This window comes from Calidithermus terrae (assembly GCF_003574345.1).
Classification (GTDB): domain Bacteria; phylum Deinococcota; class Deinococci; order Deinococcales; family Thermaceae; genus Calidithermus; species Calidithermus chliarophilus.
Map to the genome: position 1 here is coordinate 1 of NZ_QXDL01000005.1, position 45,718 is coordinate 45,718.

The following is a 45,718-nucleotide window of genomic DNA, read 5'->3' on the forward strand; positions in this document are numbered from 1 at the left end:
CCTTAGCAAGGGGGGCGGGGAGGGTTTATCCCCCCCAGCCCCCCTTGCTAAGGAGGGAACAAGGCGTCCTGCGTACGACGTACGACGTAGGACGTAGGACGTGCGTTTTGCGTCTTGCGTTTGGCGTTTTGCGCTTTGCGTACGACGTACGACGCACGACGTACGACCCACGCCCGGCGCCCGGCCACCGGCGTACACCACTCGGCGCCTTGCCTTAGATTGGTAGCGTGCAACCCGAAATCCTCTACCGACTGCGCTTCATTTCCAACCTCACCGAAGGCCCCGGCAACAAGCCGCTGTTCGTCCTAACCGACGTCGAGCGCCCCGAAGGGGACAAGGAGCCGCCCAGGTACCGGCCGCGGCTGGCGCTGTGGGACGGCGGGCTCAGGCTGCTGACCCAGGGCGAGGCCCGCAACCCCCAGTGGAGGGGGGAGCACTACTACTTCACCCGCAAGGTGGACAAGGCCAACCAGCTCTTCCGGATGCCGGTGGGCGGGGGAGAGGCCGAGCAGCTCACCCGCTTCAAGGGGGGCGTGAACGGCTACAAGGTGAGCCCGGACGGCTCGAGGATCGCCCTCTTGAGCCCGGGTGACCGCGAGGCCCCCAAGCCCGACCAGCCCCAGAGCTTCGCGTCGTGGCCCTTCAAGTTCGAGCAGCGGGGCCTGCTGCAAGACACCCCGGCGGCGGTGTGGCTGTGGGAGCAGGGGCAGTTACGCCAACTGCACCAGCCCGCGCTGGAGGTCACCGAGATGGCCTGGAGCCCCGACGGCCAGCAGCTCTACCTCGTGTCCTACGGCAGCCTGCCCGAGCGCCTGGAGGGCAAGCAGCGGGTCTACGCGCTCGACCTCCAGGGCCGCGTGCGCGAGCTCTTCGGCGGGGAGGGGCCGGTCAGCGGCCTCGAGCCCGCCCCCGACGGCTCGGGCCTAGTCTACCTCGCCCACGCCTACGAGCGGGGCTCCGCCACCGACGCCCGCCTGACCTACCGGCCCTTCGGGGGTGAGCCCAGGGTGCTGGCGCAGGGCAACTTCACCAACACCATCAACTCCGACTGCCGCTACGGCGCCTACGCCCAGACCCCCAAGTTCGGCCCCGACGGGCTGGTGTACCTCGTCGAGACCAAGGAGGGCCACGCCCGCCTGCGCAAGGTCTCGCTCGAGGGCGAGGTGGGCAAGGTGCACGGCATCGGGGAGAGCGTGCTGGCCTTCGCCCTGTGCGGCCGCGACCTCTACGTCCTCACCGAGACCGCCACCCAGCCCGCCCGGCTCGGGCGCCCCGGCGAGACCCTCTTCGACCCCAACGCCGAGGCGGCGCTGGCCCTCTGCGAGCCCGCACCCGTGGCCTACCGCGCCCCCGAAGGCCACACGGTGCCCGGATGGGTGCTCCTGCCGGAGGGCGAGGGCCCCCACCCGCTGATCCTCTACATCCACGGCGGCCCCCACACCGCCTTCGGCAGCGCCCCCATGCTGGCGCACCACCTCTTCCGCGAGGCGGGCTTTGCCGTGGCCTACTGCAACCCGCGCGGCTCGAGCAGCTACGGCGAGGCCTTCGCCGACCTGGGCTACCGGTGGGGCGAGATCGACGAGGCCGACCTGCTGGGCTTCCTCGACGCCGTGCTCGAGCGCTTCCCCCAGCTCGACCGCGCGCGCGTGGGCGTGGCCGGGGGCAGCTACGGCGGCTACATGACCAACTGGCTCACCGCCCGCGTGCCCGAGCGCTTCAAGGCCGCCGTCACCGACCGCAGCATCTGCAACTGGACCAGCTTCTTCGGCGCCTCCGACATCGGCCCGCGCTTCGTGCATCTCCAGCTCGGCGCCAGCGTGTGGGACCGGCCCGAGGTGCTGTGGGCCAAGAGCCCGCTGAGCCTGGTGCACCAGGTCAAGGCCCCCACCTTAGTGGTCCACTCCGAGCAGGACCACCGCTGCCCCATCGACCAGGGCGAGACCTGGTACACCGCCCTGCTGCACCGGGGCGTCCCCACCCGCTTCTTCCGGGTGCCCGAGGAGGGCCACGAGCTCTCCCGCTCCGGCCGCCCCGACCGGCGCGTAGCCCGCCTCGAGGCCTACCTGGAGTGGTGGCGGCAGCATCTGTAGCGCTGTGGGTGGTCAGCACTAAGCCGTCAGCGGTCAGCCGTCAGCTCGTGGCGTGTGGCTGGTGGTTTGTCGAGGGTCTAGGGTCTAGGGCCAAAAGCCAAGGCGTACGGCGTACAACGTAGGACGTGCGTCTTGCGTCTTACGTCGTACGCCCCCTAGCTTTCCTCTTCCTCGGGCTCGAGGTTCTTGAGCAGGTCCTCGAGGCTGGCCTTGCCCTCCTCGAGGTCCTGCGCGATCTTCTGGATCGCCAGGCGGACCACCTCCGACTTGGAGACCAGGCGCTCGGGGTTGGAGAGCTCGTAGGCGGCCTTGGTCAGCAACGCGTCCTGCTCGTCGCTGATGACCACCTGGAGCCTTTTTTTCTCTTTCTTCGCCATTGTGCTCCCGCCTGCACCCTGCACGGCCTCCGAGCCTGCACCCGTCAACGACCAAGCTACTGCATCGTCATGAAGTTGCTCCGAGGGGCTTCATGGGTGCTTAACTCATTAAGCGGCAGTTTAGCACAGTGCACCAATGCTTGACAACGCAAAAAGCACTACATACACTCAAGTTGAGCATCATGTGTAAGATGCTGAATACATAGGGCCTTAGGAATAGGGTGATCGATACGTATGGAACAGGCTATGTGGGTGCGGGGCGGAACGCCGCTGAGCGGCGAGCTCAGGGTATATCCCGCCAAGAACTCGGCGCTCAAGCTCATGGCGGCCAGCCTCCTGACCGCCGACCCTGTAACGCTGCTGGAGGTCCCGCGCCTGCGGGACGTGGACGTGATGCTCGAGCTGCTGTCCCACCTGGGCACCCGCTACGCCTGGGAGGGTCGCACCCTGCACCTCCACACCCCTGAAATCACCAACACGGTCGCGCCCTACGAGCTCGTCAACAAGATGCGGGCCAGCTTCAACCTGCTGGGCGCCCTGGTCGCCCGCGCGGGCGAGGGCACCGTGCCCCTGCCCGGCGGCTGCGCCTTCGGCCCGCGCCCGGTGGACCAGCACCTCAAGGCCCTGCGCGCCCTGGGTGCTGAGGTCAGCGAGGACTCGGGCTACTTCACCGCCCGGCGCGGGCGCCCCCTCAGCGGGCGGGTGGTCTTCGACATGCCCACCCTCGGCGGGACCGAACAGGCCCTGCTGGCGACCGCCCTCGGCGGCGAAGCCACCCTGATCCTCACCGCCCAAGAGCCCGAGATCGAAGACCTCTGCTACTTCCTCAACGCCATGGGCGCCGACATCCGCGGCGTCGGCAGCAGCATCCTCCAGGTCAAGGGGGCGCCGCGCCTGGGCGGCGTGACCTACCGGGTCATCCCCGACCGCATCGAGGCCGCCACCTTCCTGCTGGCCGCCGCCGCTACCCGGGGTAGCATCACCCTCACCGACGTCGAGCCGCTCCACCTCGACGCGCTGCTCGACAAGCTGGCCCAGGCCGGGCACCGCATCGAGGTCGGCCCCGACTGGATCCGCCTCGAGGCCACCCCCGACCCCAAGCCCTTCAACATCGAAGCCCGCGAGTACCCCGGCTTCGTCACCGACATGCAGCCCCTGGCGGTGGGCTACCTGGCCGCGGCCCAGGGCAACGCCTTGGTCTCCGACCGCATCTACCCCGACCGCTTCACCAACGTCCCCGAGCTGCTGCGCATGGGCGCCGACCTGACCCTCAAGGACCGGGTGCTCTCCGTCAACGGCAAGAAGCTGCACGGGGCCACGGTCAAGGCCACCGACATCCGCGCCGGGGGCGGCCTGGTGATCGCGGCGTTGGCCGCCGAGGGCGAGAGCCGCATCGAGGGGATGCAGTACCTCGAGCGCGGCTACGAACAGCTCCCCGAGCGCCTGCGCAGCCTGGGGGCCCACGTGGGCCTGGTCACCGAAGAGCCCGTGCTGGCCGTCGCGGCCGACTGAGGGTTCCTCGAAAGAAGGAGCGCCCGGGGTTCCCGGGCGCTCTGTCGTCGTGGCGGCTACTTGGACTTCGCGTTGGCGGTGGCGGGCTTGAGGTCGCCCAGGCTGCGCTTGATCAGCCACTGCTGGGCGAGGGTGATGACCATCGAGAGGATCCAGTAGATCGAGACGCCCGAGGGGAAGCTGAAGATGAAGAACACGAACACCAGGTTCATGATCATGCCCTGGCGCAGCGCGTCGGGGTTGCCGGCCGCCGAGAGGTAGGTCGAGGCGAGGGTGGTGAGGATGTAGAGGATGGGCAGGATGTAGAAGGGGTCCGGCAGGGCGAGGTCGGGGATCCAGAGCACGCCCTGGCCGAACTCGTAGTTGGCGATGACCTTCCACAGCACGAACAGCACGGGAAGCTGCAGGAACAGGGGCAAGCACCCCGCGAAGGGGTTGATCTTGTGCTCCTGGTACAGCTTCATGGTGGCCTCGGTGCGCTTCTCCGGGTTGTCCTTGAACTTCTTGTTGATCTCCTGGATCAGCGGCTGGATCTTGTTCATCTCGGCCATGCTCTTGTACTGCTGGTGCATCAGCGGCCACAAAAGCAGGCGCACGATCAGGGTGAGGAGGACGATGCCGAAGAACCAGCTCCCGGTCCAGCGGTGGCCCTGCTCCATCACCCACAGCAGGGCGAGCGAGAGGCGGCCCCAGATGTCGGGGTTGAAGAGGCCGGGCAGCTCGAGGTAGCGCTCCACGTGCAGCCGCACCATCTCGTTGAAGCCGCCGTAGGCCCGGAAGGAGGTGGGCTGGCCGGCGGGGACGCTGACCTCGAGGGTGGCCGCATCCCCGCTGGAGGTGCGGGTCAGCTTGGCCTGGTCGAAGCCCTGGACGGGCTGCACGACCATGGCGTAGCCCTTGGTAGCGGAGTGCTGCCAGGCCACGTACACGGGCTTGCCGCTGCCGTTCTCGGTGGGCTGGGTGTTGCCGGGGGTGAGCCACTTGGTGATGGGGCGGTCACTGCCGCCGATGCCGCTCCAGCTCAGCACCCTGGGGCTGCCCGACTCCACGCCGACCTCGAGGGAGAGGAACAGCGGGTCGATGACGTAGGTGAGCCTGGCGTCGCCCTGGGTGAAGGTCGCGGTGAGCTTGCCGCCCTTGTTGCCGTTGGGCGCTTGGCTGAACTCGGCCTGCGGGCTGGTGAAGCCGGAGAGGGTGCCCGGCAGGGGCACGCCCGGGCGCACCAGGTTGAGTTTGCCGTTGTAATTGCCCTTGAAGTCGGTGCCGCGCACCTGCTTGGGGTACCAGCCGACGATCTGGCCCTGGGTGTTGAGGGCGACGTCGGCGAGGTTGGTGACGGCGACCTTCTCCGGTTTGCTGTCGCCGTTGACGTCGGCATCGCGCCACTCGGCCTTGAGGGCCAGGGCGGGGGTGAGGGTGAAGAGCAGACCTAGGGTCAGTCCCAGGGCCAGCTTGGCCAGCCTGGGGCGGCTACTGTGGTTCATCGTTCCTCCGTTGGGGTGGGCCAGACGTTGAAGCGGGGGCGATGCTGCGGCACGGGGTCGAGGCCGCCGGGGTGCAGCGGGTGGCACTTCAGCAGCCGCCGGGCCGCGAGGTAGCTCCCCCAGAAGGCCCCGTGGCGCTCGAGGGCCTCCAGGGCATAGCAGCTACAGCTCGGGTAAAAACGGCAGGTCGGCGGCTTCAAGGGCGAGATGAAGCGCCGGTAAAACCGCACCAGACCGATCAGCAGGGACTTCACTCCAGCTCCGTTTCGCGGTGTTCGGCCGCCCTCGCCCCGGCCTGCTCGAGGGGCTCGAGCGGGGGGAGGGGGCCGTTGACCCGCACGCGCGTCATTGTATCAGCCCGGATTTCTTCAAGGTGAAAGCCAGGTCGCGGTGTAGCTCGGCGTAGGAGGCCGCGGCGGCCTCGGGTTGGGCCACCACCATCAAGTCGCAGGGGGGCAGCAGCATCCGGCGCAGGATCTCGCGCAGGCGGCGGCGGATCTTGTTGCGCACCACCGCCTTGCCCACCTTCTTCGATACCACCAGCCCGGCCCGGGTGGGGCCGGCACGGCTGGGCAGCCAGCGCACCGCGACGAAGCGCCCGCGGGCAGCCCGGCCCTTCTTGAGGCGGGCGAAAGCCCACTCGCCCTTCAGGGACTCCAGCCGTGGCCCGGCCTCGAGGCGGGGCTGGGGCGCCGGCTCGGGCGGGGCCTCGAGCGGCAACACCTCGCCCTCCGAGCGGGCCGGCTCAGGGCGGGGGACACGGCGGCGGGGCTTGAGGGGGTCCATAAAAGACAACCTCCCGCTGGCCCGAGGGGCGCGGGAGGGTCAGAAAGTGCTCACGCCCTAGCCGGAGACGGAAAGGCGGGCACGGCCCTTGGCCCGGCGGCGGGCGATCACCTTGCGGCCGTTCTTGGTCTTCATGCGCACGCGGAAGCCGTGGGTCTTGGCGCGCTTGCGCTTGTTGGGTTGCCAGGTGCGCTTCATTGCAAATCCTCCGAACCCGGTGTTAAACCGGCAGCCCAAGAAGTCTATCACATGAACCCACCGAGCGCAAAGCCCCGGGGTGTTTACGAATCGCCGGTCATGTGCTAACGTTATGTCTTGCGGGTTCGACCCCCGCCCACCACGCCAAACGGCCCCATCGTCTAGTGGCCTAGGACGCCGCCCTCTCACGGCGGTAACAGGGGTTCGAATCCCCTTGGGGTCACCAAAAGCATAAGCCCGGCCTCGAGGCCGGGCTTATGGGCGCTTAGCTCAGCTGGTAGAGCATATCCCTTACAAGGATGGGGTCGGGGGTTCGAGTCCCTCAGCGCCCACCAACGAAAACCCCCGGTTCGCGCCGGGGGTTTACCCATAAAGTACCCATATACCCATAATCATCAACCGGCGGTCTCGGCCGTGCCCTCCTCGGGCTCATGGGCCTGGGGCAGACGGCGCGCCTGGATGGCGGCCTCGAGGTCGGCCAGGGCCACCTTGTTGTAGAAGCGCACCGCGGTGGTCACGCTGCGCTGGCCGTGGAAGGTGGCCGCCAGCTTGGGATTGCCCGTGGCTCGGATCATCTCGGTTTCGCTGGTGACCCGCAGGTCATGTAGCCGGTAGATCCCCACCTTCTTCTTTCTCGTCCTGCCCTCCCGGTCGGTGGTTTCCACCACCTCGTAAAGGCCAGCCTTGATCTGCCAAGATTCGTACAGGCGGTTGAAGTTGCGCGGGTCGAGCGGGGTACCGTCGGCGCTGGGGAACATCCACCCGCCGAGCACGTCCCGCCCCTCGGCCCGCATCTGCCCGCGGTGGCGTTCGAGCACCGCCACGATCTCGGCATTTAGCGGCAGGGTGCGGTCGGAGCCGGAGGTCTTGGTGGGCCCGATCTGGGGTTTCTCGCCCTTCTTGTGGCGGGGCACGTAGGCCCGGCGGATCCGCAGCAGGCCGCCGTTCTTTCCTACCTCGAGGTCCTCCCAGCGCAGCCCCAGGGCCTCGCCGCGGCGCAGGCCCAGGGCCAGGGTCAGGTAGAGCAGGGCATAAAGCCTATGGCTTTGGGCTGCCTCGAGCAGGCGGCCCTGGTGTTCGGGCGGCAGGGCCTTGCCGGCCTCGACCTCGGGCAGGCGGGGCAGCTCCACCAGGTCGGCGGGGTTGGCGGGGATGTACCCGTAGCGCACCGCCCGCCGCAGGGCGGCGTTGATGAGCTGGTGGATCTTGGTCAGGGTCGCCTTGGCCAGGCCCTTCCCTTTGGGTTTAGGCGCTACCAGGTGGCGGTAGAAGGCCTCGAGGCGCTGTACCGTGATCTCGGTCAGGGGAAGGTGGCCCAGTACCGGCTGGATGTGCTTGAGGTGGCCCTCCATGCGGCTGATGGAGTTGTCCCGCAGCTCGCTGCGGCTTTCGATGTAGTCCTCGATCCAGGTGGCCAGGGTGGGCGGCCTGGCGGCGTCGGGGGAGGCCAGGCCGTGCTCGAGCATCATCCGGGCCAGCACCCGCTCGGCCTCCTTGCGCCGCTCGGGGGTGCCGGGGCCCGGCACGTAGCGGCTCTTGGTGACCTGTTTGCCCTCGTGGTAGCCCACGGTGACGCGGACCTCGAAGAGGCCTTGTTTTTTGCGGTAGCGGATGGAGCCGAGGTTACGGCGGGGCATAGGCTAAATCTGACCCACCAAATAATTCCGAAAGGTTTGAAGCTTTACAAAAGCTTCCTGGGCTATTCCCTGGGAGAAATAGCGAGCTGGGATATCCGGTAGAGCTTGGTTGCCTGAGGCAAAATAGCGTGCTCGCTCGCTTTGCTGTTGGAGCCAAATATATTTTTCTGCCTCGTCTTCGGGAAGCAATTGCTTGGCTTTCTTCCGTCGGACATTATGTGCCCCCTTTCCGTTTACCTCAGCCTCCTGCAAAACATTAATGCCTTTTTGGACCAAAAAAGCCTCGAAGTAATGCAGGGCGGCATAAAACGAAATAGTGACCGCCCAATCATAGTGGCTGTCACCATCGCACATTTTTTGAGCCAACAGTTCGTTGGACTTAGCCTGTGCGGTGTGCTGTTGCGCTTTCGGCATAAACTAGAGCAAGTTTATCCCACTGCGCAAATGACGCACCTCGACTTCCTCTAAACCCGCGAATGGTACTGAATGAACTTGCACATCATCAAAACTCCCGTGCAGGGCTTGGGTGAGGACTACCTCAAGCTTGCTCAGGGCGGTAGAGAGGTCGCGATCGTACTCCTCTACTTTGTCCATTACGTACAGATGCAATTCACGAGGGGTGTTGGCATGCGCGTAAACCCCCTGGAGAAGGGTCCTCTTAGGCCCGAGGATTTCCCGCACCTTTCGCTGGGCAACGTCTACCCACGCCCAATCTGACGGAATTGTGGCCGAAGCAGATGCACCAAGCCTCTGCGGAGTTGAAGGTTGATAAGCCTGCCTCAACCGCCGCTCACCGTCAAATGGAGATATGGGGATTAGAAGAGTGCTCATTGTACACCTACCTCTTTTAGATATTCAGGGGCTATCAGCTTACGAAAAAAACCTTTGGTCACATCATGGGCTTCCTGAGTGTATTCGTCTAGGTCGCTCAGCGGGATAGGATAGTACACAGTCCCCTCAAAGCTGTAATCGAAGTCCAGGATTACCTTATCTCTGGGTAGTTCCGCGCCCACCTTATCCATCCTCGGATCAGCGCCAGTGCTGCTGATATACACTCTGAGCAGACCGCGGCCCTCCAAGCTTTCGCTCAGAACACCCACGTTACGCCTGGGGCTATCGGATAGCTGGGGAAGATTTAGGGGGCTATACAAAATCATGCCCGCCGCGTTGCGCTCGAGAGGTAAAAAGTTTATATATCGCAGGCCGATACGGGTAAGTCCTGGGAGGGAACCATACTCGGACGTGAAGAAGTTAAAGTAGTGCCGAAAAGATTTGATGAATACTTCAAAGCTCTTGTATTCGCTTCCTTGGACAACGTAAGCAAAGGAATTCAAGGCGACATTAACTGTTCTAGTACGATTAGGGGTAGCAAATTGATAAGCTTGGAGTGCCGGGGCCTGGTTAGGTTCCAAAGTTGGCACGTAGACCTCGGGAAACTCCGAGCGTATCTTCTGGTAGAAGCGCCCTCGAGCCACTTCCACCTCGGGATCTCCAGGGAACCGAAGCTCGAGCACAGCAAGCTGCAAAGGTAACTCCGACATTCGCTATCAGATTAGCAGGTTTTGTTTTACCACGCCGGTCGCCACATCCCCGTAGCGGGATGAGAGGAGCGTCTGGTGCTGACTCTAGGCGTTGCTATCTATCGCGCTACTTTGGCGGCCACCATCAGGGCTAATCCGATCCCTGCCATGAGCGCTCCGCCCCACCACACCCAATCAGCCGTGAACAGCCCCACGCCGATCATGCAGCCGCCGAAAACCAGGCCCACGAGGCCCACGTTGGTCAAGAAGGCCTTTTCGGCTGGCCCTTCCGTGAGCCGTTGGCGGGTCTCGAGCCGGATTCGCTCCTCTTCCTCGATCCGCTTGCGCATTTCCTCAGGGGTTTCAGGCATGAGACACCTCACCGTGCTGCGTAGCCGCAGATTACGTAAACGGTGCTGAGCGTTTTGGGGTACGCTTGCACCAGTACAGCGCGGCCTGGTTTTGTGCTGAAGATCGACGTGAACAGGTCTTTGTCTGATTGACTGAGCTCGACTGAGTACCCGTTTTTCACCAGTTCTTCCCGGAAATGCTCAAGGGTTCCCCCGATCAGCTCCCCGCGCCAAACCTCAAGCCCGCCCTTGCAATTCTGTCGGTAAGTGCTGCCGCCGGCTTCAAAAAGCATGGATACGATTTGCTCATCCTCAGGCTGGATGCGGGTAAACGCAGACGGGAGGTTGAACCCTAGGGCAGGGGAATTGACCCGGGCACAGGCAGTAAAGGCTAGGCTAATACAAAGGAAAACCACTAGGAATATCAATTGTTTCATAGTTATCCCCCCATATCAGCATTATCAGCGTTATCAGCATTAGGTTGAGTGCAAGGATTGATTCCGTATCACTGACTTGATGGCAATTCCCATAGGATTTTTCATAGCCAACCCCCGTTACACCGGCCGACCCGCCGGCACCACCCAGTACACTAGCTCAATAGCCCGATCACTTCGGCATCCTCGGCTAAAAACGGTTTGCCCACGGTTGTTATCATCCACAACCCGAGGTCAATCCTCATGAGTGACACATTAATACTTTGATTACAGCTCATGCACAATGCGCTTGAGCTGGCGTGGGCTGTAGCGTACGTCAACCACCACCCCTTGGACCTCGAACGGTTCTGCCTTGTCGATGACGATCGGCTTTACCTTTGGATTCCAACTTTTCAGGATCACATGGTCGGCCTCGGGGTTCCAGACTTTAAGGACTCCCAGGCCGTCTTTCCCGCGCTCTGGTAGCCAGATGACCACAATGTCATTCAATTCAGGTGTTAGAGCGATAGCTGAAGTTTTCTCATGATGTAACGGATCACGTAACGGCAGGCGTTCGTTTACGCACAGTTCATTCAGGTTATATATGTAGAATGTATCATCCGATGGGAGTGAGTGTTATGGGTGCGTCTGTTGCCAACCTCGAAGAACTGACCTCGGTCAGGACAGTGGAGTTGCTTAAGCACCATACGCCCCAGGTGAGCGAGCTGCTCGAGCAAGCCCGGAACTTACAGCGTCTCGCCCGCCAGGTCGAAACCGGGTGGGGCCAAATTCCTGCGGAAGCCAAGATCATTCTTAAGGACTTCGGTTATTCCCTTAACCAGAGTTATCTGCGCCCTAACCCTTGGCAAATGCCTAGAGTAATCTCGTTCCTAATCAAAGCTGTGATCAAGGGCGAGATCCCGGCGTTGCTCAAATTCGGAAACGCTCTGCTCGAGGCACAGGAAGCGATTCTTTGCCAGGTCGAGCGTGAGAATAGCTCCTACCAAGCTGCCGTTGCCGATGCCATTGACGACGTTGTGGGCGGACGAGATCCAGGACGCGAGATGAGCTTGGAGGAGTTCCGTGAGTTGGTCAAAACCGGCAAGGCTCTGCATCACTAAGCGCTTCGAGGAGACCCTCGAAAGGATCAAAACCGAACATCTAGGTGATCGCCGCTGGGCTAGGGCCCGAGAGAAATTCGAGGAGCGGCTGGTTCGAGTTGTGGAGGCTTTGTTGAATGACCCCTTTGCCCATCCCATGGAGCCCTTGCCTAGAGGTATGGATCTCAAAGAATGGCAGTTGCGTAAAATCCGCTTTGATATTCCCGGCATGAATTGGACCGACCGTAAATTCCGGGTTCTCTACTTCTATAACCCCCAGACGCATACCGTCGTACTGGCTCGAGCTTACACCCACGCTGAATTCGAAGGCCGCCCGAGCGATGAGGAGATTAGGGCGGCCTATGATGAGGCCAGGCTGGCTAGTTCAAGCTAATCCCCAAGCCCCCACTTATTGCCACTTATGCGCCCCCAGACAAGCAATTCCAAACCCACCCGACTTTTAGGGAAACTGCGTCCCGAACGGCCTTGTCACCCCCAAAGCGGTGCATAGTTGGGTGCTCTAATCAACATGGCACCATAGTGCATTTTGGCAAATGCAAGGGGGTTTCTCACATAGAACGATATGATTCTGAAGGACCTATGACCCTCGAGGAGTTCATCGCCTACTGGAGTGCCCACGCCCACGACGAGAGCGCCACCGAGCGAGCCAGTGCCCAGAGCCACTTCATCGGGCTGTGCCGGGCCCTGGGGTTGGAGGAGCCCCGCGGCCCCGACTACACCTTTGAGAAGGCGGTGCGCAAGGTGGGCGGGGGCCAGGGCTTCGCCGACGTGTGGAAGCGTGGCCACTTCGCCTGGGAGTACAAGCGCGCCGGCTCCAACCTGCACCGGGCCTACGAGCAGCTCACGCTCTACCGCGACGACCTGGGGAACCCCCCGCTGCTCATCGTCAGCGACCTGCTGCGCTTCGAGGTCCACACCAACTTCACCGGCACCAACCCCAAAGTCCACGCCTTCGGCCTCGAGGAGCTGCGCGATCCCGCCAACCAGAAGATCTTGCGGCTTGCCTTCACCGACCCTGAGCAACTCAACCCCAAGCACCAGCGCCGCCAAGTTACCGAGGAGGCCACCGAGCGGGTAGGAGCCATCGCCCGCGCCCTGGTTAGCCGAGGCCACGACCCGGCTCGGGTGGCCCACTTCATGATGCAGCTGGTGTTCTCCCTCTTCGCGGAGGACGTGGGCTTGCTGCCTAAAGGGATCATGACCACCCTGCTCGAGCGGGGCAGAGCTGACCCCCTGCGGCTGCAGCGCGCCCTCTCCGCCCTCTTCGCGGCCATGAGCACCGGGGGTGACTTCGGCGTCGAGGAGATCCGCCACTTCAACGGCGGGCTCTTCGACGGTGCGGAAGCCCTCCCCCTCGAGCCCGCCGAGATCGCCGCGCTGCATGAGGCCTCCGTCCTGGACTGGGCCGACGTCGAGCCTCACATCTTCGGCACCCTCTTTGAGCGCAGCCTGGATCCCAACAAGCGCGGGCAACTAGGGGCGCACTACACCAGCCGCGAGGACATCCTCGACGTGGTCGAGCCGGTGGTCCTGGTGCCCTTACGTGAGGAGTGGCGCCGCATCCGCGCCGAGATCGAGGAGTACCTCGCGGGCCCCCCGCGCATGGACGGCCGTCACCATTTCGATGGGACGCTCGGGTGGGGCCGGAAGACCCAGCCCCGCAGGTCCAAGCGCTCCGGGGAGTTCGTCGCCGGGCGGATCGACCCCTTCCTCCGCAAGCTGCAGACCCTTAGGGTCCTCGACCCCGCTTGCGGCTCGGGCAACTTCCTCTACGTCACCATGCAGGGCCTGCTGGACCTGCAGCGCGACGTGCTCAACTTCGCCGCTGAGATCGGAGAGCCTCCCCTGCGGCAATTCGTCAGTCCGGAGCAGTTTTACGGCCTCGAGGTCAACCCCTTCGCCTACGAGCTGGCCAGCATGGTGGTGTGGATCGGCTACCTCCAGTGGAAGCGGGCCAACGGCGAGAGCAACCACGACAACCCCGTCTTGCGCAAGCTCAACACCATCCAGCTCCGCGACGCCCTGCTAGACCCTGACGGCAGCGAGGCCGGGTGGCCCGAGGCCGACTACATCGTGGGCAATCCACCCTTTCTGGGCAGCTCGAGGATGCGCGACGAGCTGGGCGAGGCCTACACCGAGGCGCTGCGCCGGGCCTACCAGGGCCGAGTGCCGGGTGGGGCAGACCTGGTGTGCTACTTCTTCGAGAAGGCCCGGGCGCAGATCGAGGCGGGAAGGGCCAGGCGGGCCGGCCTGATTGCCACCAACTCCGTCCGCCAAAAGGTCAACCGGCCAGTTCTCGAGCGCGTCCTCCGAACCGGGGGTATCTTCCTGGCCTGGCCCGACCGCCCCTGGATCCAGGACGGCGCGGCGGTGCGGGTGAGTATCGTCTGCTTCGACGGCGGTATTGAGGCTTCCCGCACACTCTGCCACTTCGCGGGCGCCGAGGACGACCCTGCCGCCCGGCAGGTCGTGGCCCGCGCCGTGGCCCGCATCCACGCCGACCTCACCGGCGGGCCCGACCTGACCCGGGCCCGGCCCCTCCGGGAGAACGCGGGCAGATCCTTCGAGGGGGTCAAGCCCGCCGGGCCCTTCGACGTCCCTGCTGACGTCGCCGAGGCCTGGCTCGACCTGCCCAACCCCTCGGGGGTGAGCAACCGGGACGTGTTGCGGCCCTACATCAACGGCGACGACCTGCTGGACCGCCCCTCGGGCCGATGGATTGTGGACTTCCAGCGGATGAGCCTGGAGGAGGCCGCCCGCTACCGCCAGCCCTTCGCCTATGTCGAGCAGAGGGTCCGGCCGGTCCGGGAGAGGAACAGGGACCGGGGCAAGCGGGCCCGGTGGTGGCTGCACGACCGGCCGCGGCCGGAGATGCGCGCGGCCCTGGAGCCGCTAGCCCGCTACATCGTCACCCCCCAGACCGCCAAGCACCGGCTGTTCCTGTGGCTGGACAAGGCGGCTCTCCCCTCGAGCCTGCTGGTGGTACTGGCCTTCGACGACGACTTCAGCTTCGGCGTGCTCAACAGTGCACCCCACGTTCGCTGGGCGCTGGCGGTAGGGGGGACGCTGGAGGACCGCCCCCGCTACTTCCCTAGCGACTGCTTTGAGACCTTCCCCTTCCCCCGCCCCGACGAGTCCCGGCGCGAGGCCGTTGCCCGGGCGGCGCGGCACTTGGAGCAGGTCCGCCAGCGCCTCCAGCAGCGAACCGGCCTCGGGCTCACCCAGCTCTACAACGCACTCGAGGGGCTACGCCTGTCCCCTGACGCCGCCGACCCCGTCCACGCGCTGCTGGATGCTCACGAGCAGCTCGACCAGGCCGTAGCCGCCGCCTACGGCTGGGAGTGGCCCCTGAGCGACGAGCAGATCCTCGAGCGCCTCCTGAAGCTCAACCTCGAGCGCGCTGCTGCAGAGGGCTTGGCCGAGCCAGAGTGTGAGCCCGTGTAAACAAGGCGGTGTCTCGGTCATGGCCTGAAAATCAATTGCTTGGCATGTAGAGGCCAATGCAGTAAGGATTAGAAGCAGGTTATTAATCACAAGTCGGTGCGGTCGGAGTGGGAGGATAGAACTATTCCTGGAGGGTCGGTGATGCCTAAGTGCCGTTACTGTGGTCAGCCTACGCAGGGCTTTCTCTCTTTCGCTCATCGTGAGTGTACCGAACGCCATACCAAGGGTAAGGCAGAAATAGCCCGCCGCATCGAGCTTCTTCCCCAAGAGCCCGATCCTGGGCTTGCCTTGGCTCAGATCAAGCAGATCGCCTCGGATGCCTTCCTGGCTGGAGAGGGCCTGGTCAGGGCCGCTCTGGCGGCTCTGCCAAAAGCCATCGACAACGCGCTGGATGACCATCTCCTTTCGGCTCAAGAGCAGCGGGCTTTCGAGGCACTGATTCAGGAACTCGGCCTAGGCAGCCGAAAGGAGATTCAGCCCTATGCCCTGCGCTTAGTCCGCGCCGCGGTCCTGCGTGAGCTGGCTGAGGGGAGGGTCTTCGAACATCCGCTACCACCGAACACGCCACTCCTGCTGCAAAAGGGGGAGAAACTGGCGTGGGTCTTCCAAGGGGTCAAGCTCTACGAGTACCGTGTCCATCGTGAGTACGTCTCCTCCGGTGGGGGGATGTCTGTACGAGTGGCGAAGGGCGTCTACCTGAGAAGCTCCCAGATCAGGACCAAGCCTGTCGTCACCGAGCGTCTGGAGCTCACTGACCAAGGGATGCTTTTGGTGAGCACCAAGCACCTGTACTTTCATGGAAGGAAAGCCCATCGTCTGGCGCTCAAGAAGATCGTAGCCCTGGACCCCTACCGAGACGGGATCGAGGTCCACCCGGACGGAGCCAAGCCAAGGCCGAGAATCTACACCCTGGACGACGGTTGGTTCGCCTACAACCTGATCACCGGACTGGTGGGTCTTGCTTCCTAAACCCGCGCCTCGTGGCTTGAAAATTTAGCCGCTAATACCCCTCCTCTCCAAACAAGCTGACCTGCACACCCGGACCTTTCGGCAAGGTGAGGTCAGGTTGGGGCAGCGCCCCGTTCTCCTTGAGGGCGACCACCGCCTGCTCAGCCGCAGATAGGGCCCCCGGCAACTCGCACACCTGCTGCGCTTCGGATGGGTATTTACCCCGCGCCATTGCCCAGAAGGGGTTGCGGTAGGCTCCCCAGACCTCGAGCGAGAGTGCGTTGCCGTGGATGACCGTAGCCGGGACGCCCCAGGCGGTGAGGTTGACGTAGCACATCATGACTGCCGTATGGCTGACGTCCCAGGCCGTCACCCGCATCCGGCAGGGCGGCTCGCCGCGGGTGGCCAGCACCTCGGCAGCCGCCAGCACCAGCCCTCCGGCCCCGCAGGCGGGCTCGAGCAGCTCCAGCGGTCGGTCCTCCGGCAGCTCGGCGTCCATCAGGGCCATGCGGGCCATCATGGTCGCCACAGGCGTGGGGGTGTAGAACTCCCCGCCGATCTGCTTGCCGCCCCTGCTGCTCCACTCCTCGTGGGTCGGGCCCAGCAGGTCCTGGTAGGGGTGGAACTCCATCGCCCCGACGAGCAGTCCGAAGGCCCGGGCGAAGTCCTCGAGGTCGGGTCGCTCCCAGCGGGCGGCCTCCTCGAGGTAGAGCGCCTCGTACCGCCCGGCGGAGAGGGCGCACGTGGCTAGCGTCAAAAAGGCGTCGAAAACCTTCAGGTAGCCCCGCCCGGTGCGCCGGGCGACCTGCTCGAGCGGCCTTCGGTAGGCAAAGCGCGGGGTCACCCCCGCGCTCTTGCCCGCACGCCCCTTAGCGGGCATCGCGTCTGGCCTCCTCGAGGGCCTGCTCCTGCATGCGCTTGAGCACGTCGCCGATGGTGATGGCCTGCCAGCCTGGGACCGGAGTGGCGCCGACCGAGCGCAGCTCATCGAGGTCGAAGTACCCGAACTCGAGGTAATGGCCCTTGACGAGCCCCCAGGCCAGCCGGGCCGGGGCGCCTGGGTGCTCCTCATCGGGGTGGTACTCCACCACGTACCAGGCCCAGCCGCTGGGGTGAGCCCAGCAGGCCAGCACCACCCGGTCGGCCAGGTCGCCCATCGCCTCGTAGGAGAGGGCGATCATGCCCCCTCCCCCTCGGCCTCGAGCGCGGACATCGCCCACAGGCTGCGCAGCTCATACCGGGCGAGCTGGTGCTGGAGCTGAGCCTCGGCCACGTCCGCCAGGGCCATCCGTAGCCCGCGGTCGAAGCCCTCCACCTGCTGCCGCTCGGGCTCGGTCAGCAGGGCCAGGTTGGCGTCACGCTCGGCCTGGTTCCTGCCCTCGAGACCCTCGCGGATGAGGGTGTGCTCGCGGCGGGTGAGTGCGGCGCGGGCCTGCTCATAGTGACCGCGAGCCATCTGCTCGGCGCGCAAAGCCTGCACCAGGGTCTCGGTGACCTGCTCCAGCCGGGCCTGGGCCGCCTCGATGCGCTGGAGGAGGGCGCGCATTAGCGCGCACCCCCCTTCGCGACGAACTGCTTCCAGGAGAGTTTGCGGGGCGCGGCCAGCCAGGCGCTCCAGACGCCGGTGGCTTCGGCGTACTCACGGCTGAAGGGCCTGAGGGACTCAAGGTAGCTCTTGAACTGCTTGGGGCCTTTGAACTGGTGTAGCATGAGCTTGTCTCCTTTCGAGATTCAGAGGGTGTGTGCTTGGCGGCTGCGCCCTCTGATGTCGATATAGTATCAAAGGCGGATACTATTGTCAATATCTGATACATGGGTTAGGATGCGATACAGGGGTGGTACTATGTCACCGATGACCGATCGTGTGCGAAAAGCTGTGAAGGAGCGAATGGCCCAGCTTGGCATGAGCCAGGGGGACCTAGCTGAAAAGCTCCACATGGAGCGGGTAAACCTTAATCGAGTTCTGACCGGGCGCAGCGGCAAGATCCCCGAGAGTTGGCAGCGCATCCTCGACAGCCTGGGGCTCGAGTTGATGGTGGTGCCAAAATCAGATCAAAGCGCAACCTGAAGTACGGCACTCGATGAGGTAGTGTGGTCTGAAAGACCAGGGACGGAGCGGCCACTCCGTCCCTGGCTGGCAGTGTTCTTATCTCGAGGCCTATCGCACACCTATTGGTCAGCCTTATGAAAACCGGGCAAATAAACCGTATAGCTATTCCAGCTGGGTTAAGATGAAAATCGGTTCGTCTGTCGGCGGCGCCTTGGGGAGGTCAACATAGCCGTGCAGGTCAGCAATGACCCAGTTTTCTCTGATGGCCAGGCTCGATTCCAGTTCTGGCAGCAGCTCATGTGGGAACCGACCGGCCTTTACCGCCTCGCGCACCTGACGCTGATCGCCGTGCTGCTACTGGCGGTGACCCGGGTGGTCGCCCTCACCGGTGGCACCCCCAACCCCCTCGTCCACCTCATGTACGGCCCGATCCTGCTGGCTGCGGCGGGCAGTGGCCCCTGGGTAGCCGCCGCGGTCGGGGTGGTGGCCGGGGTGCTGGTTGGGCCGCAGCAGCAGGTTATGCTCACGGGAGCCGAGGCTCAATCTGACGCGAGATGGCCGGTGCGGATGCTGATCTACAGCCTGATTGGAGGGGGTGCCGGGATGGTCCTCGAGCGGCTGCGTCGCAGCCTACGGGCGACGCGGGAGCTGGCCGAGCAGCTCGCCCGCGGCTACGGCAACACCCTGCGTACCCTGGCTGCGCTGGTGGCCTACCACGCCCACGAACTGGGCAAGCGGCTGGGGGTGAGGGGGCACGACCTCGAGACGCTGTGGTGGGCGGGCCTGCTGCACGACCTGGGCAAGGTGGGCATCCCCGAGTACATCCTGCGCAAGCCGGGCAAGCTCACCGCCGAGGAGTACCGCGAGGTGCAGCGCCACGCCGACTTGGGGGCCCAGATCCTGCTCTCGGCCTCGCCCGAGTTCGCCACCATCGCCGAGGGGGTGCGCGCGCACCACGAGCGCTGGGACGGGAAGGGCTACCCCCGGGGGCTGGCCGGGGAGGCCAGCCCCCTCTTCGGCCGCATCCTCGCCGTCGCCGACGTCTTCGAGGTGCTCACCAGCCGCCGCCCCTACCGGGAGCCGAGCTCCGGCGCAACGCGGGCAGCCAGTTCGACCCGCAGGTGGTCGAGGCTCTGCTGCAACTCGTCCACGAAGGCCGTGTCCAGACGGAGGGGGTTCCGCCCCCCCTCTACCACGAGGTGCCGGTGTTCGAGCTTCGGAGCATGCAGCCGGAGGAACGGCTCGTAAACTGAGTCGATCTCTCCAGGCTGGGTCCAGGGGCTGGTAAGGAAGCTATTGGGGGAATCGGAGGCAACTCTATAAGACTAGCCAGTAGGTTGGGGAGCCTGAGCCCTGGGGATTACGTACCGGAGCAGCCGCGGCCCTATACCCATGAAGTACCCATGAAATCTCGTGTGTCAGGCCATACCCGCGCTATGGTTGACTTCCCTAAAAGGAGCCGATTGCTTCGTCCTGGTGCTATTTTATTCACTCAGCCATACCCGCGCTGTAGCCCAAAGCTTGACCTTACAAGGATGGGGTCGGGGGTTCGAGTCCCTCAGCGCCCACCAGCGAAAGCCGGCCCGGAGGCCGGCTTTTTGTCGTACCTTTGCACCCGAACCTTCACCCCGCCGACAGCGGCATCCCCCGCGACTTGGCCTGGTACATGCGGTTGTCGGCCAGGCGCAGCAGCGACTCGGAGTCCTCGGTGTCGGTGGGGAAGCAGGAGGCGCCGATGTTGACCCCCAGCCGCATCCCCCCGACCTCCAGCGCCCCGATGGCCCGGTGGTAGCGGGTGCCTGCCGCGACGGCGCCCTCGAGGTCGGCGTGGGGCAGGATGGCGGCGAACTCGTCGCCGCCCCAGCGGTAGAGGCTGTCGCCGTTGCGCCGTTGCTGGCGCAGGGCCTGGGCCACCGCCTGCAGGGCCCGGTCGCCCTGCTCGTGGCCCAGGCGGTCGTTGATGGCCTTGAAGCCCGAGAGGTCCATCACCAGCAGCGAGACGGGGTAGGCGTAGCGGCGGGCGCGCTCGAGCTCCTCGCTTAAGCGCAGGTCGAAGGCGCGGCGGTTGAGCAGCCCGGTGAGCACGTCGGTGAGGGCGGCCTCCTCGAGGCGCTGGCGGTAGCGCAGGTCGTGGAGGAGGGTGGCGACGGCGGGGGCGAAGAGCTGCGCGGCCCGCAGGGAGTCTTGGTCGAAGGCCAGCGGGTCGTGGAGGTTGTCGAGGTTGAGCAGGGCCAGCACCTCGCCCCCGTAGCGGATAGGCAGGTGGAGGTTGGCCTGGATCTCCCGGACCCGCGCGTCCCGTACCTTGCCCTCGGTGAGGCCCGACTCCAGGCTGGACTCGACGATGGCGCTCGAGCGCACCCGCGGCAACCCCCGCTCCCAGCTCTCCAGGTCCCCGTGCCAGGCTTGCTGCTGGCTGAGGCTGAACTCCACGCCGTGCAGGTCCTCCAGGCTGAAGCCGTGCACGGCCCGGAAGACGAAGACCTCGCCCTGCCGCGCCATCAGCGTCCCCGCCTCGGCCCCGGGCACCATGGCGACGGCGGTTTGCAGGATGCGGTGGTAGGCGGCTTCGGGGGAGAGCTCCAGCACCGTCTGCTGCAGCTCCAGCAGGGTCTGGGTGTGCTGCCGCTCGAGCATGCCCTCCAGCGCCAGGCCTACGGCGCGGCAGGCCCGGGCCAGCAGCTCCTTCTCGCTCTGCCGCCAGTGCCGCTGCCGGCGGCTCTGGAAGCCCAGCATGAAGCGGACTCGAGCCGACCCGGGCAGGGGGATGGGGTGCAGCACCAGCGCCTGCACGCCCGCGTCCTTGAGCGTCTGCAGGCCCCGCTCGTCGGTGGCGTATTTGTCGTTGAAAACGGGCTGGCCCGTGCGGTGGACCCCCCAGGCCAACCCCTGGCCGAAGGGGATTCCCTCCTCCAGCAGGGCCCGCTCCTGGGGGTGTACGTCGCCCCAGAACGTCACCGCCCGCAGCCGGCTGCCCTCCTGCCGCACCAGCGCCCCGGAGTCGAAGTCGAGCACCTGGCCCAGCAGCGCCAGCACCCGTTCCCCCAGCCCGGGGAGGGACTCGGCGGAGTACATCGTGCGGTTGAGGTTCTCCAGCAGCGAGAGCTCGGTGCGCTCGACCAGCCGGCTCAGGCGGCGGCTGACCCCTTCGGCGAACTCGAGCAGCGCCTGCAGGGCTTCCTCGCCTAGGGGTTCGGGGTACTCGAGGTTGAGCACCGCCACCGCCTCCGTCTGCTCGACCAGCGGCAGCGCCAGCTCGCACCGCGCCGGGCGGCCCGGCACCGGGACGTAGTCGCTCTCCGAGGCCACGTCGGTCACGTGGACGGAGCGGCGCTGCGCGAAGGCCCGCCCGACGACCCCGTGCTCGGGGATCGTCCGGTAGTCCTGGGGGAAGCTCCGGGAAGCGGCGACCCGCACGAAGCCCTCGCCCGCGGGGCTGGGCTCCCAGACGCTCACGTTGCCCTGGCCGTAGGCCTCCAGGATGGCCGGCAGCGCCTCGAGCACCTCGCCGCGGCTGTCCAGGCCGCTGAGCTCTTTCTGGGCCCGGATCAGCAGGTTGAGCAGGTGGGAAGCCCGCTTCCGTTCGCGGAAGGCATGGCGCAGGCGGGCCCCCAGCCAGGCCGCGAGCAGGCTCGACACCGCGTAGAGCGCCGTCAGCTCGAGCAGGGACTGACCGGTGCTCAGTAGCGCGTCCAGGAGGCTGGCCCCCGCCGTCAGGGGCAGCACCCAGCGGTAGCCCAGCACCGAGGTGAGGGTGGCCAGCGCGACCATCATCCAGGCCTCGGGGAAGCCAAGCGGCAAAACCCCTGCGTGACCCAGCAAATGCAGCACGAGCGCCACGGCGGCGGTTAGCCATGCACTCCTGCGGACTGAGCCCATGCGGCGTTTCCTTACCCCAGAATCTTAGCGCATCTTCAGGCTTGTTGGGCTGGTTCTTCCGAAGGGGCCGTTCACGAGGCGTTAACCAAACCTCCGGGCGCGCCCGGGGGTCGTATGGACGAAGCGGGGGTAGAGGGAAGCCCCTCGAGCGCGGCCTGGGCGCTTACAATGATCGGGGGACGGAACCAATCCCCGATCCCTGAGCCTATGGCGCGCACCAGCTACACCCTCGAAGACGTGGCCCGTGCGGCGGGGGTCTCGCCCAGCACGGTCTCGCGGGTCATCAACGGGACTGCCCGGGTGCGCCCGGGCAAGCTCAAGGCGGTGCTCGAGGCCATCGAGCGGCTGGGCTACCAGCCCAACCTCATGGCCAAGGGGCTGGCCCAGGGCAAGTCCCTGACCGTCGGCGTGATGGTGCAAGAGATCGCCAGCCCCTTCTACGGCGAGATGATCAAGGGCATCGAGCAGGGGTTCGACGGCACGCTCTACCACCCGGTGTTCTCCACCGGGCACTGGCGGGCTGAGCAGGAGAGGGAGGCGTTGCGGGTGCTCAGCGCCCGGCAGATCGACGCCCTGATCGTGCTCGACGGCCTGGTGTCCGAGGAGTACCTCCTGGGCCTTGCCCGCAAGATGCCGCTGGTGCTGTTCGGCCGCCGGGTCCGGGGCTTGGAGCACAACACGCTGCTGGTGGACAACCTGCAGGGGGCCTACTTAGGGACCCGCCACCTCGTCGAGCTCGGCCACACCCAGATCGTGCACATCGCCGGCCCCGCCTTCCACCTCGACGCCAAGAGCCGCCTCGAGGGCTACCGCAAGGCGCTGGAGGAGGCCGGGATCCCCTTCGAGCCCGAGCGGGTGATCGAGGGCGACTACGTCGAGCCCTCCGGGATGCTCGCCGTCGAGAGCCTGCTCGCGCGGCGCATCCCCTTCACCGCGATCTTCGCCGCCAACGACCAGATGGCCTACGGCGCGCGCCTGGCGCTGTACCGCCGGGGCATCCGCGTCCCCGAGGACGTCTCGCTGGTCGGCTTCGACGACCTGCCGGGCTCGAGCTACATGACCCCACCCCTCACCACCGTCCGCCAGCCGACCCTCGAGCTCGGCCGCGAAGCCGCCCGCGCCGTGCTGCTGATGCTCGAGGGCCAGCCCTACGAACCCCCGCTGTTCAACACCCGCCTCATCGTGCGCGAGTCCACGGCGATGCTGCGCCACAGCCGGGTGGCCCTGCCGGGCCGGTGGTCGTGAAGCGATAAGCCCTCAGCCGTCAGCGAAGGGTGAAAGGCTCGTGGTAAACCCCCCCCGGCGGCGGGGAGGGTTTATCCCCCCCAGCCCCCCTTGCTAAGGGGGGTGCAGAAAGGGCGTTCTGCGTACGACGTAGGACGTACGGCGTACGACCCGCGCCCAGCGTCCAGCACCCCGCCTTCACTCCACCTCCGCCATCAACTGCCGCGCCAGCCGCACCCGGTTGCGCACGGCCTGGGTTTCCTGGCGGTCCTGGGCCAGCCGGCGGCGGGCGAGGCGGAGGTGCTGGTCCTGGGCCTGGGGGGCGACCCCGCCCATCACCCGGCGCCGCTCGAGGAAGCGGCGGGGCTCGAGCGCCGCCTGCAGCTCGGGGGTGTCGTAGCCCAGGTGGGCTTGCAGGTCGGCGGGGGTGGCCTGGGCCAGGGTGCGGCCCTCGGCGGCGAGCGCGCCCAGCAGGTTCTTAACCCGGCGGTAGGCCTCGCCCAGGGGCAAGTAGCCCCCGGCCACCAGCACGTCGACGAGCTCGGAGGCCAGCACGGCGCGGTCTTCGAGGCCCTTCAAAAGGCCCTCGGGTCGGAATTCGCTCTCCTCCAGGGCCACGCGCATGAGCTCGAGCGCCCCCTCGGCCACCTCGCACAGGCGGTCGAGGGGCTCGAGCACCCCCGTGGAGTGGTCGTTGAGGTCGCCGAAGGCGGTGGAGTGGTTGAGCTGGGTCATGAGGCTGGCCCCGCTGATGAGCTCGGCGACGTAGACGCGGGCGTGCTCGAGGATGACCGGGTTGTGCTTCTGCGGCATGATCGACGAGCCCTGCGCCACGCGCTCGCCCACCCGGAAGGCCCCGGTCTCGGCCCAGGCCAGCAGGTCGCGGACGAGGCGCGAGAGGCTGGCGCCCAGCCCGGCGAGGGCCTGGGCGAGCTCGAGGGCCCAATCGCCCGCCGCGATGGCGTCGTAGGTGTGCTCGACCACCCCGCCGAAGCCCAGCCAGCGGGCCAGGGCCTCGCGGTCAACGGGGTAGGGGCTGCCCGCCAGCGAGCTCGCGCCCAGCGGGGAGCGGTCGGTGGTGTCGAGCGCGGCCCGCAGGCGGCGGAAGTCGCGGCTGAGCAGGTTCTCGAAGGCCGCCAGGTAGTGGCCCAGCGAGCTCGGCTGCGCGGGCTGGTGGTGGGTGTAGGCGGTCATCAGCGTGTCGCGGTGGGCCTCGGCCAGCACCAGCACCCGCTGGCGCAGGCGCAGCAGGTCGCCCATCACGGCCAGGGCCTGGTCGCGGGCATAGGCGCGGAAGACGGTGAGGTCGAGGTCGTTGCGCGAGAGCCCCCGCCGCAGGGCCCCGGCCACCTCGGCCCCGGCGGTCTCGTTGAGCTGGAGGTCGATGGCGAAGAACACGTCCTCGACGAGGCCGCTGAAGGCGGGGAGGGGGAGGGGCCGCAGGAGCTGGAGGGCCTTCACCGCCTCGGCGGCGTGGGGTACCCGCAGGGCGGCGAGGCCCTTGGCGTAGGCGCTCAGGGCGTCGAGGAAGTGGGGCACCAGCCGCTCGCGGGCGAAGCGGTAGTGGCGCATCAAAACGCGGCGTCGGTAGGTGGTGTTCCAGGGGGACATAAGTACTCAGCTTTCACTCAGCTAAGGCTCAGGGCCATCTCAGGCGTTTACTCCAAGCTTGTTGGCGTGAGGGTCACGCCACAACCCCCTCACCTCCCTTGACCGCCGGATCGCCACTCCGGCGGATTTTTTTTGCACCCGTGCGGACACCCGATCAGTTTAGCCAATCGGAGGCCCCGGGTGGGGTAACCTGAACCCGGTGCGCCTGCGCGTCCGCCACACCACCGAGTACCGCTACCTCGAGGAGGTCCAGGACTCCTTCAACGAGCTGTGGATGACCCCGGTCGACGACCAGCGCCAGTGCCTGCTCGAGCACCGCCTCTTCGTCGAGCCCTTCACCGCCGTGCGCGGCCGCCAGGACTACTTCCACAACCGCGTCCACGACTTCCGCGTGGCCGTGCCGCACAAGAGCCTCAGGGTCGAGGTCTTCGCCCGGGTGCTCACCTTCCCCAGCCCCACCCCCCTCCCGGTGCCGGTGGGGCAGCTCGAGCCCCTGCGCGAGCGCTTCTTCGAGTTCCTGGCCCCCACCGCCCGCGTCCCGCTGCACCTCGACTGGGGCCAGATGCTCGGCTTCCGCAAGCCCCACGCCGCCGAGAGCCTGCACGGCTACTTGCTCGAGGCCTCGAGCCACCTCTTCCGCTCGTTCACCTACGACACCGGCGCCACGCGGGTGGACACGCCGCTGCGGCGCTTCGTGGAGGGGCGCCGGGGCGTCTGCCAGGACTACGCCCAGGCGATGCTGGCCCTGTGCCGCAGCCACGGCATCCCCGCCCGCTACGTCTCGGGCTACCTCGCCACCGGCGTGGGCGCCGAAGGCAGCCACGCCTGGGTCGAGGCCTTCGTGCCCGGCTCGGGCTGGGTCGGCTACGACCCCACCAACGGCAGCGCCGTCACCGAGCAGTACGTCAAAACCGCCCACGGCCGCGACTACGACGACTGCCCACCCCTCAAGGGCCTGCGCCGCGGCGGCGGCGGGGAAGAGCTCAGGGTCTTCGTCAACGTAGAGGAGGAGCCGAGGTAGAAGTCGGTAAGAGGGTAGCGGGCGCGGGGTTTAGGGGAGCTTATGGTTACTGGCTCGTCGAGCGTCGAGGGTCAAAGCGTCTGGCGTTTGGCGTCTTGCGTTTGGCGTTTTGCGCCCGGCGTACGACGTAAGACGTACAACACCGGGCGCAGGACGTACGACCCGCCCCCAGCGCCTCGCGTCCGCCCATCACCCCTAGTTGAACATCTATAGCGCCACACCCTCACGTAGTGTTGAATAGAGGGCGTGGAGCCAGACAGCGACCTGATACGGCAGGTGGCTCAGGGAGACGAAACCGCCCTCGAGGAGCTTTACCGGCGCTACGGGGGCAAGGTGTACGCCCTGCTGCTGCACGTGCTGGGCGGGCGCGAGGAGGCGGAAGAGGTTTTGCAGGACAGCTTCGTACAGCTTTACAAGGAGGCGCGGCGCTACGACCCGCAGCGCGGGGGCGTGAGCACCTTCTTGTTCACCGTCGCGCGCAACCTGGCGCTGTCGAGGCTGCGCGCGCGCCGGGCACGGCCGCAGAAGGTCCAGGACCACGACCTGCACGACCCCGAGCAGGAGCTGGGGCTGTGGCACGAGCACGACCCCACCGACCGCGTGCTGGTGCAGCGGGCGCTGGCCCAGTTGTCGCCGGAGGACCGCAGGCTGCTCGAGGAGTCGTTCTACTGGGGCTACAGCCACAGCGAGCTCGCCGAGCGCCACGCGATGCCGCTGGGGACCGTCAAGACCCGGGTGCGCCGGGCCCTGCTGCGCCTGCGCGAATTCCTGGAGGGCCGGGTGCGGGAGGGGGGCGAGTGATGGAGGCGCGCGAGCTGCTCCCCGACTACCTGCTGGGCCAGCTCGAGCCCGAGGAGGCGCGGCGGTTGGAGGAACAGCTCGAGCGCTCGCCCGAGCTGCGGGCCGAGCTCGAGGCCCTGCGCGCCGCCCTGTTCCGCCTGCCCGATCAACTACCTCCCGTGACCCCGCCGCCCCGGACCTGGCAGGGCATCCGGGCGCGCGTGCGGCGGGGCAGGGGCGTGCCCTGGCCCTGGGTCGCCGGGATCGCGGCCGGCCTGGCGCTCGTCTTCGCCGGCTTCGGCTTCTACCAGGGGCAGGCCCTCCGCGCCCTGCGGGCCGAACAGGCCAAGGTGGCGCACTGGCTCTCCGAGCCTGAGGGCAAGTGGCGCGCCATCAAGAACGCCCAGGGCGAGGGGGTGGGCACCATGATCTGGCTCGAGGACGGCGGCTGCCTGATCGTCATGAAGGACCCCGCCCCCGAGGGCAAGGTCTACCAGGCCTGGGGCGTGGGCGGCACCGTAGCCCAGCCGATCCCCCTCGAGACCTTCCGCGGCCGCGTGGTCACGCTGAGGTTGCCCTCACCCGCCGTCGCCCTCGCCATCTCCGAGGAGCCGGGCGGGGGAAGCCAGACGCCTACGGACATCCGGGCGTTGCCGAAGCTTTGAGGGACGGGAAGCGGTCAGCTCTCGGCCGTCAGCGATGAGCAGAGGGCTCGCGGCTCTGTGGCGCAGGTCGAGGGCCAAGGGCCAAGGCGTCTTGCGTTTCGCGTCTGGCGTACGACGTAGGACGTACGACCCGCGTTTTGCGTCTTGCGTTTGGCTATGGGCTATCGGCTATCGACCACCGGCTACCCGCCCTCACCCGCCCGCGCGCCCAAAAACAGCACCATGTGCTCCTCGTCCACGTAGGTGCTGCCCACCTTGAGCGCCTGGTGCTTGAGCCCCCACACCTGGAAGCCCAGGCTGCGGTAGAGCCTGCGGGCGGCTTCCTGGGGCGTGGCCACGGCGAGGTGGACCTGCTCGAGGCCGCCGTACTGGGCCACCCGGCCCAGCAGCTGCACCAGCAGGGCCTTCGCCAGGCCCTTGCCGCGGGCTTCGGGGGCGACGTACATGCCCCAGACGGTGCCCTTGTGCTGCATCTTGGGCCCGTCGTCGCGCACGAAGCCCACGATCCCCACCAACTGCCCGCCCTCGAAGGCCCCGAGTGTGAAGCTGCCCTCGGGCCACTCCTGCAGCCGGCGGGCGACCTGTTCGAGCGGCGTGTCGCGGTACTCCTCGGCCGAGCGGGCGAAGGCGAGGGGCTCTTCCTCCAGCGCCCGCAGGCGCAAAGCGTAGAAGGCCTCGGCGTCGGCCTCGGTGAGCACGCGGATTTCGGCGGTTCCTACCAGCATGGCTGACCTCTTCAAGCCTGGGGTGCGGGCCGGGCCTCGAGGCGGAACCAGCGGCCCGTGCGGTAGCGCAGCACGAACATGCTGACGCGCACCAGTTCCTCACCCAGCAGCCTTCCCAGGAATATACCCCACAGCCCCAGCCCCAGGCCAAACCCCAGCCAGTAGGCCAGCGGCAGCCCCACCGCGAACACCGTCACGAAGTCGGAGAGCAGCAGGAAGCGGGTGTCGCCCCCGCTGCTGAGCACGCCGAAGAAGATCATGTTGGAGACCTTGACCGGCTGGAACAGCGCGTTGAGCAGCACCGCCCACACCGCCCACTGCTGCACCTGGGGCGTGGTGTTGGGGTAGAGCAAGGGCAGCAGCAGGCTGCTCAGGGCCATCAGCAGCCCGAAAGCCGCCGCGCTCAGCAGCCCGAGCTTCCAGATGCTCCCCGACATCTGCCAGGCCCCGCCCTCGTCGCGCCGCCCGATGGCCTGGGCCACCAGGATGGTCGCGGCCACGTTGAGCCCCAGCGAGGCCGTGATGAAGACGCCCTCGAGGGTGTTGGCGATCTGGAACGCCGCCAGCTCGGCGGTGCCCAGCCGCTCGAAGAGCAGCGCGAAGAGGAAGGAGCCCCCGCTGAAGACGATCTCGGTGATGAACAGCGGCAGCACCAGCGGCACCATGCGGCCCAGGATCTGCCGGGCCTGCTCCCAGTCGGGCCAGTCCCAGGCGATGCCCCAGCGGCTGAAGAACAAAAAGCCCACCAGCGTCAGCGCCCGCAAGCCCTGGGCGATCAGCGCGGCGACGGCGGCCCCCACCGCCCCCAGCCCCAGCGGCAGCACCAGCAGCCAGGAGAGCAGCGGGGTGAGGGCCAGCGCGGTCATGGTCACGGTCATGGGCAGCCGCGCCTCCCCCACGGTGCGGAAGACCGAACTCGCCACCGTGCTGGCGGTGATGAGCGGCAGCGTGAAGGCGATGAGGGCCAGGAAGGGCGCCCCGATCTCGGCGATCTCGGGGTTGGCGCCCACGCCGCGCAGGAACGGCCCGGCGAAGAGCGCCAGCGGCAGGGCCAGCAGCAGCGAGAGCACGGTGGCAAAGACCAGGGAGAAGCTCGAGATGCGCGCCACCATCACGCCGTCCCCCGCGCCGCGGGCCCTCGAGGCCAGTATCGCGCACCCCGAGCCCAGCGTGCTCAGGCAGAGGATGCCGATGAACATCACGTTGTTGGACAGCCCCACCGCCGCGATGGTGGCCGTGCCCAGGATGCCCACGATGACCTGGTTGATGAAGCCCAGCACCAGCTGGAAGGAGGACTCGAGGCTCACCGGAACGGCGATCTTGAAAATCTCGCGGCGCGTTTCGGGGCTCATAACCTTGACACACTACCACCGCGGGCCGGGGGCAAAGTGATCGGGGTGGCGATAGAAGCAGGAGGAAGGGCGGGTACAGGACCCGCCCCGTCAGCCATCAGCGGTCAGCCGTCAGCTTGTGGCTCGTGGTTGCCCCACCCGGCCCGCGGGGAGGGTTTATCCCCCCAGCCCCCCTTGTTAAGGGGGGTGACAAGGCGTTTCGCGTCTTGCGTTTCGCGTACGACGTACGACATAGCACACGCGTCTTGCGTTTTGCGTTTGGCGTTTTGCGTACGACGTACGACGCAGGACCCGCGTTCGACCATCACCAACTCAATGCTTCACCATCACGTGCCGCACCACGGTGTAGTCCTCGAGCGCGTACATGCTCATGTCCTTGCCGTAGCCCGACTGCTTGAGCCCGCCGTGGGGCATCTCGTTGACCAGCATGAAGTGGGTGTTGACCCAGGTGCAGCCGTACTGCAGGCGGCTGGCGATGCGCATGGCCTTGCCCACGTCGCGGGTCCAGACCGAAGAAGCCAGGCCGTAGTCGGAGTCGTTGGCCCAGGCGATGGCCTGCTCGGCGTCGGTGAAGCGCGTCACGCTCACCACCGGCCCGAACACCTCGCGCCGCACGATCTCGTCGTCCTGCTGGGCCCCGGCGATCACGGTGGGCTCGTAGAAGAAGCCCTTGCCCGCGCCCGCCTTACCCCCCGCCGTGACCTCGATGTGCTTTTGCATCTTGGCCCGCTCCACGAAGCTGGCGACGCGCGAGCGCTGCCGCTCGGTGATGAGGGGGCCCATCTCCACCCCGTCCTCGTTCTGGCTGCCCACCTTGATGCCCCTCACCGCGTCGGAGAGCTCGGCCACGAACTTGTCGTAGATGCGGGCCCCGGCGTAGACCCGGCAGGCGGCGGTGCAGTCCTGGCCCGCGTTGTAGTAGCCGAAGACCTTGATGCCCTCCACGGCGGCCTCGAGGTCGGCGTCGTCCATCACGATCACCGGGGCCTTGCCGCCCAGCTCCAGGTGGGTGCGCTTGAGGCTGGAGGTCGCGGCCTCGAGCACCCGCTTGCCCGTCGCCACGTCGCCGGTGAGCGAGATCATGCGCACCTGGGGCTGGTGGATGAGGGCCGAGCCCACCGTCTCGCCCACGCCGGTGATCACGTTGACCACGCCGGGCGGGAAGAGCTCGGCCAGCAGTTCGGCCAGCTTGAGCGTGGTGAGGGGGGTCTGCTCGGAGGGCTTGATCACGCTGGTGTTGCCCGCCGCCAGCACCGGGCCCAGCTTCCAGGCCGCCATCATCAGCGGGTAGTTCCACGGCGCGATGGAGGCCACCACCCCGATGGGGTCGCGCCGGATCATGCTGGTATGCCCCGCCAGGTACTCCCCGGCCACCGCCCCCGTCATCGCCCGCGCCGCCCCCGCGAAGAAGCGGAAGCAGTCGGAGATGGCGGGGATTTCGTCGTTGAGCACCGCCAGGTAGGGCTTGCCGCAGTTGAGCGACTCCAGCCGCGCGAACTCCTCGGCCCCCTCCTCGATCCTGTCGGCCAGCCTCAGCAACAACAGCGAGCGGTCCTTGGGCGTGGTCTGCGACCAGGCGTCGAAGGCGGCCTCGGCGGCGGCCACGGCGGCCTTGACCTGCTCGAGCGAGGCCTCGGGCACCTTGGTGAGCGTCTCCCCGGTCGCGGGGTTGAGGATCTCGTAGGGGGCCCCCTCCCCCAGGACGAACTCGCCGTTGATGAGTTGCTTGATCTGCATGGGTAGAACTCCTTTCCGCTATGAGCGGGTGCCGGGTTGAGGACGACGGGCGTAGGGGCGTCCTCCGGCGCTGGGCGTTGCTCAGCTCGTCTTCCCGCCCCCGTGCAGGTCGTCGGTGTCGCGGGTGAGCCACTGCGCGAGCACGATGGGCAGGAAGGTTATGAGCATCACGAACACCGCGACCACGTTGGTCACGGGGCGCTCCCTGGGCCGGAAGAGCTCGTTGAGGAACCAGATGGGCAGGGTCTTCTGGTCGGCGGCGGTGAAGGTGGTGACGATGACCTCGTCGAAGGAGAGGGCGAAGGAGAGCATCCCCCCGGCCAGCAGCGCGGTGGCGATGCTGGGCAGCACCACGAAGCGCCAGGTGCGAAACCAGTCGGCCCCCAGGTCCATGCTGGCCTCGACCTGCGAGTAGCCGGTGCGGCGGAAGCGGGCCACCACGTTGTTGTAGACCGTCACGATGCAGAAGGTGGCGTGCCCGATGACGATGGTCCAGAAGCCCGGCTCGACGGCCAGCCGCTTGAAGGTGGTGAGCAGCGCGATGCCGGTGAGGATGCCCGGCAGGGCGATGGGGAGGATCAGCAGCAGGGTGATGGCGTCCTTGCCGCGGAACCCGAAGCGGTACATGGCCGCCGCCACCATCGTCCCCAGGACCAGGGCGATGAACGTCGCCATCCCCGCCACCTGCAGCGACAGCAGCAGCGCGCGCCACATGTCCTGCCGCTCGAGGGCCTCCCCGAACCACCTAAGCGTCAGCCCCGGCGGCGGGAAGCGGTACGTGCGGTCCTCGGTGGTGAGCGCGTAGAGTACGATGACGACGATGGGGAAGTGTAAAAACAGCATCCCCGCCCAGAACGCCAGGCGCAGGCCGAGCGAGGGCTTATTCGGCATGGCTGCCTCCCGGCACGCTACAGCGCATTGAACGCCCCCATCCGGCGCACGATGAGCAGGTAGACGGCGATGATCACCACCGGCACCACCGAGAAGGCGGCGGCCAGCGGGAGGTTGCCCGCGGTGCCCTGCTGCACGTACACCATCTGCCCGATGAAGAAGCCGGGCTGGCCCACCACCTGCGGGATGATGTAGTCGCCCAGCGTCAGCGAGAAGGTGAAGATCGAGCCGGCGGCCACCCCCGGCACGGTCAGCGGCCAGACCACCTTCCAGAAGGTCTGGCGCGGCCGGGCGCCGAGGTCGGCGGAGGCCTGCACCAGCGACTTGGGGACGCGCTCCAAGGCCGCGATGATCGGCAGGATCATGTAGGGCAGCCAGATGTAGGTGAACACCAAGAACATCCCCAGGTAGCTGTTGGAGAGGCTGGTGCCCCCCACCACCGGCACGCTGAGGATGCCCTCCAGCAGCCACCCCAGCCCCAGCGCGTCGAAGAACCAGCTCACCACGCCCTCGCTCGCCAGGATCAGCCGCCAGGCGTAGACCTTGATCAGGTAGCTCGACCACAGCGGCAGCAGCACCATCAAGTACCAGAAGGTCTTGCTGCCGCCCCGCGTGTAGAAGGCGATGTAGTAGGCGACGGGGAAGGCGATCACGGCGCAGGCCAGCGTCACGGCCAGGGCCATGAGCGTGGTGCGCACGACGATGTCGATGTTGGCCGGCGAGGAGAAGAGCTGCCCGAAGGCCGACAGCGAGAAGCGGTACTCGACCTGCCCGGTGAAGTCGTTGAGGGAGTAGAAGCTGTAGAGCAGCAGGTTGAACAGCGAGCCCAGGTAGATGATGCCCAGCCACAACAGGGGCGGGATCAGCAGCAACAGCAGCAGGAAGCGCGGGCGGAGGTAAAACAGGTCGGAGACCCGGCGCCGCAGGGTCTTGGCCGGGAGGGACGCGCTCACCGCGCCACCTCCAGCTCGCGCAGCGCGGCGGGGTCCCAGCTCAGGGTCACGGGAGCGCCCACGGGCAGGTCGGGCTCCTCCGAGGAGGCGACGGCGGTGAGGCGCTGGCCGTCCACCCGCACCTCGTAGCGCGTCTGCGAGCCGAGGTAGTGCACGTCGAGGAGCTCGCCCGCCAGGCAGTTGGGGCCGCGGTGGTGCCCGGGCTGCACGCGGATGCGCTCGGGGCGCAGGGCGTACTTGCCTTTGAGCCCGATGGCGGAGCCCTCGAGCACGTTAGCGCTCCCCACGAAGCGGGCCACGAACTCGGTGCGGGGGTGCTCGTAGAGCCGCTTGGGGGTGTCGAGCTGCTCGATGCGCCCCTGGTTGAACACCGCCACCCGGTCGCTCATCGAGAGCGCCTCGCCCTGGTCGTGGGTGACGTAGACGAAGGTGATGCCCAGGCTGCGCTGCAGCGCCTTGAGCTCGATCTGCATCTCCTCGCGCAGTTTGAGGTCGAGGGCGCCTAGGGGCTCGTCGAGCAGCAGCAGCTTGGGCTGGTTGATGAGCGCGCGTGCGAGGGCGACGCGCTGGCGCTGCCCGCCCGAGAGCTGGCCCGGCCGCCGGTCGCCGAAGCCCGCGAGCTTGACTTGCTCGAGCATCTCCTCGGCCCGGCGGTAGCGCTCGGCCCTGCCCACCCCGCGCACCATCAGCGCGTAGGCCACGTTGTCGCGCACGTTCATGTGCGGGAACAGCGCGTAGTCCTGGAAGACGGTGTTCACGTCGCGGGCGTAGGGCGGCAGGCGGCTGGCGTCCTGCCCGAAGAGCCGGATCTCCCCGGCCGTAGGCTGCTCGAAGCCCCCGATCAGGCGCAAGCAGGTGGTCTTGCCTGAGCCCGAAGGCCCCAGCATGGAGAAGAACTCCCCGGGGCGGATCTCGAGGTCTACCCCGTCCACGGCCCGCACCGGCCCGAAGTGGCAGGAAAGGTTGATCAGCTCGACGGCGTTGGACATAGGGGCGTTGATAGCCGATGGCCGGTCGTCCGCATTCGGCTGTCGGCGACCGGCCATCGCCACGTGGGCTATCTGCCTCCCTGGATGGCGATGTAGTCGCTCACCCAGCGGCTATAGGGCACGCACTGGTTGTTCTGGGTCTTGCACTGGGTGGTGGGGGTGCGCCAGAACCAGATGTTGTCGAAGTCGAAGTAGCCCTGCTTCTGGCAGCCGTCGGCGGCGAGCAGCGAGCCGCTCACCGTGCAGCCTTTGGGCACGACGGGGTTGGAGCCGAACCAGCCGGCGATGTCGGCCTGCACCTTGGGGGTGAGCTGCCAGTCGAGCCACTTGTAGGCGCAGTTGGGGTTCTTGGCCTTGGCCGCGAGCATGGTGGTGTCGGCCCAGCCGGTGGCCCCTTCCTTAGGCACCACCCAGTCGATGGACTGGTTGTTGGCCTTGAGGGTGTTGACCTGGAAGATCCAGGTGGTCGAGGCCACCACGCCCTCGTTGGTGAAGTCCTGCACCTGGGCGTTGGCGTCGTTCCAGTAGCGCTGCAGGATGGCCCGTTGCTGGCGCAGCAGCTTGAGCACTTCCTGGTACTGCCGCTCGTTGAGCTCGTAGGGGTCCTTGATGCCGAGCTCGGGGCGGGTCTTCATCAGGAAGAGCGCGGCGTCGGCGACGTAGATGGGGCCGTAGTAGGCCTGGATGCGGCCCTTGTTGCTCTTGCCGTCGGGGAGGGTCATCTCCTTGAAGACGATGGCCCAGGTGGTGGGGGGCTTGGGGAAGACCTTGGTGTTGTAGGCCAGCACGTTGACGCCGAACTGGTAGGGCACGCCGTAAGGCACGCCGTTGACGGTGTACCACGGCGCCCCGACGAGGCGCTTGTCGAGGTTGACGGTGTTGGGGATGAGCTTGTAGTTCACCGGCGCGACCACGTTGCCCGAGATCAGGCGCTGGGTGGCGTCGCCGGAGGCGGTCACGAGGTCGTAGCCGCCCTGGTTCATCAGGCGCACCGCCTCGTCGGAGGAGCTGAAGACCTTGACGTTGACCTTACAGCCCGTCGCCTGCTCGAAGGGGGTGACCCAGTCGGCGCTCTTGTCGGTGGAGCCGTTCTCGACGTAGCCCGGCCAGGCCAGGATGTTGAGCTGGCCCTCGAGCTTGCCGATGGACTGCTGCGCCCGGCTGGCGGGGATCTGGGCCATCACCAGCCCGCCCGCCACCGCCAGCGAAACCGCGCCCAATGCCCACAACCACGCTTTTCTTCTCATGCCTTCCTCCTGTGCCATGAGCCACAACACCGATGCCTCGAGCAAGCCCGGGCCCGGTCGAACAAGGTTGTCGTGCTGCGGGGTAGCATACGCACTACCCCGGGACGGGAACAAGAAAGCTGAGGATATGGCAGTTATCGGGGGAAACGATGGGTGGGGACGGGAAGCCGTCAGCTATCAGCGGTCAGCCGTGCCGGCGTCGAGGGTCCAGGGCCGAGGGCCAAGGCGTCTTGCGTCTCGCGTTTTGCGTTTAGCTATCGGCTATGAGCTATCGGCGTACGACGTAGGACGTACGACGCCGTACGCAGGAGCACGACCCCCGCCCCCTCACGCCAACTCCTCCGTGTACTGGTGCAGCCTCGAGTGCTCCCCCACGATCACCAAAAACTGCCGGGCGGTCTCGGAGAGCTCGCTGCCCTTGCGCCAGGCCACGCCGATCTCGAGGCGGGGTAACTCGCCGGTGATCGGGCGCGACTCCAGGCGGTCGCCCTCGAGCGACCAGGGGCGGTACATCAGGTGGGGCAGCACGGCCACGCCGATGCCCACGGCCACCAGGCTGCGCATGGCCTCGATGGACTCGGTGCGCACGGTGATCTTGGGGTATCCGCAAAGCCGATGGACCTGCTGGGTCACCTCGTCGAGCTCGTCGTTCTTGAGCACCAGCAGCCGCTCACCCTGGAGCTCCTCGAGCGCGACGGCCTCCTGCTTGAGCAGGGGGTGGTTGGAGGGCAGCCACACCCGCCAGGGCGCGCGCAGCAGGGTGCGGGTCTCCAGGGCTTGCTTGTCCACGCTCGAGACGTTCATGATCGCCACGTCGAGCTCGCCGTTGATGAGCAGGTGCTCGATGTAGCCGCGCCGGTCCTCGACGAGCAGCACCTCCACGCCCGGGAAGACCCGCTCGAAGCGGTCGAGGAGGTAGGGGAGGTAGTAGGCCGTGACCAGGCTGCTCACCCCCAGGTTGAGCCGCCCGGTCATGGTGTCGGGGCGCTCGCGGATGGCCTGCTCGGCGTTGCGCAGGGCGGCCAGCACCTCGTGGGCGTGCCGCAAAAACTGATGCCCCGCGTGGGTGAGCACCATCCCCCGCGCGTGGCGGTTGAAAAGCTGGGTGCCCAGGCTCTCCTCGAGCTTCTTGATGGCCTCGGTCACCACCGACTGGGCCACGTCCAAGGAAGCCAGGGCACGCGAGATGGAACCCGCCTCGGCCACGGCGATGAAGTAGACCAGTTGCTTGAGCGAGATCTGCATGGCGGGGATCGGTTTTGCCGATATCCAGTATACGGCGATGGCCGATGGTCGATAGCAGGACGCCGGGCGCTGGGCGCGGGGCGGGCGTCGTACGTCGTACGTCGTACGCAAAACGCAAGACGCGGGTAGTACGTCCTACGTCGTACGTCGTACGCCTTGGCCCTCGGTCCTCGACGAACCACTAGCCACGGGCCACGAGCTGACGGCTGATGGCTGGGCGCTTCTCTACGGCTGCTTGACGCCCAGGGCCTCGAGGGCGCGCTCGAAGGGGAGGTCGCGGCCCTGTTCGGCCAGGACCTTGAGGTCGTCGGGGACGGTGATGTCGGGGCGCACGACGTCGGGGTAGCTGTCGCCGTTGGCGAGGAAGGCGCGGTTTTCGGAGAGGTTGAGGCCGCCGCCGTTGATGAGGCGGTAGGTGCGGGTGGTGGTGTTGCCCACCCCGGCGGTGGTCTCGCCGATGACCACGCCCACGCGGCCCAGGCGCAGGGCCGAGGTGAGGTACTCGGAGGCCGAGGCGCTGCGGGAGTTGACCAGGATGGCGACGGGGCCTTTCCAGGAAGCGAGGTTGGGCACGGGCAGCGAGAAGAGCACGGTGCCCTTGTCGTCGCTCACGGTGGCCTGGCCGTCGCGGAAGCGCATGACGGTGCGGTCTTGGTTGTAGCGGTCGGTGAAGAGGATGTAGGGGTCGGGGACGAAGGCGGCCATCGCCACCAGGGCGTCGAGGGCGCTGCCGCCGCCGTTGTTGCGCAGCTCGAGGATGAGCCCCTTGGCCCCGGCCTGCTGGGCCTGGCGCACGAGTTCGTGCACCCGGATCCCCACGCGGTTGCTGGCGAGGAAGTCGGGGATCCTGAGCACGGCGATGCCGTCGGGGCGCAGCTTGAGCGAGGGCATGCGGGCGAGGTTGATCTCGCGGCCTACCAACGTGACCTCCAGGCGCTCCCGCTTGGGCCCGCGCAGCAGGGTCAGCTTGAAGGGCTGGCCGCTCTGCACGGCGGCGGTGAGGGTGCGCTGCACCTCCTCGGGGCTGCTGAGCTCGCTGAAGGGCCGGTCGTTGAGGGCGATGAGCCGGTCGCCGTAGAGCAGCCCGGCCTGGTCGGCGGGGCCGCCCTCGACCACGTCGGTGATGAGCTGGTCGCGCGAGCCCTCGACGGGCTGGTAGGCGATGCCGATGCGCAGGGTGCGCGAGGGGGCGTTGCCGGTGCGCTGCTGGCGCAGGGCGGCCAGCGACTCGGGCCCTTGGTAGTAGGTGTGGCCGTCGCCCAGCTCACGGATCATCTGCTGGATGATGGGCACCGCCTTGTCGTAGGGGCAGGCCTCCTGCTCCTGGGCGCAGGCGCTGTTGAGGCTGGCCTGGTACTTCACCGTCAGCGCCTTGAGGTCGAGGGTGGAGGGGCCGAAGTAGTAGAACTCGAGGTAGAAGCTGGCCTGGTCGAAGAGGTCCTGGGCGGGGGAGGCCCACGAGAGGGTGCCCAACGCCAAGACCAGACCGGCGAGCCACTGTTTCACACGCTGCATAGTTCACCTGTCACTGAACGCCCAGCACTTCGCGGGCCTTTTCCAGCACCGCGTCGCGCCCCTGGGCCAGGGCCTCGAGGTCGTCGGCCACCGCCACGTCGGGGGTGAGGCGGAGGGGGAAGGGGGTGCCGTCGAGGTTCTTCATGCGGATGGCCGAGACCGCCAGGAATTCCCCGTTGATGAGGGCGTTGTCGGAGTTGCCCGAGACCCCCAGCGCCCCGCCGCTGGGCTCGCCCACCACCTTGGCCCGGCCCGCCGCCTGCAGCAGGTAGGCCAGCATCTCGGCGGTGTTGAAGGTGTTGCGGTTGACCAGCACCACCAGCGGCAGCGAGCTCTGCACGGGGCTGGCGACCTCGCGCACGGGCGCGCGCTCGGCATCGCCCTCGCCCTGGAGGTAGACCTTGCCCCCCTCGGCGGTGAAGGTGTCGTCGAGGTCCTTGAAGCGCCAGTCGTAGACGAAGCCCGCCTTGGGGACGAAGGCGTTGGCGGCCAGCAGGGCCTCGTCGTCGATGCCCGTGAGGCTGTCGCGCAGGTCGAGGATGACCCCCTTGGCCCCCTGCTGCTCGGCCTGGCGCACCAGCTCGTGCACGCGCTGGGCCACGCTGAAGCGGTCGGAGTAGTAGAGGTGGTAGACCCGCAGGTAGGCCACCCCGCCCTGCACCTCGAGCCGCGGCTGCATGCTCTCCCGGCTGACGCTGCCGCGCACCTCCGCCTGCTGGGCCTGCCCGCGGCGGGTGTAGGCGAGGGTGAAGGGCTGCTGGCCGCGCTCGGCGGCGCGCAGGGCCTCGAGCGTCGCGGGCTGGCCGCCCACCTGGGTGATCACGTCCCCGCGCCGCAGGCCCGCCTGGTAGGCGGCCTCGCCGGGGAAGGACTCCACCACCACCAGCCCGCCCGCGCCCGGCCGCGCCCACACCCCGATGCGGGGGGCCACCGGGCCCAGCCCCGCGCCCAGGCGGCTGGCCTCCTGCTGCTCCTCGAGGCTCAGCAGCGCGGTGAAGGGGTCGCCCAGGTCGGCGAGGATGCGGGCGATGACCGCGCGGGCCTGCTCGTAGCCGCACTGCTCGCCCAGCCCCCGGCAGGCCTGGTCGAGCTGCCCCTGGTAGCGCTGGCGCAGCTCGCGGAAGCCGGGCACCTTGGCGGGCCCGTTGTAGTAAAACCCGATGAAAAACGTGGCCTGGTCGAAGAGGCTCTGGGCGGGCGACGCCATGGCTGAACCCAATCCCACCACCCCCAGCAGGCCGCCGAGCAAGAGGTTGCGCAACGACATAAACCAACTATATGCAGGGCTTTCGGATTTGAAGTGTGTGGATGAACGCTGGACGCCGGGGGCGGGCCGGACGTCCTGCGGCGTACGGCGGCCCTACGTCGTACGCTGAGCGCAAGACGCAAAACGCAAAACGCCCTAGACCCTCGGTCCTCGACGAGCCACGGGCTGTGCGTCGCCCGCAGCCCCTCGAGCCCTACCGCGCCGTGCCCAGGAGGCTCGAGAGCAGCGATTCGAACGGCGCGGCCGATTGGACGCCCTGGGTGGGCATGTAGCCGGCGGCGAGCAGGCGCTCGCGCAGGCCTTCGACCACCTCGAAGCTGCTGAGGAAGGTGCCGGGGTAGTAGTAGCCCAGGATCTGGCGGAAGTCCCAGCCCTGCAGGGCGAAGCCCCGGGCTCCCCACTGGCTCATGCCCACCCCGTGGCCCACGCCGAAGCCGGTCACGTTCCAGCCGTTGAGGGTGATGCGGGTCGAGGGCAGGCCCAGCCCGCGCAGGAAGCGGGTGGCCTGGGGGCCCACCAGGTCGGTGCTCTTGAGGTTGCCGCGTACCCGCAGCCGCGCCACGCGGCCCGACTCGGTGTACTGCACCACCTCGAGGCCCTGCACGTCCCCGATCAGGAGACCCTGGCTCACGAGCTGGCGGGCCACCGCCTGGGGCGAGAGGGTGAAGCCCCAGGTGCCCTTGGGGCTTTGCGAGTAGGGGTCGGGGCGGGCGATGAGGTAGGGCACGCTGCCGCCCCACACCTCCTGCGAGGCGGCGGTGTGGCCGCCGGAGTCGGCGTGGTAGACGGCGGTGATGGGCTGCTGGCCGTAGCTCACGATGAGCCCGCGGGTGGCCTCGACCGCGGCGTTGTGCTCGGGGGTCTCGGCGCGGTAGCCCAAGTAGACCTGGCAGCGCTCGTCGTCGCAGATGTCGTAGAGGGCCCTGGGGTTGAGCCGGTAGAGCGCGAAGGTGCGGGCCAAAATCGCCTGCGCGCGCAGCACCTCGGCGGGGAAGGAGCGCGGCACCTCGCCGGGCACCACGCCCAGAAGGTAATCCTCGAGCCACACCCGGTTGATGAGCAAGAGCTTGCCGCTTTGGGCGATGGCCTGCAGGCTGCCGCGGTAGGGCTTGCCCTCGAGGGTGAACAGCCCGTCGGTGGCCTGGAACTCCACCCACGGGCCGCTGGGCTGCCCGTTCACCAGAACCTCCGCGCCCGACACGCCCAGCTTCACGCTGGCGGCGGGCTGGTTCTGGTCGCCGTAGCCGCTGAGCCGCAGGTGGGCGTTCACGCCCACGGTGGCCTCCTTGGCCTCCTCGAGCAGCACCCGCAGCACCAAGTCCTGGACGGGGGCCTGCGCCAGGGCCAGCCCCAGCAAAAGCCCCAGCACGGCGAAGAAGCGCAGCGACGGACGGTGCATAAACGACAGACCCAGTATACGAAGCCCCGGCGCCGCTCCCCGGGTCATGGCCGCCCCATTAAGGGACGCTCAGGGGCCGGCCCGCCCTTGCCCACAGCCCGGCGGCCCGATAGGATTCGGGAGTGCGTATCGGCCTCCTGGACACCTGGCTCGCTGGGCGCTACCTGCCCTTCTGGGAGCCCTACCTCGAGGGGCTGGGGCTCGAGCTCGTGCGGCCCGAGCCCGTCGAGCCCAGCCTGCCCATCTTCCTCCCCGCCAGCCTGGTCGCCGCGCAGGTGAGCAGCCTCAAGGCCCAGGGCGTGGACTACCTGCTCATCCCTGACGCGCAGGGCGACATCCAGAGCGAGCGCGGCGGCGCCCAGAACCCCTGGATCCTCGACCTGGGCGCCTCACTGGCCCGCTACCTGCCCGGCCTGCCCCCCATGCTGCGCGTTCCCGCCCACCTCTCGCCCGACCTGGTGGGCTTTGCCGCCGAGGTCGGCCAGACCCTCACCAAGAACCCCATGCTCACCCGCCGGGTGCTCGACAAGACCCACTACCTCCTGAACTACGTCCCGGCCCTGCCCAAAAACCCCGGCAGCAACCGCTCGGTGGGCATCGTCACCCTGCCCATGGTCCAGGAGGACCCCCGCCTGCAGGGCGGGGTCGTCGAGGCCCTGCAGGCCGCCGGCCTGAGCCCCTTCTGGCCCGATCTCCCCCCGGCCAAGCTGCGCGAGGAGGGCGCGAGGGTCGAGATCCCCCTCGACCTGCCGACCGACCTCGAGTTCGCCGGCGCCAGCCGCTACCTCTCCCGCCTGGGCAAGGTCAAGGCCCTCGTCTACCTGATGGTCCCCGGCTCCGACCCCATCCCCAACCTCGCCCGCAAGCTCGCCCAGCGCCTCCACAAGCCCCACTGCACCCTCACCGTGGGCGAAGACTGGGGCGAGCCGTTGGCAGAACTGGCGCGGCAGGTGGGGGGATAGGGTAAAGCGGGAAGCGATAAGCCTTCAGCGGTTAGCTTTCAGCCTTCAGCGAAGGACGGGAAGCTCGTGGCGCGTGGTTACCCCTCCCCGCGTGCGGGGAGGGGTTATCCCCCCTAGCCCCCCTTAGCAAGGGGGGCAAAGAAAGGGCGTCTTGCGTCTTGCGTACGACCCGCATCCGACGTACGACCCGCATCCGACGTACGACCCGCCCCCGGCTATCGACCATCGACAACCAACGCCCCCCAGCCTCCCGCTGCAATTCAAAACCTTGCTTGGCTCTAGAGTAGAACTTTGCTACCATCTAAATTCTGACGACCCGGTTCGGTGGACGGCAGAAAGCGCCAAAAAACAAGGTTCGAAAGGCTCCGCGTATCGGCGGAGGAGCAGCACGGAGGCCAATGAAAACGGATCAGTCGGTATGGGGAATGCTGCGGGAGTTGTCGCCGTACTTCCGCCGCTACGCCCGGCCCTACTTCTGGGGTTTGTTGGCCGGGCTTACGGGCATCGGGTTTAACGTATTGTCCCCCTACTTCCTGGGGCGCGCCATCGACGCCATCCGGGTGGGGGAGGCCTACTTGCCCTACGTGGGCATGATCGTGGGGGCGGCGGTGCTGACGGGTTTGCTCTCGTACACCAACCGCCAGCTCGCCATCGTCGCCAGCCGCTACATCGAGCACGACCTGCGCATGGACCTCTTCAAGCACCTCATGGCCCTCGACGCCTACTACTACGGCAAGAGCCGGGTGGGGGACCTGGTCAACAAGATGAACACCGACATGGGCGCGGTGCGCGAGATGATGGCCGGCGGCGTGAACATGGGCACGCGCATCGTGGCGGGTTTGCTGTTCGCCTTCATCTCGATGTACCTGGTCAACTGGAAGCTGGCCGCCGTCCTGACCCTGATCGTGCCCCTGATCATCGTGATCATGCGCTTCGTGCTGCGGGTGATCGACCGGCGTTACCGCGAGAGCCAGGAGGTCTTCGACCAGATCTCCACCCGCGCGCAGGAGAACTTCTCGGGCATCCGGGTGGTGAAGGGCTTCGCCCTCGAGCAGCGCGAGCTCGCCGCCTTCCAGACCCTCAACCGCCAGTACATCGACAAGAGCCTAGCCCTCGCGCGCATCGAAGGCCCCATGCTGTGGTCGCTGATGGGCTTGCTGATGGGCTTCGCGGTGCTCACCGTGCTGTGGCTGGGCGGGGGTTACGTGATCCGGGGCGAGATGTCGGTGGGGCAGTTGGTGCAGTTCAACGCCTACCTGCTCCAGCTCTCCTGGCCGGTGCTGGGGCTGGGCTTCGTGCTCTCGATGTTCCAGCGGGCCGCCACGAGCTACAAGCGCCTGCGCGAGCTGCTCGACGAGAAGCCCCGCATCGAGGACCCCGAGCGCCCCGTGGACGTGGAAGCCGGCGAGCTCGGCGGCGAGGTCAAGTTCGAGGGGGTGAGCCTGGAGCTGAACGGCCGCACCCTGCTCAAGGACATCACCCTCACCATTCCCGAGGGCATGACCCTGGGCGTCACCGGGCGCACCGGCAGCGGCAAGACCCTGCTGGTGAGCCTGATCCCGCGGCTGCTCGAGGCCAGCCGGGGCCGGGTGCTCGTCGGCGGCCATGACGTGCGCGACCTCCCCCTGTCCGCCCTGCGCCAGGCGGTGGGCATGGTGCCGCAGGAGCCCTTCCTCTTCTCCGACAGCCTGGCCGAGAACATCGCCTTCGGCCTGGGCGCCGTCGACCGCGAGCGGGTGGAGTGGGCCGCGAAGCTGGCCGGGGTCCACGACGACATCATGGGCTTCCCCAAGGGCTACGACACCTCGCTGGGCGAGCGCGGCGTGACGCTGTCGGGCGGGCAGCGGCAGCGCACCGCGCTCGCGCGCGCGCTCGCCAAGCGGCCCAGGGTGCTCATCCTCGACGACGCCATGAGCGCGGTGGACACCGAGACCGAGGCGCGCATCCTGGGCGGGCTCAAGCAGGTGCTGGGCCAGCAGACCACGCTGCTCATCGCCCACCGCACCAGCACGCTGAGGTACGCCGACTGGATCGTGGTGCTCGACCAGGGCCGCATCGCCGAGGAGGGCACCCACGAGATGCTCTTGGAGCAGGGCGGCCTCTACGCCGAGCTCGACCGCATCCAGCGGCTGCAGGCGGAGGTGGAGTGATGGCGCCGAACGCTGAACGTCGAACGCCCAACGCCAAAAACTTCTCTCCCGCTTCGGTTGAGGTAATGATCTCGAGGCCCGCTTATCCATCGACCCTGCATCCCCACGCCTGGCGTTTAGCCTTGGGCGTTAGGCGTGGGGCGTTAGGCGATTGCTATGCATGAAGAAGAAGCCTTTAAGAAATCCTTCGACGCCCGGCTGGCCCGCCGCATCCTGACCTACGTGCGCCCCTACCGCCTGCAGGTGGGGCTGGCGATGGTGTGCCTCCTGGTGGGCACGCTGACCACCGCGGCCACGCCGCTGTTCCTGAAGTACGCCATCGACAACGCCATCCTGCCGCAGCAGGCGCTCGAGCTCGCCCAGCGCTACCAACTGCTGCTCTACATCAGCCTGGCCTTCCTGGGCGTGCGCGTCCTCGACTTCTTCGCCCGCTACGGCCAGATCTACCTCATCAGTTGGGTCGGGCAGCACGTGCTCTTCGACCTGCGCAGCGAGATCTTCTCCAAGCTCCAGCGGCTGCACCTGGGCTACTTCGACAAGAACCCCGTCGGCCGCCTGATGACCCGCATCACCTCCGACGTCGACGCCATCAACCAGTTCATCACCGGCGGGCTGGTGGGCCTCATCGCCGACGTCTTCCTGCTGGCGGGCATCATGGGCTTCATGCTCGCGCTCGACTGGAAGCTCTCGCTGGTGGCCTTCACCGTGATCCCGGTGCTGCTGGCGGTGACGACCTGGATCCGCAACGGCATGCGCGAGTCTTACCGCGAGATGCGCCTGCGGCTGGCGAAGCTCAACGCCTCCTTGCAGGAGAACCTCTCGGGCGTGCAGACCACCCAGCTCTTCAGCCGCGAGCCGCGCAACGTGGCGGGCTTCGCGGGGCTGTCGCTGGACCTGCGGGCCTCGTGGGTCAAGATCATCTTCTGGTTCGCGCTGTTCTTCCCGATCGTGGGCTTCTTGGGCGAGTCCACGGTGGCGCTGGTGCTGTGGTACGGCGGGGGCCAGGTGGTGCAGCAGGCGCTCACGCTGGGCCTGCTGGTGGCCTTCGTGGACTACGTGCGTCAGTTCTTCCAGCCCCTGCAAGACCTCTCCGAGAAGTTCAACATCTTCCAGGCCGCCATGGCCTCGGCCGAGCGCATCTTCGGCCTGCTCGACACGCCCGAGGAGGTCTCCGACCGCCCTGGGGCCATGCGGGTCGAGCGCTTCCGCGGCCAGATCGACTTCGAGGACGTGTGGTTCGCCTACGGCAAGCGCGGCGAGCCCAAGCCCGACGGCACCAAGGCCAACGCCCCCGAGCAGCTCGAGGCCGAGGACTGGGACTGGGTGCTGCGCGGCGTGTCCTTCCGCATCCGCCCCGGCGAGAAGATCGCCCTGGTGGGGGCCACCGGCGCGGGCAAGACCAGCGTCATCAGCCTGATCGCCCGCTTCTACGACGTGCAGCGGGGCACGGTCAAGATCGACGGCCAGGACGTGCGCGACTACCTCCAGCGCGACCTGCGCCGCGCCATCGGCATCGTGCTGCAAGACCCCTTCCTCTTCAGCGGCACCGTTGACTACAACCTGCGCTTGGGCGACGAGAGCATCCCGCCGCAGCGGGTGGAGGAGGTCGCGAGGTTCGTGGGGGCCCACGAATTCATCAGCGCCCTTCCGAGGGGCTACCAGACCGTGCTGCACGAGCGCGGCGGCGGCCTCTCGACGGGCCAGAAGCAGCTGCTCGCCCTCGCCCGGGCCATCCTGCACAACCCCGACATCCTGCTCATCCTCGACGAGGCCACCGCCAACGTGGACTCCGAGACCGAGGCCAAGATCCAAGAAGCCCTGTGGCGCGTGATGGAGGGCCGCACCTCGGTCATCATCGCCCACCGCCTCTCGACGATTCGCCACGTGGACCGCATCCTGGTCTTCCGCAAGGGGAAGCTGCTCGAGGAGGGCAGCCACGAGGAGCTGCTGGCGAAGGGCGGGTATTACGCCAAGCTGTACGAGTTGCAGTACGCGCGCGGGTGAGAGGGTCGATGGTCGGTAGCCGATGGGCGGGCGCTGGGCGCGGTCGTGCGTCCTGCGTCGTACGTCGTACGCAAGACGTAAAACGCAAGACGCCCTTTGTTTACCCCCCTTGGTAAGGGGGGCTGGGGGGATAACCCCTCCCCGCCGGCGGGGAGGGGTTATCCCCCCAGCC

Annotated in this window: 44 protein-coding genes and 2 tRNA genes; 18 read left to right on the plus strand and 28 right to left on the minus strand. The window is 67.2% G+C overall.

Annotated elements, in window-relative coordinates:
* Nucleotides 1-227: 227 nt before the first annotated feature.
* Nucleotides 228-2,090 (plus strand): S9 family peptidase, encoded by a 1,863-nt coding sequence (locus tag Mterra_RS01220; protein ID WP_119313498.1) that lies wholly within the window; start codon nt 228-230, stop codon nt 2,088-2,090.
* A gap of 155 nt (nt 2,091-2,245) precedes the next feature.
* On the opposite strand, the gene Mterra_RS01225 is transcribed toward Mterra_RS01220, so the two are convergent.
* A complete protein-coding gene (locus Mterra_RS01225) occupies nt 2,246-2,467 on the minus strand; it encodes a hypothetical protein (protein ID WP_027892344.1) in 222 nt (73 codons plus the stop codon).
* A gap of 234 nt (nt 2,468-2,701) precedes the next feature.
* Here Mterra_RS01225 and murA point away from each other — a divergent pair, with 234 nt between their 5' ends.
* On the plus strand, nt 2,702-3,979 hold the full coding sequence (murA, locus tag Mterra_RS01230) for a UDP-N-acetylglucosamine 1-carboxyvinyltransferase (protein WP_119313499.1): 1,278 nt from the start codon (nt 2,702-2,704) through the stop codon (nt 3,977-3,979).
* Nucleotides 3,980-4,035: 56 nt separating this feature from the next.
* On the opposite strand, the gene yidC is transcribed toward murA, so the two are convergent.
* The 4 genes from yidC to rpmH form a co-directional block, all read right to left on the minus strand.
* Nucleotides 4,036-5,463, minus strand: a complete 1,428-nt coding sequence (gene yidC / locus Mterra_RS01235; RefSeq protein WP_119313500.1) for a membrane protein insertase YidC — start codon at nt 5,461-5,463, stop codon at nt 4,036-4,038.
* Nucleotides 5,460-5,717 (minus strand): membrane protein insertion efficiency factor YidD, encoded by a 258-nt coding sequence (gene yidD / locus Mterra_RS01240; RefSeq protein WP_051304065.1) that lies wholly within the window; start codon nt 5,715-5,717, stop codon nt 5,460-5,462. The genes yidC and yidD overlap by 4 nt, the downstream gene beginning before the upstream one ends.
* A gap of 91 nt (nt 5,718-5,808) precedes the next feature.
* Nucleotides 5,809-6,249 (minus strand): ribonuclease P protein component, encoded by a 441-nt coding sequence (rnpA, locus tag Mterra_RS01245; RefSeq protein WP_119313501.1) that lies wholly within the window; start codon nt 6,247-6,249, stop codon nt 5,809-5,811.
* A 57-nt stretch (nt 6,250-6,306) separates the two neighbouring features.
* Nucleotides 6,307-6,447 (minus strand): 50S ribosomal protein L34, encoded by a 141-nt coding sequence (rpmH, locus tag Mterra_RS01250; protein ID WP_027892348.1) that lies wholly within the window; start codon nt 6,445-6,447, stop codon nt 6,307-6,309.
* A gap of 150 nt (nt 6,448-6,597) precedes the next feature.
* Here rpmH and Mterra_RS01255 point away from each other — a divergent pair.
* A tRNA-Glu gene (locus Mterra_RS01255) sits at nt 6,598-6,673 on the plus strand.
* A gap of 33 nt (nt 6,674-6,706) precedes the next feature.
* Nucleotides 6,707-6,782, plus strand: a tRNA-Val gene (locus tag Mterra_RS01260).
* Nucleotides 6,783-6,842: 60 nt separating this feature from the next.
* Here the strand turns inward: Mterra_RS01260 and Mterra_RS01265 are convergent.
* Both Mterra_RS01265 and Mterra_RS01270 read right to left on the minus strand, forming a co-directional pair.
* On the minus strand, nt 6,843-8,084 hold the full coding sequence (locus Mterra_RS01265; RefSeq protein WP_119313502.1) for a tyrosine-type recombinase/integrase: 1,242 nt from the start codon (nt 8,082-8,084) through the stop codon (nt 6,843-6,845).
* Nucleotides 8,085-8,087: 3 nt separating this feature from the next.
* Nucleotides 8,088-8,498: a HEPN domain-containing protein gene (locus Mterra_RS01270; protein ID WP_119313503.1), complete on the minus strand. Its 411-nt coding sequence runs from the start codon at nt 8,496-8,498 to the stop codon at nt 8,088-8,090.
* A 72-nt stretch (nt 8,499-8,570) separates the two neighbouring features.
* Here Mterra_RS01270 and Mterra_RS01275 point away from each other — a divergent pair, with 72 nt between their 5' ends.
* Nucleotides 8,571-8,801, plus strand: coding sequence for a hypothetical protein (locus Mterra_RS01275; RefSeq protein ID WP_119313504.1), 231 nt, complete (start codon nt 8,571-8,573; stop codon nt 8,799-8,801).
* Nucleotides 8,802-8,911: 110 nt separating this feature from the next.
* Here the strand turns inward: Mterra_RS01275 and Mterra_RS01280 are convergent, their stop codons facing one another.
* The 4 genes from Mterra_RS01280 to Mterra_RS21705 all read right to left on the minus strand — a co-directional run bounded on the left by Mterra_RS01280 (nt 8,912) and on the right by Mterra_RS21705 (nt 10,865).
* Nucleotides 8,912-9,625, minus strand: coding sequence for a TIGR04255 family protein (locus Mterra_RS01280; RefSeq protein ID WP_119313505.1), 714 nt, complete (start codon nt 9,623-9,625; stop codon nt 8,912-8,914).
* Between the two features lie 98 nt (nt 9,626-9,723).
* Nucleotides 9,724-9,954, minus strand: a complete 231-nt coding sequence (locus Mterra_RS01285) for a hypothetical protein (RefSeq protein WP_119313506.1) — start codon at nt 9,952-9,954, stop codon at nt 9,724-9,726.
* A 29-nt stretch (nt 9,955-9,983) separates the two neighbouring features.
* On the minus strand, nt 9,984-10,391 hold the full coding sequence (locus Mterra_RS21700) for a hypothetical protein (protein ID WP_147372490.1): 408 nt from the start codon (nt 10,389-10,391) through the stop codon (nt 9,984-9,986).
* A 264-nt stretch (nt 10,392-10,655) separates the two neighbouring features.
* Nucleotides 10,656-10,865 carry a LexA family transcriptional regulator gene (locus Mterra_RS21705; protein ID WP_147372491.1) on the minus strand — a complete coding sequence of 70 codons (210 nt, stop codon included), beginning with the start codon at nt 10,863-10,865 and terminating at the stop codon, nt 10,656-10,658.
* A gap of 125 nt (nt 10,866-10,990) precedes the next feature.
* On the opposite strand from Mterra_RS21705, the gene Mterra_RS01295 reads away from it, so the two are divergent.
* The 4 genes from Mterra_RS01295 (at nt 10,991) to Mterra_RS01305 (ending at nt 15,901) form a co-directional block, all read left to right on the plus strand.
* A complete protein-coding gene (locus Mterra_RS01295) occupies nt 10,991-11,488 on the plus strand; it encodes a hypothetical protein (RefSeq protein ID WP_147372492.1) in 498 nt (165 codons plus the stop codon).
* 157 nt (nt 11,489-11,645) lie between these two features.
* Entirely contained in the window at nt 11,646-11,861 is a 216-nt protein-coding gene (locus Mterra_RS21710; RefSeq protein WP_147372493.1) for a hypothetical protein, read from the plus strand.
* A gap of 206 nt (nt 11,862-12,067) precedes the next feature.
* The gene (locus tag Mterra_RS01300; protein ID WP_119313509.1) at nt 12,068-14,932 is read left to right on the plus strand and encodes a class I SAM-dependent DNA methyltransferase; all 2,865 of its coding nucleotides are present in this window, start codon (nt 12,068-12,070) and stop codon (nt 14,930-14,932) included.
* A gap of 288 nt (nt 14,933-15,220) precedes the next feature.
* Nucleotides 15,221-15,901, plus strand: a complete 681-nt coding sequence (locus Mterra_RS01305; RefSeq protein WP_119313510.1) for a hypothetical protein — start codon at nt 15,221-15,223, stop codon at nt 15,899-15,901.
* A 31-nt stretch (nt 15,902-15,932) separates the two neighbouring features.
* On the opposite strand, the gene Mterra_RS01310 is transcribed toward Mterra_RS01305, so the two are convergent.
* The 4 genes from Mterra_RS01310 to Mterra_RS22110 are packed head-to-tail and all read right to left on the minus strand — an operon-like array spanning nt 15,933 to nt 17,590.
* The gene (locus tag Mterra_RS01310; protein ID WP_170159509.1) at nt 15,933-16,760 is read right to left on the minus strand and encodes an N-6 DNA methylase; all 828 of its coding nucleotides are present in this window, start codon (nt 16,758-16,760) and stop codon (nt 15,933-15,935) included.
* Nucleotides 16,750-17,061 (minus strand): hypothetical protein, encoded by a 312-nt coding sequence (locus Mterra_RS22105; protein WP_170159510.1) that lies wholly within the window; start codon nt 17,059-17,061, stop codon nt 16,750-16,752. Before Mterra_RS22105 ends, Mterra_RS01310 begins: the two co-directional genes overlap by 11 nt.
* Nucleotides 17,058-17,426, minus strand: coding sequence for a hypothetical protein (locus Mterra_RS01315; protein ID WP_119313512.1), 369 nt, complete (start codon nt 17,424-17,426; stop codon nt 17,058-17,060). The genes Mterra_RS22105 and Mterra_RS01315 overlap by 4 nt, the downstream gene beginning before the upstream one ends.
* Nucleotides 17,426-17,590, minus strand: coding sequence for a hypothetical protein (locus Mterra_RS22110; RefSeq protein WP_170159511.1), 165 nt, complete (start codon nt 17,588-17,590; stop codon nt 17,426-17,428). The genes Mterra_RS01315 and Mterra_RS22110 overlap by 1 nt, the downstream gene beginning before the upstream one ends.
* Nucleotides 17,591-17,732: 142 nt before the next feature.
* Here Mterra_RS22110 and Mterra_RS01320 point away from each other — a divergent pair, with 142 nt between their 5' ends.
* Nucleotides 17,733-17,948: a helix-turn-helix domain-containing protein gene (locus Mterra_RS01320; RefSeq protein ID WP_218022857.1), complete on the plus strand. Its 216-nt coding sequence runs from the start codon at nt 17,733-17,735 to the stop codon at nt 17,946-17,948.
* Between the two features lie 279 nt (nt 17,949-18,227).
* The gene (locus Mterra_RS01325) at nt 18,228-19,178 is read left to right on the plus strand and encodes an HD-GYP domain-containing protein (RefSeq protein ID WP_147372494.1); all 951 of its coding nucleotides are present in this window, start codon (nt 18,228-18,230) and stop codon (nt 19,176-19,178) included.
* Between the two features lie 375 nt (nt 19,179-19,553).
* Here the strand turns inward: Mterra_RS01325 and Mterra_RS01330 are convergent, their stop codons facing one another.
* The gene (locus Mterra_RS01330) at nt 19,554-21,704 is read right to left on the minus strand and encodes a diguanylate cyclase (RefSeq protein WP_170159512.1); all 2,151 of its coding nucleotides are present in this window, start codon (nt 21,702-21,704) and stop codon (nt 19,554-19,556) included.
* Nucleotides 21,705-22,016: 312 nt separating this feature from the next.
* On the opposite strand from Mterra_RS01330, the gene Mterra_RS01335 reads away from it, so the two are divergent.
* A complete protein-coding gene (locus tag Mterra_RS01335; protein WP_119313516.1) occupies nt 22,017-23,054 on the plus strand; it encodes a LacI family DNA-binding transcriptional regulator in 1,038 nt (345 codons plus the stop codon).
* A 177-nt stretch (nt 23,055-23,231) separates the two neighbouring features.
* On the opposite strand, the gene Mterra_RS01340 is transcribed toward Mterra_RS01335, so the two are convergent.
* Nucleotides 23,232-24,644 carry an argininosuccinate lyase gene (locus tag Mterra_RS01340; RefSeq protein ID WP_119313517.1) on the minus strand — a complete coding sequence of 471 codons (1,413 nt, stop codon included), beginning with the start codon at nt 24,642-24,644 and terminating at the stop codon, nt 23,232-23,234.
* A gap of 199 nt (nt 24,645-24,843) precedes the next feature.
* Here Mterra_RS01340 and Mterra_RS01345 point away from each other — a divergent pair, with 199 nt between their 5' ends.
* From Mterra_RS01345 to Mterra_RS01355, 3 genes are all read left to right on the plus strand, one after another.
* Complete coding sequence (locus Mterra_RS01345) at nt 24,844-25,665, plus strand: transglutaminase family protein (RefSeq protein ID WP_119313518.1); 822 nt, start codon at nt 24,844-24,846, stop codon at nt 25,663-25,665.
* 246 nt (nt 25,666-25,911) lie between these two features.
* On the plus strand, nt 25,912-26,466 hold the full coding sequence (locus tag Mterra_RS01350; protein ID WP_119313519.1) for an RNA polymerase sigma factor: 555 nt from the start codon (nt 25,912-25,914) through the stop codon (nt 26,464-26,466).
* Nucleotides 26,466-27,110 (plus strand): anti-sigma factor, encoded by a 645-nt coding sequence (locus Mterra_RS01355; RefSeq protein ID WP_176582497.1) that lies wholly within the window; start codon nt 26,466-26,468, stop codon nt 27,108-27,110. The genes Mterra_RS01350 and Mterra_RS01355 overlap by 1 nt, the downstream gene beginning before the upstream one ends.
* 182 nt (nt 27,111-27,292) lie before the next feature.
* On the opposite strand, the gene Mterra_RS01360 is transcribed toward Mterra_RS01355, so the two are convergent.
* The 11 genes from Mterra_RS01360 to Mterra_RS01410 form a co-directional block, all read right to left on the minus strand.
* The gene (locus Mterra_RS01360) at nt 27,293-27,835 is read right to left on the minus strand and encodes a GNAT family N-acetyltransferase (protein WP_119313521.1); all 543 of its coding nucleotides are present in this window, start codon (nt 27,833-27,835) and stop codon (nt 27,293-27,295) included.
* 11 nt (nt 27,836-27,846) lie between these two features.
* Complete coding sequence (locus tag Mterra_RS01365; protein ID WP_119313522.1) at nt 27,847-29,187, minus strand: MATE family efflux transporter; 1,341 nt, start codon at nt 29,185-29,187, stop codon at nt 27,847-27,849.
* A 312-nt stretch (nt 29,188-29,499) separates the two neighbouring features.
* Nucleotides 29,500-30,924, minus strand: a complete 1,425-nt coding sequence (locus Mterra_RS01370) for a gamma-aminobutyraldehyde dehydrogenase (RefSeq protein WP_119313523.1) — start codon at nt 30,922-30,924, stop codon at nt 29,500-29,502.
* An 81-nt stretch (nt 30,925-31,005) separates the two neighbouring features.
* Nucleotides 31,006-31,815, minus strand: coding sequence for an ABC transporter permease (locus Mterra_RS01375; protein ID WP_119313524.1), 810 nt, complete (start codon nt 31,813-31,815; stop codon nt 31,006-31,008).
* Nucleotides 31,816-31,832: 17 nt separating this feature from the next.
* The gene (locus Mterra_RS01380; protein WP_119313525.1) at nt 31,833-32,768 is read right to left on the minus strand and encodes an ABC transporter permease; all 936 of its coding nucleotides are present in this window, start codon (nt 32,766-32,768) and stop codon (nt 31,833-31,835) included.
* Nucleotides 32,765-33,757 (minus strand): ABC transporter ATP-binding protein, encoded by a 993-nt coding sequence (locus Mterra_RS01385; RefSeq protein WP_119313526.1) that lies wholly within the window; start codon nt 33,755-33,757, stop codon nt 32,765-32,767. The genes Mterra_RS01380 and Mterra_RS01385 overlap by 4 nt, the downstream gene beginning before the upstream one ends.
* A 68-nt stretch (nt 33,758-33,825) precedes the next feature.
* Complete coding sequence (locus Mterra_RS01390; RefSeq protein ID WP_119313534.1) at nt 33,826-35,004, minus strand: ABC transporter substrate-binding protein; 1,179 nt, start codon at nt 35,002-35,004, stop codon at nt 33,826-33,828.
* A gap of 327 nt (nt 35,005-35,331) precedes the next feature.
* Nucleotides 35,332-36,249, minus strand: a complete 918-nt coding sequence (locus Mterra_RS01395) for a LysR family transcriptional regulator (protein WP_119313527.1) — start codon at nt 36,247-36,249, stop codon at nt 35,332-35,334.
* Nucleotides 36,250-36,474: 225 nt separating this feature from the next.
* Entirely contained in the window at nt 36,475-37,764 is a 1,290-nt protein-coding gene (locus Mterra_RS01400) for a S41 family peptidase (RefSeq protein ID WP_176582498.1), read from the minus strand.
* A 10-nt stretch (nt 37,765-37,774) separates the two neighbouring features.
* Nucleotides 37,775-39,031, minus strand: a complete 1,257-nt coding sequence (locus tag Mterra_RS01405; protein ID WP_119313529.1) for a S41 family peptidase — start codon at nt 39,029-39,031, stop codon at nt 37,775-37,777.
* Between the two features lie 193 nt (nt 39,032-39,224).
* Nucleotides 39,225-40,430: a SpoIID/LytB domain-containing protein gene (locus Mterra_RS01410; protein ID WP_119313530.1), complete on the minus strand. Its 1,206-nt coding sequence runs from the start codon at nt 40,428-40,430 to the stop codon at nt 39,225-39,227.
* Between the two features lie 122 nt (nt 40,431-40,552).
* On the opposite strand from Mterra_RS01410, the gene Mterra_RS01415 reads away from it, so the two are divergent.
* The 3 genes from Mterra_RS01415 to Mterra_RS01425 all read left to right on the plus strand — a co-directional run bounded on the left by Mterra_RS01415 (nt 40,553) and on the right by Mterra_RS01425 (nt 45,546).
* Nucleotides 40,553-41,392 (plus strand): hypothetical protein, encoded by an 840-nt coding sequence (locus tag Mterra_RS01415; RefSeq protein WP_119313531.1) that lies wholly within the window; start codon nt 40,553-40,555, stop codon nt 41,390-41,392.
* 425 nt (nt 41,393-41,817) lie between these two features.
* Nucleotides 41,818-43,542 (plus strand): ABC transporter ATP-binding protein, encoded by a 1,725-nt coding sequence (locus Mterra_RS01420; RefSeq protein ID WP_119313532.1) that lies wholly within the window; start codon nt 41,818-41,820, stop codon nt 43,540-43,542.
* Between the two features lie 156 nt (nt 43,543-43,698).
* Nucleotides 43,699-45,546, plus strand: coding sequence for an ABC transporter ATP-binding protein (locus tag Mterra_RS01425; protein WP_119313533.1), 1,848 nt, complete (start codon nt 43,699-43,701; stop codon nt 45,544-45,546).
* The last annotated feature ends 172 nt before the right edge of the window (nt 45,547-45,718 follow it).

Bases quoted from the DNA above. Each gene is read 5' to 3' on its own strand.
- Mterra_RS01405 (WP_119313529.1), bottom strand. From the start codon at position 39,031: ATGTCGTTGCGCAACCTCTTGCTCGGCGGCCTGCTGGGGGTGGTGGGA.
- Mterra_RS01420 (WP_119313532.1), top strand. From the start codon at position 41,818: ATGCTGCGGGAGTTGTCGCCGTACTTCCGCCGCTACGCCCGGCCCTAC.
- Mterra_RS01320 (WP_218022857.1), top strand. From the start codon at position 17,733: ATGACCGATCGTGTGCGAAAAGCTGTGAAGGAGCGAATGGCCCAGCTT.
- Mterra_RS01390 (WP_119313534.1), bottom strand. From the start codon at position 35,004: ATGAGAAGAAAAGCGTGGTTGTGGGCATTGGGCGCGGTTTCGCTGGCG.
- Mterra_RS01315 (WP_119313512.1), bottom strand. From the start codon at position 17,426: ATGCGCGCCCTCCTCCAGCGCATCGAGGCGGCCCAGGCCCGGCTGGAG.
- rpmH (WP_027892348.1), bottom strand. From the start codon at position 6,447: ATGAAGCGCACCTGGCAACCCAACAAGCGCAAGCGCGCCAAGACCCAC.
- Mterra_RS01285 (WP_119313506.1), bottom strand. From the start codon at position 9,954: ATGCGCAAGCGGATCGAGGAAGAGGAGCGAATCCGGCTCGAGACCCGC.
- Mterra_RS21710 (WP_147372493.1), top strand. From the start codon at position 11,646: ATGGATCTCAAAGAATGGCAGTTGCGTAAAATCCGCTTTGATATTCCC.
- Mterra_RS01280 (WP_119313505.1), bottom strand. From the start codon at position 9,625: ATGTCGGAGTTACCTTTGCAGCTTGCTGTGCTCGAGCTTCGGTTCCCT.
- Mterra_RS01340 (WP_119313517.1), bottom strand. From the start codon at position 24,644: ATGTCCCCCTGGAACACCACCTACCGACGCCGCGTTTTGATGCGCCAC.
- murA (WP_119313499.1), top strand. From the start codon at position 2,702: ATGGAACAGGCTATGTGGGTGCGGGGCGGAACGCCGCTGAGCGGCGAG.
- Mterra_RS01395 (WP_119313527.1), bottom strand. From the start codon at position 36,249: ATGCAGATCTCGCTCAAGCAACTGGTCTACTTCATCGCCGTGGCCGAG.
- Mterra_RS01385 (WP_119313526.1), bottom strand. From the start codon at position 33,757: ATGTCCAACGCCGTCGAGCTGATCAACCTTTCCTGCCACTTCGGGCCG.
- Mterra_RS01295 (WP_147372492.1), top strand. From the start codon at position 10,991: ATGGGAGTGAGTGTTATGGGTGCGTCTGTTGCCAACCTCGAAGAACTG.
- Mterra_RS01300 (WP_119313509.1), top strand. From the start codon at position 12,068: ATGACCCTCGAGGAGTTCATCGCCTACTGGAGTGCCCACGCCCACGAC.
- Mterra_RS01425 (WP_119313533.1), top strand. From the start codon at position 43,699: ATGCATGAAGAAGAAGCCTTTAAGAAATCCTTCGACGCCCGGCTGGCC.
- Mterra_RS01365 (WP_119313522.1), bottom strand. From the start codon at position 29,187: ATGAGCCCCGAAACGCGCCGCGAGATTTTCAAGATCGCCGTTCCGGTG.
- Mterra_RS01400 (WP_176582498.1), bottom strand. From the start codon at position 37,764: ATGCAGCGTGTGAAACAGTGGCTCGCCGGTCTGGTCTTGGCGTTGGGC.
- Mterra_RS01375 (WP_119313524.1), bottom strand. From the start codon at position 31,815: ATGCCGAATAAGCCCTCGCTCGGCCTGCGCCTGGCGTTCTGGGCGGGG.
- Mterra_RS01310 (WP_170159509.1), bottom strand. From the start codon at position 16,760: ATGCCCGCTAAGGGGCGTGCGGGCAAGAGCGCGGGGGTGACCCCGCGC.
- Mterra_RS01270 (WP_119313503.1), bottom strand. From the start codon at position 8,498: ATGCCGAAAGCGCAACAGCACACCGCACAGGCTAAGTCCAACGAACTG.
- Mterra_RS01370 (WP_119313523.1), bottom strand. From the start codon at position 30,924: ATGCAGATCAAGCAACTCATCAACGGCGAGTTCGTCCTGGGGGAGGGG.
- Mterra_RS01360 (WP_119313521.1), bottom strand. From the start codon at position 27,835: ATGCTGGTAGGAACCGCCGAAATCCGCGTGCTCACCGAGGCCGACGCC.
- Mterra_RS01330 (WP_170159512.1), bottom strand. From the start codon at position 21,704: ATGATGGTCGCGCTGGCCACCCTCACCTCGGTGCTGGGCTACCGCTGG.
- Mterra_RS21700 (WP_147372490.1), bottom strand. From the start codon at position 10,391: ATGAAACAATTGATATTCCTAGTGGTTTTCCTTTGTATTAGCCTAGCC.
- Mterra_RS01325 (WP_147372494.1), top strand. From the start codon at position 18,228: ATGTGGGAACCGACCGGCCTTTACCGCCTCGCGCACCTGACGCTGATC.
- rnpA (WP_119313501.1), bottom strand. From the start codon at position 6,249: ATGGACCCCCTCAAGCCCCGCCGCCGTGTCCCCCGCCCTGAGCCGGCC.
- Mterra_RS01225 (WP_027892344.1), bottom strand. From the start codon at position 2,467: ATGGCGAAGAAAGAGAAAAAAAGGCTCCAGGTGGTCATCAGCGACGAG.
- Mterra_RS01275 (WP_119313504.1), top strand. From the start codon at position 8,571: ATGAACTTGCACATCATCAAAACTCCCGTGCAGGGCTTGGGTGAGGAC.
- Mterra_RS01355 (WP_176582497.1), top strand. From the start codon at position 26,466: ATGGAGGCGCGCGAGCTGCTCCCCGACTACCTGCTGGGCCAGCTCGAG.
- yidC (WP_119313500.1), bottom strand. From the start codon at position 5,463: ATGAACCACAGTAGCCGCCCCAGGCTGGCCAAGCTGGCCCTGGGACTG.
- Mterra_RS01410 (WP_119313530.1), bottom strand. From the start codon at position 40,430: ATGCACCGTCCGTCGCTGCGCTTCTTCGCCGTGCTGGGGCTTTTGCTG.
- Mterra_RS01335 (WP_119313516.1), top strand. From the start codon at position 22,017: ATGGCGCGCACCAGCTACACCCTCGAAGACGTGGCCCGTGCGGCGGGG.
- Mterra_RS01265 (WP_119313502.1), bottom strand. From the start codon at position 8,084: ATGCCCCGCCGTAACCTCGGCTCCATCCGCTACCGCAAAAAACAAGGC.
- Mterra_RS22105 (WP_170159510.1), bottom strand. From the start codon at position 17,061: ATGATCGCCCTCTCCTACGAGGCGATGGGCGACCTGGCCGACCGGGTG.
- Mterra_RS22110 (WP_170159511.1), bottom strand. From the start codon at position 17,590: ATGCTACACCAGTTCAAAGGCCCCAAGCAGTTCAAGAGCTACCTTGAG.